The 51483-nt window shown below is 57.6% G+C and carries 43 protein-coding genes and 1 pseudogene (1 of these 44 only partly in view); 19 read left to right on the top strand and 25 right to left on the bottom strand.

The features are described from left to right. Nucleotides 1-122 precede the first annotated feature (122 nt). Nucleotides 123-590 (bottom strand): GNAT family N-acetyltransferase, encoded by a 468-nt coding sequence (locus CW305_RS16455; RefSeq protein ID WP_023447018.1) that lies wholly within the window; start codon nt 588-590, stop codon nt 123-125. A gap of 85 nt (nt 591-675) precedes the next feature. Next, nucleotides 676-1797, bottom strand: a complete 1122-nt coding sequence (locus tag CW305_RS16450; RefSeq protein ID WP_104098425.1) for a hypothetical protein — start codon at nt 1795-1797, stop codon at nt 676-678. A gap of 26 nt (nt 1798-1823) precedes the next feature. Between CW305_RS16450 and CW305_RS23270 the strand changes: the two genes are divergently transcribed. Further along, nucleotides 1824-2243: an ASCH domain-containing protein gene (locus CW305_RS23270; protein ID WP_146067162.1), complete on the top strand. Its 420-nt coding sequence runs from the start codon at nt 1824-1826 to the stop codon at nt 2241-2243. Beyond that, complete coding sequence (locus tag CW305_RS16445; RefSeq protein ID WP_104098424.1) at nt 2244-2786, top strand: AAA family ATPase; 543 nt, start codon at nt 2244-2246, stop codon at nt 2784-2786. A 652-nt stretch (nt 2787-3438) separates the two neighbouring features. On the opposite strand, the gene CW305_RS16440 is transcribed toward CW305_RS16445, so the two are convergent. From CW305_RS16440 to CW305_RS16430, 3 genes are all read right to left on the bottom strand, one after another. After that, the gene (locus CW305_RS16440) at nt 3439-3807 is read right to left on the bottom strand and encodes a hypothetical protein (RefSeq protein WP_104098423.1); all 369 of its coding nucleotides are present in this window, start codon (nt 3805-3807) and stop codon (nt 3439-3441) included. 2193 nt (nt 3808-6000) lie between these two features. Beyond that, nucleotides 6001-6354: a hypothetical protein gene (locus tag CW305_RS23265; protein ID WP_128709940.1), complete on the bottom strand. Its 354-nt coding sequence runs from the start codon at nt 6352-6354 to the stop codon at nt 6001-6003. Between the two features lie 61 nt (nt 6355-6415). Next, the gene (locus CW305_RS16430; RefSeq protein ID WP_023445429.1) at nt 6416-7837 is read right to left on the bottom strand and encodes a tyrosine-type recombinase/integrase; all 1422 of its coding nucleotides are present in this window, start codon (nt 7835-7837) and stop codon (nt 6416-6418) included. A 347-nt stretch (nt 7838-8184) separates the two neighbouring features. Here CW305_RS16430 and CW305_RS16425 point away from each other — a divergent pair, with 347 nt between their 5' ends. The 3 genes from CW305_RS16425 to CW305_RS16415 all read left to right on the top strand — a co-directional run bounded on the left by CW305_RS16425 (nt 8185) and on the right by CW305_RS16415 (nt 11344). Then, nucleotides 8185-9498: a tyrosine-type recombinase/integrase gene (locus CW305_RS16425; RefSeq protein ID WP_095460803.1), complete on the top strand. Its 1314-nt coding sequence runs from the start codon at nt 8185-8187 to the stop codon at nt 9496-9498. A gap of 119 nt (nt 9499-9617) precedes the next feature. Then, nucleotides 9618-9839: a helix-turn-helix transcriptional regulator gene (locus tag CW305_RS16420; protein WP_049341227.1), complete on the top strand. Its 222-nt coding sequence runs from the start codon at nt 9618-9620 to the stop codon at nt 9837-9839. Then, nucleotides 9836-11344, top strand: a complete 1509-nt coding sequence (locus CW305_RS16415) for a YfjI family protein (protein ID WP_049341229.1) — start codon at nt 9836-9838, stop codon at nt 11342-11344. The genes CW305_RS16420 and CW305_RS16415 overlap by 4 nt, the downstream gene beginning before the upstream one ends. 411 nt (nt 11345-11755) lie before the next feature. On the opposite strand, the gene hhe is transcribed toward CW305_RS16415, so the two are convergent. From hhe to CW305_RS16385, 6 genes are all read right to left on the bottom strand, one after another. Then, nucleotides 11756-17488 (bottom strand): DUF4011 domain-containing anti-phage protein Hhe, encoded by a 5733-nt coding sequence (gene hhe, locus CW305_RS16410; RefSeq protein ID WP_104098421.1) that lies wholly within the window; start codon nt 17486-17488, stop codon nt 11756-11758. 1287 nt (nt 17489-18775) lie between these two features. Further along, nucleotides 18776-21958, bottom strand: coding sequence for a type I restriction endonuclease subunit R (locus tag CW305_RS16405; protein WP_104098420.1), 3183 nt, complete (start codon nt 21956-21958; stop codon nt 18776-18778). 69 nt (nt 21959-22027) lie between these two features. Then, the gene (locus CW305_RS16400) at nt 22028-23710 is read right to left on the bottom strand and encodes an RNA-binding domain-containing protein (protein ID WP_079328408.1); all 1683 of its coding nucleotides are present in this window, start codon (nt 23708-23710) and stop codon (nt 22028-22030) included. Beyond that, complete coding sequence (locus CW305_RS16395) at nt 23703-24647, bottom strand: GIY-YIG nuclease family protein (RefSeq protein ID WP_079328406.1); 945 nt, start codon at nt 24645-24647, stop codon at nt 23703-23705. The genes CW305_RS16400 and CW305_RS16395 overlap by 8 nt, the downstream gene beginning before the upstream one ends. Then, the gene (locus CW305_RS16390) at nt 24644-25939 is read right to left on the bottom strand and encodes a restriction endonuclease subunit S (protein WP_079328404.1); all 1296 of its coding nucleotides are present in this window, start codon (nt 25937-25939) and stop codon (nt 24644-24646) included. Before CW305_RS16390 ends, CW305_RS16395 begins: the two co-directional genes overlap by 4 nt. After that, nucleotides 25936-27855 carry a type I restriction-modification system subunit M gene (locus tag CW305_RS16385; RefSeq protein ID WP_104098419.1) on the bottom strand — a complete coding sequence of 640 codons (1920 nt, stop codon included), beginning with the start codon at nt 27853-27855 and terminating at the stop codon, nt 25936-25938. Before CW305_RS16385 ends, CW305_RS16390 begins: the two co-directional genes overlap by 4 nt. A 542-nt stretch (nt 27856-28397) precedes the next feature. Here CW305_RS16385 and CW305_RS16380 point away from each other — a divergent pair. After that, entirely contained in the window at nt 28398-28790 is a 393-nt protein-coding gene (locus tag CW305_RS16380; RefSeq protein ID WP_042923024.1) for a hypothetical protein, read from the top strand. Further along, entirely contained in the window at nt 28780-29349 is a 570-nt protein-coding gene (gene mobI, locus CW305_RS16375; RefSeq protein WP_042923022.1) for a conjugative transfer protein MobI(A/C), read from the top strand. Before CW305_RS16380 ends, mobI begins: the two co-directional genes overlap by 11 nt. 90 nt (nt 29350-29439) lie before the next feature. Here mobI and CW305_RS16370 read toward each other — a convergent pair whose 3' ends face one another. Then, nucleotides 29440-29769, bottom strand: a complete 330-nt coding sequence (locus tag CW305_RS16370; protein WP_104098418.1) for a hypothetical protein — start codon at nt 29767-29769, stop codon at nt 29440-29442. A 10-nt stretch (nt 29770-29779) separates the two neighbouring features. Next, a complete protein-coding gene (locus CW305_RS23260; protein WP_139229584.1) occupies nt 29780-29989 on the bottom strand; it encodes a hypothetical protein in 210 nt (69 codons plus the stop codon). A gap of 162 nt (nt 29990-30151) precedes the next feature. Between CW305_RS23260 and CW305_RS16365 the strand changes: the two genes are divergently transcribed. The 3 genes from CW305_RS16365 (at nt 30152) to CW305_RS16355 (ending at nt 32800) form a co-directional block, all read left to right on the top strand. Further along, complete coding sequence (locus tag CW305_RS16365; protein WP_104098417.1) at nt 30152-31090, top strand: hypothetical protein; 939 nt, start codon at nt 30152-30154, stop codon at nt 31088-31090. Between the two features lie 379 nt (nt 31091-31469). Next, nucleotides 31470-32174 carry a hypothetical protein gene (locus tag CW305_RS16360; protein ID WP_023445430.1) on the top strand — a complete coding sequence of 235 codons (705 nt, stop codon included), beginning with the start codon at nt 31470-31472 and terminating at the stop codon, nt 32172-32174. Further along, on the top strand, nt 32171-32800 hold the full coding sequence (locus tag CW305_RS16355) for a hypothetical protein (RefSeq protein ID WP_104098416.1): 630 nt from the start codon (nt 32171-32173) through the stop codon (nt 32798-32800). The genes CW305_RS16360 and CW305_RS16355 overlap by 4 nt, the downstream gene beginning before the upstream one ends. Here the strand turns inward: CW305_RS16355 and CW305_RS16350 are convergent. From CW305_RS16350 to CW305_RS16340, 3 genes are all read right to left on the bottom strand, one after another. Continuing rightward, the gene (locus CW305_RS16350) at nt 32797-33354 is read right to left on the bottom strand and encodes a hypothetical protein (protein ID WP_023445432.1); all 558 of its coding nucleotides are present in this window, start codon (nt 33352-33354) and stop codon (nt 32797-32799) included. The genes CW305_RS16355 and CW305_RS16350 overlap by 4 nt on opposite strands. Before the next feature lie 74 nt (nt 33355-33428). Beyond that, a complete protein-coding gene (locus CW305_RS23940) occupies nt 33429-35270 on the bottom strand; it encodes an inositol monophosphatase family protein (protein WP_181063901.1) in 1842 nt (613 codons plus the stop codon). Continuing rightward, nucleotides 35267-35974 (bottom strand): tetratricopeptide repeat protein, encoded by a 708-nt coding sequence (locus tag CW305_RS16340; RefSeq protein ID WP_023445434.1) that lies wholly within the window; start codon nt 35972-35974, stop codon nt 35267-35269. The genes CW305_RS23940 and CW305_RS16340 overlap by 4 nt, the downstream gene beginning before the upstream one ends. A gap of 164 nt (nt 35975-36138) precedes the next feature. On the opposite strand from CW305_RS16340, the gene CW305_RS23495 reads away from it, so the two are divergent. Continuing rightward, nucleotides 36139-36303 (top strand): hypothetical protein, encoded by a 165-nt coding sequence (locus tag CW305_RS23495; protein ID WP_023445435.1) that lies wholly within the window; start codon nt 36139-36141, stop codon nt 36301-36303. 79 nt (nt 36304-36382) lie between these two features. On the opposite strand, the gene CW305_RS23490 is transcribed toward CW305_RS23495, so the two are convergent. The 3 genes from CW305_RS23490 to CW305_RS16325 all read right to left on the bottom strand — a co-directional run bounded on the left by CW305_RS23490 (nt 36383) and on the right by CW305_RS16325 (nt 40444). Next, entirely contained in the window at nt 36383-37711 is a 1329-nt protein-coding gene (locus CW305_RS23490; RefSeq protein WP_023445436.1) for a hypothetical protein, read from the bottom strand. A 53-nt stretch (nt 37712-37764) separates the two neighbouring features. Then, the gene (locus CW305_RS16330) at nt 37765-38889 is read right to left on the bottom strand and encodes a helix-turn-helix transcriptional regulator (protein WP_023445437.1); all 1125 of its coding nucleotides are present in this window, start codon (nt 38887-38889) and stop codon (nt 37765-37767) included. 343 nt (nt 38890-39232) lie between these two features. Further along, complete coding sequence (locus CW305_RS16325) at nt 39233-40444, bottom strand: MFS transporter (protein WP_104098415.1); 1212 nt, start codon at nt 40442-40444, stop codon at nt 39233-39235. A 97-nt stretch (nt 40445-40541) separates the two neighbouring features. Here CW305_RS16325 and CW305_RS16320 point away from each other — a divergent pair, with 97 nt between their 5' ends. Together CW305_RS16320 and CW305_RS23765 are read left to right on the top strand one after the other, a co-directional pair. Further along, on the top strand, nt 40542-41525 hold the full coding sequence (locus CW305_RS16320; RefSeq protein ID WP_104098414.1) for a LysR family transcriptional regulator: 984 nt from the start codon (nt 40542-40544) through the stop codon (nt 41523-41525). Between the two features lie 74 nt (nt 41526-41599). Continuing rightward, nucleotides 41600-42028, top strand: a complete 429-nt coding sequence (locus CW305_RS23765) for a hypothetical protein (protein WP_014822003.1) — start codon at nt 41600-41602, stop codon at nt 42026-42028. Nucleotides 42029-42049: 21 nt separating this feature from the next. On the opposite strand, the gene CW305_RS16310 is transcribed toward CW305_RS23765, so the two are convergent. After that, complete coding sequence (locus CW305_RS16310; protein WP_104098413.1) at nt 42050-42607, bottom strand: nucleotidyltransferase family protein; 558 nt, start codon at nt 42605-42607, stop codon at nt 42050-42052. A 119-nt stretch (nt 42608-42726) separates the two neighbouring features. On the opposite strand from CW305_RS16310, the gene CW305_RS16305 reads away from it, so the two are divergent. After that, nucleotides 42727-42951, top strand: a complete 225-nt coding sequence (locus CW305_RS16305; protein WP_014822005.1) for a DUF2188 domain-containing protein — start codon at nt 42727-42729, stop codon at nt 42949-42951. Nucleotides 42952-43209: 258 nt separating this feature from the next. Here CW305_RS16305 and CW305_RS16300 read toward each other — a convergent pair whose 3' ends face one another. The 4 genes and pseudogenes from CW305_RS16300 to CW305_RS16290 form a co-directional block, all read right to left on the bottom strand. Next, nucleotides 43210-44427 (bottom strand): aspartate aminotransferase family protein, encoded by a 1218-nt coding sequence (locus CW305_RS16300; RefSeq protein WP_104098412.1) that lies wholly within the window; start codon nt 44425-44427, stop codon nt 43210-43212. Between the two features lie 6 nt (nt 44428-44433). After that, entirely contained in the window at nt 44434-44694 is a 261-nt protein-coding gene (locus CW305_RS16295) for a hypothetical protein (protein ID WP_042923736.1), read from the bottom strand. A gap of 4 nt (nt 44695-44698) precedes the next feature. Next, nucleotides 44699-44914 (bottom strand): PfkB family carbohydrate kinase, encoded by a 216-nt coding sequence (locus CW305_RS23995; protein ID WP_425444916.1) that lies wholly within the window; start codon nt 44912-44914, stop codon nt 44699-44701. A 28-nt stretch (nt 44915-44942) separates the two neighbouring features. Continuing rightward, nucleotides 44943-45575, bottom strand: a pseudogene (locus CW305_RS16290) (bifunctional hydroxymethylpyrimidine kinase/phosphomethylpyrimidine kinase); the annotation flags it as partial. 148 nt (nt 45576-45723) lie between these two features. Here CW305_RS16290 and ptsJ point away from each other — a divergent pair. Further along, nucleotides 45724-47019, top strand: coding sequence for a MocR-like B6 salvage transcription factor PtsJ (gene ptsJ, locus CW305_RS16285; RefSeq protein WP_104098411.1), 1296 nt, complete (start codon nt 45724-45726; stop codon nt 47017-47019). A gap of 31 nt (nt 47020-47050) precedes the next feature. On the opposite strand, the gene CW305_RS16280 is transcribed toward ptsJ, so the two are convergent. Further along, a complete protein-coding gene (locus CW305_RS16280; RefSeq protein WP_104098410.1) occupies nt 47051-48349 on the bottom strand; it encodes an aminotransferase class I/II-fold pyridoxal phosphate-dependent enzyme in 1299 nt (432 codons plus the stop codon). A gap of 28 nt (nt 48350-48377) precedes the next feature. On the opposite strand from CW305_RS16280, the gene CW305_RS16275 reads away from it, so the two are divergent. The 4 genes from CW305_RS16275 to CW305_RS16260 form a co-directional block, all read left to right on the top strand. Next, on the top strand, nt 48378-49073 hold the full coding sequence (locus CW305_RS16275) for a glutamine amidotransferase (RefSeq protein ID WP_104098409.1): 696 nt from the start codon (nt 48378-48380) through the stop codon (nt 49071-49073). Between the two features lie 13 nt (nt 49074-49086). Further along, nucleotides 49087-49782, top strand: coding sequence for an MOSC domain-containing protein (locus tag CW305_RS16270; RefSeq protein WP_104098408.1), 696 nt, complete (start codon nt 49087-49089; stop codon nt 49780-49782). Nucleotides 49783-49828: 46 nt separating this feature from the next. Further along, entirely contained in the window at nt 49829-51049 is a 1221-nt protein-coding gene (gene alaC / locus CW305_RS16265; protein WP_281257311.1) for an alanine transaminase, read from the top strand. A gap of 185 nt (nt 51050-51234) precedes the next feature. Next, nucleotides 51235-51483: the 5' end (the start) of a 2-hydroxyacid dehydrogenase gene (locus CW305_RS16260; RefSeq protein ID WP_104098407.1), read on the top strand. The gene runs 741 nt beyond the window's last position; only the first 249 of its 990 coding nucleotides appear in the window; its start codon is at nt 51235-51237; its stop codon lies beyond the right edge, outside the window.

Here is a 51483-nt window from a genome sequence, read left to right as displayed (position 1 = left end):
GCGGGTCTGCTTGCGCTTGCCTGCGTACTCGGCGTCGGCGAAGGTCATCTGCTTCATGGGAAAACTCGGCGAGGTGAAGTCGGGGGATTTTGCCAAATCAGGAAGTCTTTTTCAGACCTTCCCTAAATTGAATAAAAGCTCTCGAAAACTCCAGAACGATATACACCTTCGATCTTACGATCTAGATTGAACTTAAAGCTTTTCAGAACACGAGACAGTTCAACCTCTCGCTCTTCCGACACAGATATCAATACATTTCGACTACAAAGAAGCGAAAGAGACCTATCCATAAGCTCATGGCCGATGCTCAAGCCACGATATTCCGGCATAATATAAAAAGTACAAATTTTATGCTCTACACTGCTAAACTTCAGTAAAGACAGTCCTGCAATTTTATTACCGTCGTATGCAACCAATATATCTCGCGAGCCACTTAGAAACTCCGGCTTAAACTTGAAGTAGAGCCATTCTTTAAATCCAGGGTAAAGATGAGAAACTGCTGAAAGATGGCTTGCAATGAACATGAAGTCAACGTTCATTGCGCTAAGATAATCATAGCGTATGACCGGCCTCACCATAGTTGCAATCATTTCTCTCTCCACTACAATAAAAATAGTCTTCCAAACATTATTTTAACATTTCTTCTACTTTTTGCAAGAACTTTATAAAGGCGAATTATCTTTGGGAATGTACATCATGTAAGTAAATTACCTGATCAACTGCTGCCGCCCCAGCATTTTTAACAAAGTTAAAGAGCGCATTACCTATAGCACCAGAAACCGCACCTATTGCAAGTGCAAAAAGCAAGAAGAGGCACAGATTTTTATAGGTAACTGTGATCTTGCTAAATTTGGCGAACGCAGTAAATTTCTCTATGGAAGCCTGTGTTTTTCCTGGTGATTCCTTGTCAACCTTACCGGGCTCTTTCCAGTGATAAATAAGCATCTGTTTGGGAGCCATCTTATCTTTAGGCTCCAAGCTTAAATATTCATTCCAGAGCTCTTTTTCTAAAAGCCTGCATCTATGGAAATTTGCGTGGGCCTGCTTATATTCCGAATCGACCTCACGTATCAGGAAAAAATGAATATTTTTGATTCCCGCACCAATAAGGTTTTTAGATTGCACAATGCCAGGCAGATCTCGAACCTCGTTCAGCCTGAAGTCGACAATCTCCGTTGACTCCAACCGACTTAGTATAAAGCTATCACTATGTTTATAACTTTGAGACAACACCTTCGTCTCTTGCGCGCCCAGCTTGATTCGGAATCGAATATAACCAGGTAGCGCTTGATCGTGGCTCGTCTGCTCAAGAGCGGGTGAATCTGTTTTCTTTGTTACTCTGAAAAGTGCCAGCGGAAACAAAAGCGTGGACCCTTCATCCGTATCTACTATCCTCACCCCTCCATTTTCGGGACTGCAGGATATCTGGGTAAACACTCTGAGGATGTCTTTTTCTTTCCTATTATTTTCAAACTCGATGTCAACTGACGTATTAGAACTGTTACACGTTGACTTATGCCTAGCATTGAATATCGTTTGAATCAGGTCAGTCCTAGAGCATACCAACTCCCCCAGACCCGGGTGATAGTTATCCTTAGTTATCTTGAATGGAAAATAAACATTAATAGCCCCATCCTGATCGCTAGCACCATCTAGCCCGAAAAACTTCACGCCAATGTCTAGATAACTAAGCTCATCATCAGTATTTTGATGCAACAACCAGTAATTAACATGCAAATCAATTTCATGGCTATCGGTGTTGATTCCTTCGAGCCAAAACGCTAGGCTTTTAGCCATAAAATTTCCTTAGAACCTAGAGCATCATGCGAGAAATCATAATTAGCATCAAGCCGCAATATAGCTCAATGATTTTTAGTGGAGCTAAAACTGTAGAGCTTCGAAAAAAAATCGGGGTGCTTTTTGAGCCCGAGCGAAGAATATACATCTATTCCAGCTCTCCGGTAAAGATGCTAGCAGGTGAAGCAACAATCGCGAGCATTCACGTTGGCGCTCCATCTGATATAGCCCAGACAGCCTTTGAGAAAGGTTGTATTTCTAAAGATAATTTCAATAATTACTTCTCGGGACATACTGAGGCTTTCGTCATCCATTTATGCAATGTTATCGAATACGAAAAAAAAGTGCCTTTGGCTAGCCTTAGAGCAGCGGGCATAACCCCTCCTCAGTCTTACTGTTATGCATCGCAAGATATAATCCTGGACCTAGTTAAGGGAAACCTTTAAATGCACATTGCGTTATTTGGGATAGCTGGCGCAGGAAAATCTACATTAACTCAAGAGCTAGTTTCAACCAACCCACAATACGTCGGCCTATCAGCATCGACGCTATTAAAAAAAGCAGGCCGCCCTGTTGAGATATTTGAAATTGAAAGAAAAAGCTTATTAGCCAACCAGCAACACTTAATTAGAGCTTACGCATCACTAAAAAGCAGCAATAAGAACACCATCGTCGAGTTCCACGCCGTAATCGAAACCAACGATGCGGAATTCTGGGTCCCCATTGAAATCCTGAAGCAGCTCGAACCAGATTTGATTTTTTTTATTATCGCAAACCCCATTGACGTTTATTACAGGCGCATTCAAGAAAAATCAAATAAAAATCGCAGAATAATTTCTGAAATTGAAATCTCAGAACTTCAATCTATGGCATTGCTTCATGTGACCAAAGCATACAGCAAAGACAAAATCACTATCACTAGCAATTCCAATGCATTTAGAGTAATTAGCGAAGTCATAAATAAAGACAGGCATTCAGAAAATGACTGAACTATCCAACTTACCAGATATTGACCGGGCAGGCGTCTGCTTCATCGCCTGCAGTTAAAAATAAGCCAGACAACCATCGGTCAATAGCGAATTTATCCTTTACATTGGCGAGACAACCGACCAGCCCCCGGCCGACCGTCTACGTCAGTTCAACACTTCAGCATTTAGTGAGCGGCCCGGCCTTTTGGGGGAAGCACATTTAGGCAGACCCACCTTAAACCACCCCGCTCGAAGCTTTATGGGTATCTGCATGCCCAGTAGATATGGGCGAGCCGTATACTGCTGCCTATATCAAACACCTTGAGCGAAAGCTGATCTGGGAATTCGTCTGTACTTGAGGCCGCTATCCCCTCTGTAGTCGATGTTAGAGCCTCTCTAGCAGACTAGATTCCCCAGCGAAGCAAGCGTTCTGCTCCTGATGACCAGCTCACGGCACGGCCGCATTGCCCTGTCTCTGGTTTCGCAGCGCTGTAGCAGTTATCAAGCTGCTCCAAGTGGAACCCTCGAACACGCCACGGATGTCGCAGATCTACCCCCGTAACGAGCCACGATAGCGCTTGATGCGTTTTGAGGCTTTGAGCACCCTGGCATAGCCACAATTCACCTGAAAAGCTCACAGCGACGTTCTGGCGCCTTCTCATGGAGATAGCTCTCAGCCACAGACAGGGACCTGCAACCTCTGCTGCTCAAACGTGATGCGATTCATAAGGCAATGCTCAACCGGATAGCCATGGATGTGCCGCTCGGGCGGTTGAGCCGAGCCCACGAAATAGCAAGTACCCAGCTTGAACCTCAGCCCGCCTGAGGAGTACTTCTTGCTCAACAGGCAAGCCTCATTTTGCTGGATGGCGTAGCCGCAAATATCACCCCAGCGGAAACTCACTCCGCCGCATTCAATGCCAACGTCTATGACTTGCAGGATTTCCTGTATCTGGAGGCCGCCAATCGCAAGCGCGAAAAATCTCCCGTTCGGAAGAATCGGGGGAAAGAACCGTCCTGGGCCAATTTCTCGAAAATTCATCTAGCTCTCGCTTCTGACGCGTCCAGGACGATCAGCCAATACCGTTACGCCTGAACCTCGACGGCTGCGAACAGGCCCCATCAGGCCACCACAACGGCACGGTGAATCATTCAGTTCGCGCACTCGCTTCACCAACATCCGCTACGCGACACAAATCCCCAACTTTTTGCGAAAATCTCATCTCGTAATAGATTTATACGGAATGAGGTCCACTTTTTTTTCGTTGTTTAGAACGGTCGAGTATTAGAACGCGAAGCTTAGAACAGGGCTCAAACCCTCATGGGTTCTGGGTTCTGCCCGTTCTAAGCTTCGCGAAAAGCAGGTCCGCGTTCTAAGCTTCGCGCCGCCCGTTCTAAACAACCCGTTCTAACACTCGCCGGGACGCTTAGAACGGGGTTCAAACCCGCATGATTGCTGGGTTCTGCCGTTCTAAGCTTCGCGAAAAACAGGTCTACGTTCTAAGCTTCGCGCCGCCCGTTCTAAACAACCCGTTCTAACACTCGTTGGGAAGCTTAGAACGGGCTTAAACCCGCATGGTTGCTGGGTGCTGCCGTTCTAAGCTTCGCACCGCTCGTTCTAAACAACCCGTCCTAACACTCGCCGGGAAGCTTAGAACGGGGCTCAAACCCGCATGGTTGCTGGGTTCTGCGTTCTAAGCTTCGCGAAAAACAGGTCTGCGTTCTAAGCTTCGCGCCGCCCGCTCTAAACCACCCGTTCTAACACTTGCCGCGATGCATGGAACCGTCTCAAACCCCCATCGCCAATCATCGCGCTCACACGAAGCCGACGATGTCGCCCCAGCGAAAACTCACACCCCCACCTATCAACCCAGCGTCGGTAACCTCAAAAATCTCCTGGACCGCGCTCGCTCGAAGCGCCTGGGCAAAGAATCTGCCATTCGGAAGAATCGTGGCCAGGACTCGCCGGGCCGCATCTCTTTGACTTCCAGGTATCCCCCACCTGGCGAGCGCCCAGACCGCCATCATCGCCGCGTACCGACACCCACGAGCACGCCCGGGAGACAGAGCCGCGATCCCAAACTGCCCAATTCGTCCCAGGCATCGCCAACAACCGCTACGCAACACAGATACCCACACACCTCTCATTCCATCCACTCGTAATAGATTTATACGGCATGAGCCCCTGATTTTCATCGTAGGTGGAAAGTGAAAATGACACGTTTCACGAGGGTGGAAAGTCGCTGGAGGCCCCGCCGTAGCTGGCTTTAACAGTTTCCACACTCGCCGAAACAGGCGCTCACTTTCCACCCTCAGCAATGAATGTGGAAAGTCCGGCTTTCCACTGTGGAAAGTCAGAGTGGAAAGTCGCTGTAAGCCGCGTCGTTGCTCGCTTTCATAGTTTCCAGCCACGTAGAAACTGGTGCTCTCTTTCCACCCTCGGCGATGAATGTGGAAAGTGAGGCTTTCCGCTGTGGAAATTGAGAGTGGAAAGTCGCTGTAAGCCGCGTCGTTGCTGGCTTTCGTAGTTTCCCGCCACGTAGAAACTAGTGCTTTCTTTCCACCCTCGGCGATGAATGTGGAAAGTGAGGCTTTCCACTGTGGAAATTGAGAGCGGAAAGTCGCTGTGAGCCGCGTCGTTGCTGGCTTTCATAGTTTCCAACTCCGTAGAAACTGGTGCTCACTATCCACCCTCGCCCCCGAGCGGTGAAAGTCAGTCCTTTCCACAGTGGAAAGAGAAGTGGAAAGTAGCGTTTTCTACGGTGGAAATTGAAGGTAGCAGTGGCTGCCGTTGCGGGGCTGTTGCCGGTTCGCGTCCACTGCGGCAACAACACCTGTTCTGTTTTTTAGTGGATGGCTTCTGTTGTCGTTAGACATCCGCTATGGCAACGCGGCTATTTTCCACCGCATGGGGTGTTTTGTCGTCGGAATGGCCGCTTCGCTGACCTCAGAGTGGACATGAGGTGGTAGCTAGGGTTTTCCGTATCCGGGGCTAACGTGCGGACATCGAACAACCGAAAAGGATCGAAGCATGGAAACGACTTCAACCTTGCTAAAGGCAATTGCCGTTGTGCTTTTTTGCGTAACGGTCGCGGCTCTAGTTGGCTTGCGGTTGGCGCGATATTTAGACAACAAGCGCCTGTCGTCCCGCCCTAGAAAGAGGAGGGAGTAACTGGCAGCGAAGCCCCACTCCGACCACGCGAAAAAAAGGGCGCCAAACGTCCTTGGCTGGGTATCAGTTTACGAACCAGCGGCCAAATTTATAGGTCGCCACGACCGACCCGATCACGCCAATCCACTGCACGATCGCTGACCCACCCATATAGCTAGCCAACTCATTGGAAGCACCGAAGAGCAAGGTAAACATGATCAGGGTCAGCGGAATACTCAGCACCTTCATCAGAACGCTGCCACGCAGTGGGCTTGGCTCTACTACTACATCCCAATGTTCTGATAAGCAGAAGGGACAGCAGCTGGAGATTGGCTTTCCCCCGCCAATTCGCCATCCCCAGCCACCGGCAATGCTTCGGCTAAATATTACTCTTGGAACCATCATCCGCTTGCAGCGGTTACACAAAACGCGGGACATAGGCGGGTCTCCTTTTACTTGATGGAGAAATGCTATCAAGCACTGAACCGAACCCAAGTCCCTATGCGGGGTTATCCAACATTGCGTCTAGATAGGCTGCCCATTTGCCTAGGTCCTCGCGCTTTTCTTTCAGATAGCTGTAACGGTCATAGTGCTTTGCTTGAACTCCGCTCCGGCCATGAGAAAGCAGCCATGCCCTTCGCTGCTCATCAACACCAAGCATCGCCAAATGAGTCTCGATGGTCGCTCGCATCGTGCGCCAAGTGAAGGTGCGAGTCAGGCCCTGTGCCGACAACACAGAGCCAAGCTCGGAAAAAATCTTCTGCACTGTATGCGCGGATACTTTCCGCACACCGTCAAGCGAAAACGGACCCGCGCCAGTCCGAGGCGTCAGTAACGGCGCTAGTACCTCTTCGACCCTTCCAGATATGGGCAAAAGATGATCCCTAGGAGGCGTTCCTTTGCCTCCCTTGTAATCGACCAAGCGGAGAACCGTGCCGTGCTCAGGATCTTCTGACAGGTCAGCCCAAGTTGCGCGCAATAACATCTGCACACGTTGCCCTGCCAGATAAATCATCGCGTTAGCTATTGGCTGACGGCGCCCTGGCAGCGCAGCGACAGCACGAAGCACTTGTCTCAGTTCGTCGCCGTTCAACGCCTCCGTGTTTGCACGCTCCGCACCCTCAATCGTAGGGAGATCCGCAACTGGGTTGTATCTGAGCCCGAATAGGACCGCATCGCCTGCTCTCAAGGGATTCAGATCGTGCTTCAAGCCAAACGAAAACGCAGCACGCAAATAAGCCCGAAGACGATTAGCGGCGGTTAGCTTGCCATTCGTTGCGCTCGCCTGTGTTTTTCGTCGCCCACGCCCTTTGGATGCGGGCTTCCGGTTAATGCAATGGCGCAGGATCTGCGAAATATCTTCTGCCTGGATCTCTTTCGCCTTGGTGCCGGCTAGATCCGGGAATGCATTGATTACATCAAGCTCTAGGGCACGCATTACTCCTCGGGCGCTTGTCTTCCCACGTCGCTCCATGTCCGCTACGTAAGCCAGCAAAAGCTGCTCAAAAGATCCTTGGCGAGCGGCTTGGCTTTCGATCCGTTGCTGCTCGGCCTTCAACCGTCGAACATGATTTTCGTACGTTTCGAGTGTCTGGAAATCACGAGCAGCCGCAGCAACGCGTTCTGCCTCCTGGCGCCAGTACGCTAAGCCTCTAATCTGACCACCAGCGGAGAGCGTTCCAAACTGGCCGAGTTTCTTGCGCTCTTGCCTGCCACCCCGGCGTACCGCTAAGTAAACCTCAATGTCCCCGCTGGGGCGCCGCTCCAGAAGCATCGAACCGGACCCGCGCGCACCGAGCTGTTCGGAGACGGTACGTGTAGGAGTGGCCACCCCATCCTTTAAGATCACACCCGTAGTTGCCCATCTTTTTGTCTGAGCATCGGTTAGTTTGTGCCCCACGAAAGCGCGCTCCTGTTCCATTCAGGTCAACACTTTGCTCAACACTTCGATGCAAATCAATGAAATTATCGGAACGTTCCCGAAAGGCAAAATCATCCTAACTTATTGATTTATATAGAATGTGAAACTTCATGAAAACCCCTGAAATTTCAAAATCAAGGACTTGTAATCAGTAGGTCCCGGGTTCGACTCCTGGTGCCGGCACCATCTAAATGCTTTCCCATGGCTCCTTATGGTCTGAAAGCGACATCAAACCCCGCCCCGTGCGGGGTTTGTCGTTTCTGGATGCACCTGGGTGCATTTGTATGTTTTGCGGTATTGGGTATACGTGTCGGTATATTTTGAATTCGACAGGAACACGTATACCCATGGCACGCTTGGTCACTCCTCTCACCGACGCCAAATGTGAGGCCGCCAGGGCTCGCGAATCTGACTACACACTCTTCGATGGTCAGGGCCTGCACCTCCTAGTGAAGAAGAATGGCAAGAAAGTCTGGCGGTTCAAATACTCACGGCCAGACGGCAGAGCTGGCCTGGCGACCTTTGGGAGCTATCCAGCGCTCAGTCTGAAGGCGGCCCGCAGCCGTCGAGCCGAGGCCCGCGAACTATTGGCGCATGGCATCGATCCCATCGAAAATGCGAAGCAGTCGAAGGTCGAAGCAGACAGAGCTCGCCGAAACACGTTCGAGGCCGTCGCAAGGGACTGGCATGCGATCAGTGCGCGAAAATGGAAATCCGATCATGCGGACACCGTGCTGCGCCGGCTGGAGACTCATTTATTTCCACGCTTAGGATCGAGGCCAGTCGCGGAGCTTAAAACGCGCGATCTCCTTGAGCCTCTTCGCGAACTAGAACGAAAGGGCATCGTAGAGACAGCGAGCCGACTGGCCCAATACACGACTAGCGTCATGCGTTTGGCCGTGCAAACCGGACATATTGAGTCCAATCCAGCACTCGACCTAAGAGGGGCAATTGTCACAGGGAAAGCAGCCCACCGCCCTGCGCTCCACTTTGAGCGAATACCTGAACTACTGGAACGGCTGGACAGTTACCAAGGACGGTTTCTGACGCGAATTGCTGTGCATTTTTGTCTGCTTTCTTTCGTACGCTCCAGCGAGCTACGCCTGGCTCGTTGGTCTGAATTTGATCTGGACCGCGCAATATGGACGATACCTGGTAACCGCACTCTCATTGAAGGAGTGCGCCACTCTACTCGCGGGGCCAAAATGGGTACCTCGCACATAGTTCCGCTTAGCCGGCAGGCTGTGGAGCTGATGAGGCATGCGAACGAGCTAACCGGCGGTTTCGAGTTGGTTTTTCCGGGCGATCACAGTTTCTGGCGTCCCCTGAGCGAAAACACTGTCAACGCCGCCCTACGCCGGATGGGGTACGACACCAAAACAGAATTGTGCGCTCACGGATTTCGAGCGATGGCCTGCTCAGCGCTCGTCGAATCCGGCCTGTGGACCAAGGATGCCGTTGAGCGCCAAATGGGCCATGAAGAACGGAACCGTGTGCGAGGCGCCTATATTCACCTGGCCAAGCACGTCCAAGAACGCCGCTTGATGGTGCAATGGTGGGCGGACTATCTAGATAAGTGCAGGTCGTGTTATCTCAGCCCCTATGAGTTCGCACATCCTGAACTCACGTCGGCGAACATAGCTAACCTGCAGCAGTTGTAGGTATCGGCTGTCCTCAGGCAAAGCAAGCCGTCAAATTACGGCTCTGCTGTAATTAGAGAAGCCAGGTGCGCTTGGTAGATGCAGAGAATAGAGGGCGTCAATCACAAGGACGCACTCAAATGCATTGCAACTCCAACCAAGGCCAGATGCTGATTCCTCAGGCCAAACTGTGCGAAATGCTAGGCAAGTCCCGGTCCGGTCTTGCCAAGCTCCGCAAAAATGATCCCTCGTTCCCAAAACCGCTCAAGTACGGAGCGAACCGCCAGGCTCGTTGCGCCTTTGTTGCTGAAGAGATTATCGACTGGTTGAAGAAAAAAACGAACGAGAGGGATAGCGTATGAATAGCCAGAACTTGCCCCCGCTCACAGCCCAGTTGCCGCCGAGCGTTTTGGCAGATTTTCTCGACCAGTCGAAAAAGCCAATGCGGCTCCCTACCGGTATTGCCCCCGTCCTTCCCTGGCGCGACGAGTTGATGCCGAACATGTTGAGGGAGTACGTGCGCGATGCTGCAGACCGCACTCAGTGCCCGCCCGACTTTGTGGCTGTTGCATTGATTGTCTCTATTAGTTCTGTTGTCGGGCGAAAGTTAACTATTCATCCAAAACAGGAAGACACCTGGGAAGTAGCAGTAAACCAGTGGGGTTGCCTTATAGGAAAACCCTCTACTATGAAGTCACCTGCGCTCAAACAAGCAATACGCCCGTTGAAAGAACTGGAAGCCGACGAGAGAGAAAAATACGGAAAATTCGTGGCGACACATAAAGCGACTAGCGAAATCTTGGAGCTAGAGCGCAAAGCTGCTAAGGACAGAGCAAAGAAGTTAATGGCAGCGGGAAGAAAAGAAGCCGCCATTGCCGCGCTTGCAGAGTTCGCTGAGGATATTCCAGCCCCCGTCCCCCGCCGCTTTATCGTCAACGACGCAACTGTTGAAAAACTGGGCGAGCTGTTAAATGAGAACCCTAACGGCTTAATGCTTGAACGAGACGAACTTGGTGGCTGGCTGTCGTTGATGCAGACCGAAGATGGCGCTTCCGCACGTGCATTCTATCTGGAGTGCTTTGATGGTACTAACTCCTACACATATGACCGAATAGGACGCGGAACAATCATAATTGAATCCTGCTGCCTCTCGTTGATTGGGTGCATCCAGCCATCACGCATCGCTCCTCTGGTACGAAGCGCCATAAGTGGAGAATTGGATGACGGCCTCGTGCAGCGACTACAGCTCGCTGTATGGCCAGATGATGAACGGAACTGGCAATTCGTCGACCGTAAACCAAACGAGGTAGCCCAGGAATGCGTGAGGAAGGTCATCAATGACCTCCACCAGTTGCCTGAAACTCCACGGCGAACATTTCGTTTTGACGAAGAAGCTCAGCAACATTTCAACGCCTGGTATATTGATCATATGCGAGCGATTCGTTCTAGCGAGATTCACTCATCCCTAGAATCGCACTTCTTGAAAATGCCGCAAACCATTGCCGGTTTAGCTCTACTGTTTGAATTGATTGATGGTGGTCGCGAGACTGTTAGGTTAGACGCTACTCTTCGCGCGATTGACTGGGCACCATACCTAAAATCGCATGCGAGCCGGCTTTATGGGTCGGTTATCAATGCACCGCTGATAGGTGCGCGGACTATTCTCGATCGTAAGGAAAAGCTTCCGGAGCCCTTCACACCACGAGAGATCAGGGGCAAGAAATGGGGCGGCTTAGATACCACCGAAGCAGTGAACGAGGCATTAGAAGTCTTAACCATGTTCAATCTCGTGGTTTCCTATGTTGTAGCTGACGAGAAAGGCGGGCGTCCTTCGAAAAAGTACGTCTGGCGGCGGAACTTACCCTAAGTGCTTATTGGTCCGAACTAAGTCGGAATTCGTATAGATAGATTAACCTGGCACCGGCCCCGAGCCGGTGCCGGTTAATGGGATTTCAGAATCGTCCATTCTCAGTCATTTCCAACTCCTTCAAAAAGTGCTCAGCAGCGTTCGACCTTCCATCATTCGTCCCTAATGCTGGGGCTAGAAAGGTGACTCGGCTGGACGCTTACGTCGAGAAGGACAGAAGGTGCAAAAAGGCCTATCACAAAGTCTGAGACAACGTCCGGGGCAGACTAGGCCGCTTTCGACCAAAAGTAGTCAGCCAACGCTGATGACTTTCGCCCGCAAAGCACCCTTTGCCGTTAGTTGCCGGTCGCCATCCAGCTGATCGGGCACGTGTAGCTGATCTGTTCGTCGACAGTGTGGTGCTGAAATGCCTTATGCGTAGTCACCGATCAGAGAAAGCACGTCGTCGATGAACCGCCCCTCAGCGGGGTCGGTTCCCTCACGCAGGTAGCCCGGTAGCCGCTGCTGGAACTCGCTGCGGTCGGCCGGCTTGAACTCCAACAACGCTTCGAGCATGGCTGGGCGTAGTAGGCGGCGGTTGTCCGGTATGTTGGGTAAGGCGGGGCGAATGATCTGCTGATCCAGGTAGTGCAGTTTCTCGCGCAGACTGGTGCCGCCCTCCTGAGAGATGCGCTCGGCGTGCTGGCTCTGCTCTTCGGCGACTTGCTGGATAATCTGCTCCTCGGCTTGTTCTGGATCCACCTCAATAGCCGGCTCGGTACGCAGTGCGGCGAGCTCCAAGAGAATAGGTTCGAGCTGCAGCTTGGCATTCCGGAACCAGTCCACCGACCAGATGCGGCGAATGCGCCAGCCGAGCTGCTCCAGCACACTCTGGCGCAGGCGGTCGCGATCACGGGCCGACTTGGCTGAGTGGTAGGCCGCGCCATCGCACTCGATACCCATGAGATAGCGGCCAGGCTGGCCAGGATCGCGCACAGCCAGATCGATGAAGAAGCCGGCGACACCTACCTGCGGCTCGCACTGATAACCATGGCGCTCCAGGGCTTCGATGACGGCAACTTCGAAGTCGCTGTCTGAGGCTCTGCCGGTCTCGCGGATATGCGGCATGTGACCGGATTCGGCGAACTGAAGGAAGTCGCGCAGGGCCAGTACGCCACGACTGGATGTGCCTGTCGCAACCACGTCGCTGGCGGTGAAGGAAGCGAACACCTGCATGCGCTTCTTGGAGCGGGTATACAGCACGTTGAGGCGACGCCAGCCATCAGCGCCGTTGATGGGGCCAAAGCGCTGGGGCACGCTGCCGCCGATCTCCATCGGGCCATAGGTGGTGGAGATGTAGATGACGTCACGCTCGTCACCCTGGACGTTCTCCAGGTTCTTGATGAACAGCGGCTCGTCACTTTCTTCGTTGCGACTGAAGGCTTCCTGCAGTGCTGGGTTCTGCTTGGCGAGTTGCTCCAACGCACGGTCGATCTGTTCGGCTTGCTTGACGTTCATTGCCACGACGCCGAGCGACTCTTCAGGACGGTGTAGCAAATGGTGTTCGATGGCTTTGGCGACGATATCGGCCTCTTCAACATTGCGTTGCTCAACGAAGCGGCCGCGAGCCACACGCACAAACTTCACGCCGAATTCGTTCGATTCGCGGTGAGGTGACGGGTAGACCACCAGGTTGCTGTCATAGAAGGCCTTGTTGGAGAAGGCGATTAGGCTCTCGTGGCGCGAGCGGTAGTGCCAACGCAGCCGGCGCAGCTTGAATAGCGGCATGGCCGCTTCAAGAATACTTTCCGAATCCTGGGCTAGAGAGGTTTCGTCACTGTCTTCATCGTCATCTCCGCCTTGGCGGGAGAAGAAACTGGTGGGCGGCAGCTGTTTGGGATCGCCGACGACAACCAGTTGGCTGCCTCGGGAGATGGCACCCAGGGCTTCCTCTGGGCGCATCTGCGAGGCTTCGTCCATGACGATGATGTCGAAGTGCACTTTACCGGCCGGCAGGTATTGGGCAACGGCCATGGGTGACATCATGAAGCAGGGCTTTAGCCCTTGTAAGGCCTCAGGGGCGCGCAGCATCAACGAACGAATGGATTCGTGGCGCGTCTTCTTGCCTGCCTCGTGCTTGAGCAGGGCGAGTTGGGTGCGATCCTTAACTTTGCCGGAGTTATTGCCTTCCGGAACCTTGTGTTGATCGATCTTCGCCGCCAGCTGCTCGCGTTGCAGTTTGGTGAGCTGGTTGTCTATTTCGGCAAAGCGGACGCGGATAGCCTCTTGATCCTTACCGGAGAACTGCCCCAGAGTCGGATTGCTTTCGAGTATCTGTTTGGCCCAAAGATCCATCAGGCCCAGAAGGCAGGCATCTTTGGTGCTCTCTGCAGGCACGGTTTGGTTTTCGACGGCGAAGATCACCGCCTCAAAGCCCAAATCAGCAAGTCGCTTGCGCAGGCGGCGGTACTCCAGCCAGTGTTCGAGCAGCTCTTCGTTTTGCGCTGCCCGCTGCAGGCGTTGTTTGAGGGCTGTGGGGTCGTCCTGATTGACACGCTTCCACCAATGCGCCGGTTCTACTTCGGCTTTGTCGTTAAAGCGCGCTAAGGCTTGCTCCCACACACGCAGAGCCTCCCCTAGTTGCTTGCCTTGGGTGTTCCAGTCACTAACCATCTGTTCGGCCTGCTTGGTGGTGCAGGCTGCAAGTTGAGGCACCAGCAGATGGCGTATCGATAGCGTCATGATCGGGCGAACGAAGGACACGGTGTGGCGCCAGGCGATCAGGCGGCCACGTGCCTCGGCCAGGTTGTCGAAGCGAGGAAGCTCTTCTCCCGCCAAGCACGCGAGCAGTTCGGCATTGTTCTGCAGGGCTGCGGCGCGCTCCTGCCAGCTCTCAACCGCTTGGGCGAGCGCCAGTACACGGCCAGTAGTTGGTGCCTGCTCGCTAATCAGCGGTAGAAGTGCATTGAGTGCGCTGCCCAGTTCCTTGATGAGCCGCATATACAGGCCTTTGGGGGCCAACAAATCTTCTGACTTGAGTTGGTGGCCGTCCAAGAGGAGAGTGTTTTCCAGCTCACTGCGATGGGACAGTACGTCCGACAGGTATTCTTTCAGTTCGCTGGCATCGCCCAGTAACTGCTCCAGTACCTGGGCACTTTCTTTGAGCAGATACTCTGCAATCCAGACGTTGCCACCGAAGCCGCGTCCACACTGGTCCCGCAGCGTGCGGTACCAGTGGCGCAGGGCAATCAGCTCATCGGTTTTTGTTCCTTCATCTCTGAAATGCTCGCCGAGCGCCTCCCGGAACGAGGGCTCGGTTGTCAGGCGGTTTTGCTGACGCTTGTAGGCTATGCCGTCCGGCAGTGCCTGAAGAGCCGACTTCAGTTTGATGCCTGGCCGTACCATGGCAAGAACTTCGGCCTTGGCTCCCCGCCAGCCACTCTTGAACCAGCGGAATAATGAGCTGTCAGCGAGCACGCGCTGCAGGTCTTCAAGTCGTGTGTGGTTGGGTAGGTGGTCGAGGGTGAAGACGTTGGCGGATTGCGCTTCGAGCCGCTTGATGTCGGCTAAAAGCTCACTGAGCTCGGGAAGCACTCTATCCAGCGAGGCATCTTCGAAGCGTTTGTGGCGCCACTCCGCCAGGGCAATTGGCATCTGTAGCAAGAGTTCAAGCAACAGGCCCAGCTGCTCGATGCCCTGCTTGTCAGTTCTGAGTGACTGGGCTGTTGCTGGCGCTTTCGCGATGGTTTGAATCAGCAGTTGAGCTTTGGGAGCTTCATCAATGAGCTCTTGGGCTTCTTGGATCAGTTCCAGGAGGTCATCCAGTTTCAGGCCGCTACTGTCGTTGTGCTGCCGTATCTGTGCGCACGATTTTTTGATCGTTTCCAGGGCTTGAGGAGATCCGATGACGCTGGGGTGCAAGGCTTGGTTCAGGGTGACTTGTTGCTCCATCAACTGATCCATGCCTTCTAACCAGGCTTGGAGCGCCTCACAGCTGGAGGCATCGAGCCGGCTGATTAAGTCCCAATCTTCGTCGCCTTTGGGCATCGGCATGGCCGTGAGTGCGCTTGCCAACTGCTGGGTAGCTTTGGGGGAGAGCGAGGCAACCTCTGCGGCTTTAAGGCTGGCCGAGGCCTTGGCTTGTGCCGCGCCTAGCTCATCAAGTGCTGTTATAGAGTGTTTAAGCTGGAGCAGAAGGTCGGATCGTTCTAGCCCGCTTATTTGCGTCTTGGTGCAGCCAAACCATGGGTGTGTTTCAACTTGGCCGCTCTGGCCTGCTTCCTCAGCTGTTTTTGTGTAGATGTGAGCAAAGTAACCTGCCTGCTCATGAACCTGGTTCCTATCCAGGTTGGCTGTGCTAGCGGGATGGAAGTCGGCAGGGCGGACGGCCAGGCTTTCACGCAAGCGTGTGGCTTGCATTAGGATCTGGTGAGCAGTCAGCCCGGTATTGGAATAGAGAGTGTGCAGCTGTCGGACATGATCGTTGAGTTGCTGCTTTAGTCGCTCGTAGTTGTTGATCAAGTCGTTCAGCTGACTAGGCTGGCGGTAGCTACCTCGGTTACTGATGCGCTGTCCGATGCTTGCGGCCACCGTGCTCTTCTGGCTTTTGTGGCTGTGTAGTTCCAGGCAGAACTCTCCCAGCCCGGCGCGAGTTAGCCGGTTCTTAACAACCTCCAGCGCAGCGCGTTTTTCCGCTACAAAGAGCACTTTTTTGCCCTGTGCCATGGCCGCCGAGATCATGTTAGTGATGGTCTGTGATTTGCCTGTGCCGGGCGGCCCCTCAATCACTAAGTCTTCGCCGCGCATTACATCGACCAGTGCACTGTGCTGCGAGCTGTCCGCGTCATCAATCAGCGGATAGGTCTGGTGCACATCTGGAAGCTCGTCGATGGCGTGCTCGCTGCAGAAGCCACTGCCAATGGGTTCGGAACGGTCACTATCTGCTAGGCCAATCAGCCGCTGAACTAGGCTGCTCTGGAGTAGGGCCTGATTTTTGCCAGGTTCAAGATCCAGATACATCATCAGCTTGCCGAACTCGAACAAGCCCAAGGAGGCAAAACGGTGCAGCTTCCAGTCAGGCTTCACTTCGAGAACGGTTTCCCGTACACGAGCGAAATACTCTTCAGGCAGCAGGTCTTCGGTGATGCGTGGCAGTGCAATACCGAAGTCGCGGCGTAGTTTCTCCCGTAGCGAGAGATTGGTGAGGATGTCTTCGCCCGTATACCGCACCTCATAGTCGAAGGTTGCTGTTTTTGGGTTGAGCTTCCCTTTCTCTAGGCGAACGGGGAGCAACATGAGAGGGGCGAGGCGCGCGCTGTTCTTGCCGACTATCGACTCGTCCCATTCGAGAAAGCCGAGTGCCAGGTAGAGAATGTTGGCGCCGGTTTCATCGAGCGATAGGCGCGACTGCGCATGCAGGATTTGCAGGCGTGACTCCAACTCGGTGGGGTAGTAAAGAGTTTGGATGGCATCGTCAGCGTGTTTGTCGCTGGGAGACTCCGATCCCGTTGGCAGCTCGTAGCTGGTTTCAATGCCCAGGATCTGCGCCCAGGCCTCCGCCGTTGGTGGCTTCTTTAATTCACTAACGCTGCCAGTTTGCTCGTCGTACTTGAGGTAGCCCTGCTCAATCAGCTGGCGTTCTGTGGGCTCGGGAACCGGCGCGAAACGCATCGCTTGTTCGGCCGTCAGCGTTTCAAATAGATGGTCGGGGAGCTCGTCGATAATTCGCGCGAAACGCTTGGAGCGAGCGTGCGAAAAATTGAGAAGCCTGTTTCTCGCACTGAGATCTAGGAGGCGACTGCGCAGTTTCTCCAAGCTTTCCGGGCTGTCGCTTGCCGGCTCATCCAAATATTCCCTGTTGGATTGCTCATCGATGGCCGTCTGTTGGGTGTTAGGTTTCCAGCTGCTGTCAAAGCGGAATACTGAGCCGCCTCGACCGCTGCCTTTCTGCAGTTGGCCTCGGGCGATCAATTCTTCGCGAATTGACCAATAGTCCTCGTCGGTCACAGCGAAGTCATGAAGCTCTGCTTTCTGTTCAAGCCGTTGCTTGAGGGTCTTGTTACCTACTGCTGCTCCGTCTCCAGGTACCAGATCCAGTATCCAGTCCTGTACGAGCGTCCTTTCATTGACTGTCAAAGGCCGGCTGGCTGGAGATTGCGCCGTCATGTAATTCATCCATCGGGAAACGTAGAGGCAGATGCAGGCCGAGCTTGTCGAGTCAGGACAGCTGGGATGGCGGGGGCTTAGGAGGCGCCTGAGGCGCGACTGCACTTGCTGAAGCCTTCCCTGGTGTCATGCGGCAGAACTGTGACTGCGTTCGCGTTACAGTAGCGGGCTGGCTAGCTCTGGTAAAGCATGGTGGGTTGTAACGCTGCAACGCGGAAGATTCTTAGGAATTAAGACGACCAGCTGCCTTGGAATAGGTAGAAACTGAATGCCCGCTTCTGGCCCGAGCGCGGTCCTCAAAGAGTCCGTGAATAAAGAAGCCAGCCTTTAGGCTGTTCAACTAGCTAGTCTGCTCCGGCAAATACCACCTCGACACAGCAAAGGTAGCAGCCTGATCTTTCGAGGGTTTTGAGGTGCGCCCTACTCCTTATGAGCACTTGATTCCCCAAAACACTGCAGAACCGATGCCATTTCGCCCACCCCCATTGAGCCCCCAGCCAGAAGCGGCTGCTGGAAACAGGGTATCTCTGGCCGGGGGGCTACGATGAGTTGTATCGGTCTCAATGAGGGCACGGACTGGTTCTGCTCAACGGTTCAAATTCGGCGAGCGATTACGGGCATGATTTCCCTGGAGCCTGAAGGGCTTCCCGGCCAGGTATGAGTGATCACAGCCTCCTTCCGGCGGTAGGCCAGATATGACGGTCTAGTAAGCAGTGTTTGTAAACCGATGGATCGCATCAGCTCAATAACCCAAGAGGTATGGGTGCCCCCTTCCAAGTACGATATCTACCTGGCGGGGAAAATATAGTTCGGCACACTTGTCGAAGCCCAAGCGCGGACAGCCTTAAATTCATAATCGGGTGCTGGTCTACGCTTCAAAACCCCCGAAACCCAGCGCTCCGGCGCCCGCTGTTCATTGGGCCTAGGAGTAGGAACCCGGCGCGCGCATACATGATAGAGGCGGCAGCATTGGCAAGCTCAACCGCACCATTGCTGCCAGCTGGCCGGGACATTTTTTACACCGCTGCTGCGGTCAACCCGAAGCAATAGCCAATGCTCCCACGGTCAGCCTAATTTGCTTTGCGAACCCACGCTCCAGTGTCCTGAGTCCGCCGACAAGCCCCGGCTCGGGCAGAAAGCTTCAGTTTGTCCGAATCAACTTCAAGGGCATACGACAGCGTCATGCTGCCCCCTCATTCCGCTGCACTGGCAGTGGAATGAGGGGGGTGCATTCCACCAAGATAGATATGCGGAATGAAGGGGCCGCAAGCCCGTCAGATAGCCCTGTCACGCGCGGACAGAGCCAAACAAGCCAGCCCCCGCATCCTTCTTAAGCAGCTCATATACAACTGTCAGGAACACATCCCGCGTCGACTCATCGCTGAGCAACTTGGTCGCCATGCTGGTATGGCTGCTCATGGCGGCGGCGATGGCGGAGATGGCTTTTGAGGGCAGGTCGGCCTTCATGGCCTGCTCCATGGTGTTGTTGTGCACCTGCGCCATCACCACGTTGTCGGCGCGCAGCTTCTCGGAAACGTGCACAGCGAAGGCCACCTGGTCGGTGTCGGTGATGTCCTTGCCGAAGGCGTTGTTGAGCTTCTCGATCAGCTCGGTGAGATACTTTTTCTCGCGGTCGCGGGCATCACGCAGGCCGTTGTCGGTCATTCCGTAGAGGCCGGGCGTTTCTGCCTGCACGCCAACACCACTGAGGTTGCTACCCTTCTTGATCTTGTAGTGGCTGAGCTTCAGGTCGCCCAGATCCACTTGCTCCGCCGTAATGCCTTTGAGCCGCTTACGCAGCAGGCGGGCATAGCTGGCGAAGGCCTCCAGACTCGGGTCAGCGAAGTCAATCAGTTGGGCGATGTACTCATAGCTACGCACGAACTTCGTCAGGCTCTCGCTGAATATCATCAGCTCGTCACGCGCCTTGCAGTACTCCGAGCGCTGCACATCGGCGTAATCCATGTCCTTTTCGTTGCCCTCGGCGTGAGCCTTCTCCCAAGCCTTTTCCCACTGGTCGATGGCGTCGTTGAGCGTCCTGAGCTTACCGTTGAAGCGGTCGGTCGCCGACTGTGTAAGCGAGAACAGCTTCTGGTGCGTCACCTTCGGATCAACGATGGCATTGCCGAAGGCCTCTACCTCAGCCTGCTCGTAGATGAACATGCCATCCAGGCGCTGCTTGATGTCGTAGACGATATTCGGGTCCTGGATGTCCGCCACCTGGGCATCGCGGTAGAAGGTTTTGAACGATGCGAGGATCTCTTCGGACTTGTTGACGAAGTCGATGACGAAGGTCTTGTCCTTGCCGGGGAAGGTGCGGTTCAGGCGCGAGAGTGTCTGCACGGCCTCCACGCCAGATGTCCTCTTGTCCAGGTACATGGCCACCAGCTTCGGCTGGTCAAAGCCGGTCTGGTACTTGTTTGCGACGATCATCACCCGGTAGTCCGGTGTGTCGAAGACCTTGCGCATATCACGGCCATTCAGCCTGGGATTCAGGTTGGTCTCGCTGAAGCTGTGATCCGTTGGCAGGCTGGACTCCTCCACATCCGTGTTGGGCACCTCACCTGAGAAGGCGACCATGGCCCGTATGTTCTCGTAGCCCTTGCGCTGGCAATAGTCCTCCAGCGCCAGGTGGTACTTCACCGCTGCAGCACGCGAACTGGTCACCACCATAGCCTTGGCCTGGCCACCGAGGAGGTGCGCCACGTTCTTGCGAAAGTGTTCGACGACCAACTCGACCTTCTGGCCGACGTTAACCGGATTTAGCGATAGCCACCTGGCCAGCTTGCGACCGGCGCTCTTCTCGTCCACGCGCTTGTCATCGACCATGTCGCTGCCGATTTTGAACGCCACCTCGTAGCTGGTGTAGTTCTTCAGCACATCGAGGATGAAGCCTTCATCGATGGCCTGCTGCATGGTGTAGAGATGGAACGGTGCTGGGGGATTGTCAGTGCTTACCGGCTGCGCCGGGTTGCGCGGGCGACCGAACAGGCTCAGCGTCGAATGCTTTGGCGTTGCAGTGAAAGCGAAGTAGCTGGCATTGCCAGGGCGAGAGCGCGAGCTCTGCCACACGGACAACCGTTCCGCCTTGGTCAGCGTTTCCCACTCCGCCTCGCTCTGTCCGGTCAGCACATAGCGCAGGTCATCGGCCGTACTGCCGCCGGTGGAGCTGTGCGCCTCGTCGATGATGATGGCGAAGCGGCGGTTGCGCAGACTTTGCTCGCCGAGAATGGCCTTCTGCGCATAGGGGAAAGTCTGCAGGGTACAGACGATAATCGGCACGCCATCGAGCATGGCCTTGGCCAACTGCTGACTTTTGGGCAGGCTCGACTGCTGGCGGTCGATGGCGCAGACCACACCGGCCTGGTGTTCGATCTGCTGGATGGCATCCTGCAGCTGCTGGTCAAGCACCTGGCGATCAGTCACCACGATCACGCTGTGGAAGTACGGCTCGCCATCCGGACGGCGGACACGGATCAGCGAGTGCGCCGTCCAGGCGATGGTGTTCGTCTTGCCAGAGCCGGCGCTGTGCTGGATCAGGTACGGTTGCCCTGCCCCTTCTACCCGCACCGCATCGATCATCTTGGTCACGCCTTCCCACTGGTGGAACCGCGGGAAGATCAGGCCTTCCTTGAAATAGGTCTTGCCGTTCACATCCTGGGCTTCCTTGCGTTCCTGCAGCACGAAGCGATGGAAGATGTGCAGCCAGTTGTCCTTCTGCAGCACCCGCTCCCAGAAATAGCTCACCGGGTAGCTGCCGTTCTCGCCCGGAGGGTTGCCGGCGGCGCCATCGTTGCCTCGGTTGAACGGCAGGAAGAAGGTCGAATCCCCAGCCAGCTTGGTGGTCATGCGGATGTCGCTGTCGCTCATGGCGAAATGCACCACCGCACCGCGCTTAAAGGTCAGCAGCGGCTCTGTGCCTCCACTCCTGCGCTCAGGTCGGCGATCCACCCGGTACTGCTCCATCGCAGCCTCGACGGACTGGGTGAAGTCTGTCTTCAGCTCCACCGTGGCCACCGGAACGCCGTTAATGAAGAAAGCCAGGTCGATCTCGTCGGCCTTGTCCAACGAGTAACGCAGCTGCGGCACCACGCGCAGGCGATTAGCCGCATAGCGAGCGATAACCGTGTCGTTGCGTGCATCCTCGGGCAGTCCCTGGCTCATGGCCAGGGTGCCGGCACCGGCGATAGCAATTCCGTAGCGCAGCACGTTCACTGTGCCGCCATCGACCTTGTTCTCCAGCTGCTTGACCAGGCGATCCAGCACCACCGCTTCAGTGCCAGCGCCATTCATGGCGCGGAGCTTGTCCATGGCCGCCGGCTGGCTGTCCTGCAGCCAGCCCAGTACATCCTCGGGAAAGAGCGCCCGCCCCTGGTCATAGTCGGCGGATTTGCCCACCCACCAGCCGGCAGCCTCAAGCTGCTCGACGATGTGGCGTTCCAGTTCGCATTCGTGGTGGATGTGGCTCATGAAGCAGTCCCTTGTCTTACCTGCCCTGAAGGTCGGAGGGCAGTTTGTCTTAGGTTGTCTTGGGTTTGTCTAACGCTCGGCGTCTTTAGATGAACTGAGCACCCAACGGCCTTTGTGCAATCCGCCTGATTTCACAATGGTTTGGTCGCGCTTCGACATGGCGTGCAGCAGGTTGCGAAACTTGTTCAGCTTCTGCTTTTCGTCTAATGCATCGGAAAGTTTGTCTAGGATCAGCCTCAATAGCTCCTCCCGCGAAGCAGATCCGTACTTCTTCAGGAAGCCAATAATCAGATCCTTGTAGTAGGCATCATCGAATGCGCGGTTACGGATGTAGTCATCCTTGTTTCCGGTGGTTTTTGCCACCTGCGCGGCCGGGTAGTAGTTGGGTTTACGCCCCTCGATCAGTCCCTGCTTACGCAGCAAGGAGGCTGCGTCATCGGTGATTGCCTGCTTCTTCTGCACCCGGTCCAGCAACATCACCGTATTCAACGGCAGATCCTGACGCTCCAGCAGCAGGCGAGTGTAGTTCTCGTCGATAACATGCCCATAGATTTCCAGAACCACCTTGTCCGGAGTCGACTTGCTGTAGTCGGGCAGAGGGAAGTAGCGCTTGCGCTGGGACTGGGTCATGGTGCTAATACCAAAGCCCATGGTATCGATCATGCTCAAGCTGACCATGGCCTGCGCCAACCAGGGGTTACGATAGCGGCTCGGCGTCACTTCCCCACTGAAGTAATCCTCGGGCTTCCCCTCGAAGAAGCCACCGGCATTCTCGAACACCAGCCGGTCTACCCGCTCGGTCACCAGAACGCGCGAGCGCATTTGGTAGTCCTGGTGTGCGATGCAGTTGTGCAGGGCCTCCAGAATTACTCTGGTGTCGTACTTGCTGACCTCGGTGGCCAGCAGCTGATTCTGCGGGAAGAGCTTGTAACCAATGTTGCGGATGCGGTGGAGCACCTGCGTTGTACTGAGCAGAAAGGGTGGCCCGAAGTGCTCGTAAGCCTGCTCCTCCCCCACCAGCTTCCAGGTAATTTGCGCCAGTGCCGGCAGGAAGTGGCTGGCCTCTGGCTTGCCGAGAAGCAAAAGCGCAGTGCGGGTTACACCACCCTGGATAGTGAGTTTGGCCTTATCGAGAAAGGTGGCCACATCCCAGCCGGCGATGTCTTGGGCGAAGACCGTACTACGGTGTTTCTCGGCGAATTTCTCGCGGGCAAGAGCAAGAGCGGCAGGGTCCAGATCGTTCAACGTTGCGCCTTCGACAATCTGCGCGGACCAGTCACTGGCATCGAGAACCTCATGCAGGATGGCCTCCAGGCGCTCCTGACGCATTTCCACCAACGAGTCATCCAGCCGTTGCCAAGCCTTATCATGGGCATAAACCGGCATACGCGGTCGGTGCTTGGGGATATGAAAGACCCATACCGTCTTGCCGGTATCATCCGTGGTAAAGGGCTCGACACGGAAGCCTTCCGAATCCAGAGCACGGCAGCGCTCCAGCAGACGCTGGCGAACGTTATCGACCGTCTGGTTGTTGAAGTCCTGAATACCCACGATGCGCAGCGTGGCGTCCTCGACTCCAATCACCAGGTGTCCACCCTCCATATTGGCGATGGCCGACAGGTAACTGATTACATCCTTGCCTTCCGCCCCCATAAGGGCATGGCGCAGGTTCTTGAACTCCTTCCATTCGCAGGCGGCATTTTCCTTGGGGAAATGCTCAAGCAGATACTGTTGCAGGCTGGCTTCATTCACGGGTTCCTTCGTCCTCCGGAAGCGCTGGGGTATTCAATTGCTGATCCTGCCAGGCAGCGTAGGTCTGTCCGCTACCCTCGACCATCCAGGATGTACGCCCATTCGCGGCACGGCCACAGACTACGGCCGCCGCCGCACTGGGGCTGCTGAAGGCGTAGTCGTCGCTGAAAGTGAGGTGCTCGCCGCCATCAGCGACTAGCAAGCCTTCGTCGACCAGTTGCTTGAACAGGCCCTGATAGCCGCGCTCGGTGCCCACCCATTCGGCGCGGGCTTTGGAGCCTTTGAGCACAAAGAACTCACCGTCGATTTCCTGGCCCTGGGCGCTTAGACGAGCGCGCGCGAGCTCCAGGATAAAGCGCGGGGAACGGCTGACCGGCGCCACTGTGCTGGCGGCAGCCGGCGCGGAAGGTTTGGTCAGCTCGCGCAGAAAGTCGAAACCCAGCACCGGAAGTACGGTGCGGATCTGCTCCAAAAAGAAGGCCATATCGGCGCGGTCGGATTCGGGCAGGCTGACGTACTCATGCGCGGTGCCGTTGACCAGCTCGCAGCGGCCAAGATTGCCAGCGATGCCGATCAGCAGGCTTTCCAGATACTTCACATGGGCCTTCGTCAGGTTCTGGTCCTTGCTGGTGACCAGGCACACGCGCTCCCAGAAATCTTTGCCGCCAGCATCCTCCGGGCGATTGTGGCTCTTCAGGCGCTTGGCCACATCGTCCGATTCGCCGATATACACCTTCGAGCGCAGGCTGTTGTCCGGGTCAGGACCGACCAGAAAGTACACGCCGGTACGTGCGCACTCGGAGCGCTGCACCAGTTCAGCCAGCTTGGAACGCGGGCCGGTCAGCACATGCCCCGTCCAGTTCATGATCTCGGCGGTGAGCAGGCCATTGGGCGTGCCGTCCACCAGAAACAGACGCAGGCTGCGGCCCTGGCTCATACCGCCTCCCGCAGATCGATCTGGCCGGTGACGGCGGCGGTGATCAGGGCGGAGCGGCGCTCTTTGAGGAGTTCGATGCTGCGTTCTGTCTGCGCCAGCAAGGCACCCACCTGAGCGGCTTGGCGATGCAATCCATTCAGGATGAGGCGCTGCTCCTCTTTGTCGGGAAGCGGAACGGCGAGCTCCATCAGGTTGCTAGAGGAGATAGAGGCTAGGTTTGTGCTCTGTTTAGAGCGCCCCATGAAGTAGAACTGGGCAGCAGCTGAACCGGTGAATGTGTTCAACCACTCAGAGCTGACACCATGCGGGCGAACGGCAAACACATGGTTCTGGTGGATACATGGCTCTATCTCACCGTGCCACACATGACCTCGCCCAAGCTTGTCGAAGTCTCCCCCTTCGTTCATTAGCACATCTCCGGGCTGCAGCAGATAACGCGACAGGTCCGTAGTTGAAACTTCTATGGTCGCGACCTCATCCAGATCCAGATAGCCGTCCTGCACGTTGGCCACCCTCAGATAGGGGATCTCAACGGTGTCCTTTTCGGCGTTATCTTTTCCCTTGGCGATGCCGGTTTGGACTGCGGCGATGAACTTCAGGCGCTTAACAGCCCAATGCTCCGGCACCTCCCCCAGCCATTCCACGCCGGAGTCTTTCATCTTCACATTGGGATTGAGGCCCTTGGTGACGGCATGGGTGATCAGCGCCTGGCGCTTTTCGCGTAGCAGCTCGATAAAGCGGGTTTTCTTTTCTATCAGCGCGTCGATGCGGGCGGTTTCGTGGTCGAGGTGAGCAACCGCTTTTCTCGCCTCATCAGATGACTCTGGAATGACAAGCACGATGCTCTTCATGTCGTCTTGAGTCAGCTTGTCGCGAGTTGAGCCATCGATGTAGTGACGGTACTCAACGCAATTCAATGCATGCACGAACCACGTAATTGGGTAGTCCGTCAGTGGACGCAAGACGTGGATGTGGTTGTTGATCCAAGATTTTCCTTGGATGGCATAAGCAACCGGCCTATCCCTGTCAAAGAATGGCGCACCATCTTCACCAAGCAGCACCAATGGCTCATCGAAGATAAATTTCTCGATGTAATCGACCACACCACCTGAACCCCAATATGGAACCTCGCCTTTGATGTCAGCCCGCTGCTCAGAGTTGAGCGGCACACGCTTGCCATCCAGGCACTCAAAGCACCATTTAAGCGGCACGATGCTCCAATGCTTCGGCAGCCGCCCCAACCACTCCACCCCGGAGTCTTTATAGACAAGATAGGGCTTGTAATGGCTCATGCCGTGACCTCGCCCAGCAGCGCAGCGATCTCGGCTTCCACCGCCTTGAGATCGGCATCGATCTCAGCCAGCGGGCGCGGCGGCTGGTAGACGTAGAAGTAGCGGTTGAAGTTGATCTCGTAGCCGACGATGCCGACCTGGCCGTCCTTCGAATCCGTCTTTCCTTTGTCGATCCAGGCATCCGGCACATGGGGCAGCACTTCGCGGGCGAAGTAGTCGTCGATGCTTTCCTTAAGCGGTACGTTCTCGAACTCGCGCAGGTCGGCGTCGGCCTGTTGGTTGCCCTTGTCGTCCAGCACCGGCTGGGCATTGGCATCGCGCTCGCCAAAGCAGGCCAGTGCGGCTTTAAGCGCGCCCTTGCCAAGCTTCTTGATGCCGGCGGCCTTGAGGAAGGCCGGCAGGTTGTCGAACTCGCCCTGCACAGCGGCAAAAGCCTCGGCCTGATCGGAACCCTTGGTGTTCTGGTAGGCGGCGAGCTTATCCGGGGTAACGGAGAAACGCAGACGCAGCGGACGTTCGACGGTGATGCGCCGGTAGCCAAAGTCGGTGGTGGCAAAGATCTTCGAGTTCGGCCCGTCCTCGAACGCCTCATGCAGCTTGGCGATCTCGGCGATCTGCTCGTCCGACAGGTACTTGCGCTTGCTACCGAGGCTTTTTCGCATCGGTGCGTGCAGGGCGCTGGCATCGATCAGCTGCACCTTGCCCTTGCGCAGCGCGTCCGTGTGGTTGGACAGCACCCAGATATAGGTGCCGATGCCGGTGTTGTAGAACAGGTCGTTGGGCAGGGCGATGATCGCTTCCAGCCAGTCGTTTTCCAGAATCCAACGGCGGATCTCCGACTCGCCCGAGCCGGCTCCGCCGTTGAAAAGCGGCGAGCCGGAGAGCACGATGCCGATGCGGCTGCCACCCAGTTCGACGGGCTTGCGCTTGGACAGCAGGTGCATAAGGAACAGCAGCGAACCATCGCCCACGCGCGGCAGGCCAGCACCGAAGCGGCCAGCGAAGCCTTGCTGACTGTGCTCGCCCTGTACCTGCTTCTGAACGTTCTCCCACTTCACACCGAACGGCGGGTTGGCCAGGCAGTAGTCGAACTGCTCATGGGGCAGGTGATCGTCGGACAGGGTGTTGCCGAGCTTGATGTTACGGGTGTCGTAGCCCTGGATCAGCTTGTCCGCCACCGAGATGGCGTAGGTTTCCGGGTTCAGCTCCTGGGCGTAGGGCACCAGGCGGGCATTGGGGTTCCACTCGTAAACCTGCTCGATGGCCGAAGACAGGAAGCCGCCCGTACCAGCCGCGCAGTCGTAAACGGTACGCACCACACCATCACCATTGAGGGCCTGATGATCCGGCGCGAACACCAGGGTGGTAGCCAGGCGCACCACGTCGCGCGGGGTAAAGTACTGCCCGGCATCGTCGTTGGATGATTCGGCAAACTTGCGGATCAAATGCTCGAATACTAGCCCCATTTCATGGTTGCTGATCTTGTCTGGGTGCAGGTCGACCGCTGCAAACTTCTGCGCAACCAGATACAGCAGATTGGCCTTCTCCAGCTTCTCCAGCCAGCGGTCGAAGGCAAAGTGGTCGAACACCTGGCGGGCGTTGGCAGAGAATTTGGCGATGTAGTCTTCCAGGTTGGCACGGGTACTGGTGGAGCCGACACTGGCCAGGGAAAACTGCGAGACGTTGTAGAAGGTGGCGCCAGCAGTGGTCGGCAGGATCAAGTCCATGTCCACGCCGCTGGCCTTCATCGCCTCGTACTGGCTGCGGACCTTGTCACGGGTGGGCTCCAGCACACACTCCAGACGACGAAGCACGGTGAACGGCAGGATGATGCGGCCGTACTCGGAGGGACGAAAGGCCCCTAGCAGCAGGTCCGCGATGTTCCAGATAAAGGGAGCCAGGGTCTGTTGATGCACGTGCGTAGTTCCTTGTAGCGCCCCAAGGGAGAGCGTGAATGCTCAACCCCCACGAGTTAGCTTGATCGGGTGACGAACCTTAACCGCTCGTCTGCGGCCGAGCCAGTATTCGGTCTTGCTAGTCGTGGCGACTGTGTGAATATCCTTTGTAAGTTTTGCAGCTCTGCTCTGGGAGTGATACCGGGGCGGCCCAGCCGGCGGTGGCCCGTAAACACCGGCAGCGAACCACGAGATTTGTGCTTCGGCACTGCCTCCATCTCGGGGGTTCGCATCCCGCTTATTAAAAAAGCCCGCATCGTGAGGTACGACGCGGGCTTCTTCTTTTTTCAACACGCATAAAAGTATCAATACCTCTTTCCGCAAGTTTAAAAAACCAAGCGAAAAATAGCCCCGCCGATACCAATTCACACTCCCGTCATAAAAAACCGGCGCTAACAGCGCGCCATTTCAAGAGTTTTTCATTTTTTTTTGCATTTTGCGAGAACCATTAGCTGCAGGGAAACCGGATAATCCCCACACAACCAACACACAGGGATATATCCATGACCAAGAACTTCTTCCAAATCGACTTAGAATGCCTGGAAGGTGCAAAGCACAAAATCCTGCAGGAGGTATCTGAACTCCGTGACGCTTACATGATCAACAATTCCAGTTACAAGGAGATCCGCCCTGTGTTGGCAGTACTTGATGGCCAGTCGTTTGTAACGTGGCTGCCAAAAAACTCCGAAAACGAATTGGTAATCGAGTTGGCTACCTCGCCAATCGAGGCGTTGATGTGCGAATTTTGCTTCAACATGAGCGACGAAGAGGTAGAGATTTTTCTGGATGTAGAAGAGCAGATGCAGCCACTGCGTGAGCAACTAAGAATCATAGATGCGGCCATCAACGCTATTTTAAGTTTTAACGATTCAGCAAGTTCTAGCCATGGCAGATAACCGGGAAAGTCAGCTTGGGCGTGAACTGCCCAAGCTGATAGAAAGAGACTTTCCTTATCTGCGCGATGTGCGTGATTCGTTGGCGGCGCTCGCAAGGGAGGAAGCCTCAAATATTCAATATACGTACCGAAAGGCGCGCGAGGAATATCAGAAGAATATAAAAAAAGGGGGCGCTTGGGTTCACGATGTTCGCATTAAAGACACAGTAAGCGGCGCATACGTGGAGTGGTTCGCCTACAAAGGACGGTACGGAGACCAGTGCTACTCGGAAGGAATTCGAAGCGAGGGGCTACTAAGAATTCCCGCCAGCAAATTTAAAAAATGCTCAGCTGCAGAGTCCAGGGCGATCAAAGATGCAGAGGACGCATTCGAAAAGGTGCGAAAGCTTTGCCAGCATGTCTCGAAAATCTCTGAGGCCCTAAATTCAATTCCTCAAATGAGGCTAATAGGGGATCACTGTAAGCGTGAGCGCAAGCGTTTGAAATGGGAAGACATCATGGTAGCTGACAACTTCAGCTGTGATTGCGACGAGCCTTGCACAGATTGCATAACGTACTAGAAGAATCGACGAGCTCAACTAGAGCGCCCATGCAATCCACAGCTAGAAAACAACACAAATCGCGACCACTCTAAACCGTCCGCAATCGCACTATAAATCGGAGGAAAAGCCGAAAACATTGCCGCCCACGTCAACAAAATCATCAACCATCGGCAACCCAGTAGCCGGATTAATGCAAAACGTCGGCTGAGCATCAAATTGACAATTTACATCCACAAAGCTCCAGCCATTAACTTCTATGCAAGAGGCCGAATCCACAGCGGAGCCAGCGGAAACTACATTGCACTGTAGGCTGTCGTAAAACGCAGCAGAGAGCGTGTCATTAATAACCACCCCTTCGTTTTTAACCGGGTAGATGATAGTGATATACCCATCGTTTGTTTGCCGCGCGCTAAGCAGCCTTCGAAAAAATCCAAGCATCTAAAAACTCCTAAAACCAGCCCGCTATTTTTTCCGCACTGCCGGGCGATGGCGCCGAGCCAGGCAGAGCCACCTTGTCTGCATCCGACATTAAACGTAGATAATAACTTTCGCTGCCCTCTTGCAAACGGATGGAGAAAGTAATCTCGACCTCATAGAAGCCGGGCGCTTGCTCAGCCATTACCAATAGCTCTCGTAACTTTGATGAAAACTCTTGCACGTTTTATCCCTCTTAAGTCCGAGCAGATAATTACCCACGTAAGCGAAGAAGCAAGAGCCTCAGAACCCTTCACGCAAGCCTTTGCAGTGATATCATCTGGACATCACTCAGGCAGCGATAGTGCTGCACTCCGATCACGCCACGATCTATTAGGGATGAGAAATGAATAAAGCCATCTTGCTAATGGCCTGCGGGCTAGTTATGGCCGGTTGCGCAGGGACGCCCGCCGTATCGCCGACGAAAACGGACAGGGCAAATTCCGACTCCCTGGCGCTACAGGTGATGAAAGCCAACGGCTACTCAGCGGGCTTGAAGGACGCAGAAGTCGAATTGGAAGCGACGCCCAACTCGGGAGGCCTCACAGCCGATACCCTGAACGCACTCCTGCTCCGCGAACATCTGCTAGGACGCGCCACGCCGCTGCCAGGCGTACCGAACTCTGCAATGTCAGCCTTCTTCGTGCTTGAGCTTTTCAACGACCAAACCTACCTGCCAAGGCACGGCATGTGGATGCCGGTCTGGATGCCTCAAAGCCTCGCCCGCGACGCGCTGGATGCTCAGCAGAAGCTGACTGCAATCATCGAGCAAGCCGTAGCTGAATCACTGCCTGCCGACTACCGGACCAAACCATACGAATGGTCAGACAAAGCGGTTTTCGGCGCGGAATCAAGCTACCGAATGCTCCGAGTGGATGGGCCGTTGTGTGAGGATTGGTCCTGCGTGATCCGTGGCAGCCTATCCAGCTCCGAACGTCCAACAAAGTCGTTCGATGCCAAGATGGTCCGGGTTGATACGCCGCCTTTCATACGGGACGGCGACGGCAGCTCATACCGATTGCGAGGCTTGGGCGGAGTCGTGCTGCACAAAGTCGTGGAGGAATATGACGAAAAAGGCGCGGTTTCCGGCCATTGGCATCGCGTGAAGACCGAACCGCTGTCGGGTTTCGATCACGCAGCGTTTTATCGTCGTCTCTCGACAGCGTTACCCGACTGGGCATTTATCTATTTAGGCCCCGAGTACGAGCATAATCAAGCAGGCATCCCTGTCGTGCTTAACCGTGGCCAGGAGCTGCTTTTCGTGAAGCCAACGCCCAAACCATAACGCTCACTAACGCGGCTTACGGCTGCACTCACGATCTGAGCATCGACATCAGGCGAGAAGCCGCATTGCGGCATTTTCTGTTGCCTAACGGGATAGCCGACTGCTAACTCGGCAGTTGCTTACGGTTCGCCACATAGAAGCACAGCGGCAAAGTGGGCTATGGGTATACGTTTAGGTATACGCACCCGATCAAAATATACGCACGCGATGATTCTGTGGGCCCTAGATGCCTACTGTTCGACTCCTGGTGCCGGCACCACGATTTAAAGGCTCGCAGAAATGCGGGCCTTTATCGTTTTTGCGGTGAACTATCACCGGCTAGCTCCGGATCGGAAGAACACGTTAAAGACAAAAGTGCCGGAACAGGCGGAACCTGACCATGCTTAACGCAGTACTGGCCGGCAAGAAGCGCGGCACCGGTTTGCATAGCCAGCAGATGGCACTAGAGGAGGCCGAGGGGGCTGAGGACGTGCTGACTGCCAGCGTATTTGAGCGCTTGAGCTACTTGCCTGAAAACCTGCTGTCCTTGGTGCTCAGCGATCTGCTGGGCGAACCCTTTGGCCCTCTGCAGCGCATCGACTATTGGCCATCGTGGTACCTGCCAGACGGTACCCGCGTCGAACCTGACGTGCTGTTGCAGGGCAATAGCTCCACGGTGCTGGTGGAAGCCAAGCGGCACGACAATGCGCGCCAGCAACTGGCCACTCAATTGGCTAATGAACTTCTGTCCGGCTGGCAACAAAACGTTCTCTCAGACCCCTGTATCCTGCTCACACTGGGCGGCCTGAACGATTACGGCGAAGCGGGCCGCCAGCGACTGCTGTCGGAGGTGCTGCCCTTTTTGCCCGATGGCAGCGCTAGCCGCTTCAAACTGGTCTGCGCGAGCTGGCAACAGCTGTATCAGGCGCTGGAAACGCACTTGCCGCCCGATTCGCCCCCAGGCTGCCTGCGTCTGTTGGACGATATCGCCAAGTGCTACGCCTGGCATGGCTTACGCACACACCCGATGCGCTGGCTCGCCGATCTGCGGCCAGTCGCACTCAACACCCGCCCCGGCACATTCGCCGCCTGGAGTCTGAAATGACCGCCCCCTTGCAAGACGCCTTGCTGGATGTACGCAAGGCCTATCGCCTGTTGGCCGATTATCAGCAGCGCATGTTCGAGCTGTTGGGCTATATCCGCGAGCAGCTTGGCGCCTCTGCTTACCACCACCAATATGTGTATCCGTTGCCGCAGGGGCTTGATGGGCTGGAGAAACGTGACAACAGCGGTCGGCGCTACCTACCGTTCTATGACCTGTCGGCAATTTGGCTGAAGAACAACGGCCAGGAAGCACCTTGGGACAATCACCGTCCGGGCGATTTGATGTTTGGCGCCTGGGTTCGCAGCGATACAGGGTTCGACCAGTACAGCGGGCAGTTCAGTCCCGAGCCAGTCGAGCAAACCCGCAGCGAGCTGGTGTTATCGGTGGTGGTCTGCGACCTACCCGCCGCCAAACCCTGCGACTGGTATGGCAACGTCTGGAAGGGCATCGGTTACCCCGAGGACGGCGAAGTGAATGGCACTGATTTGCCTGGCTACCGCTGTTTTACCAAGGCGATAGCGCTCGACGATCTGGTAGACAAAGCGGCTATCGAGGCAGCCCTTGATGAGTGGCGCACGCTTGCCAGCCACCGGCTTGGCTTACTCGGAGAGGCTTTCAGCGCTTAGGAAACAGACATGCCACTCATGCGTTCCAGCCCGTCAGGCGCCCGGTTGTGGCATCCATCGCTGATGGATGGCTGACCCTGAGCGCGCTGGCCAAGCAGAAACAACATCGGCTGCTGCAATGGCCGATGGATCATACCGGCCTTGAAGGGCGCGCCCTCTGGCAGGCGAGCCTGCAAGCCAAGCGCCACCGCCAGGTATTCGTCATATGCCAGCTCGACAGGGGCAAAGACCACTGCCACCAGCCGCTGGTAAGGCAAGGCGCTCCGGACGCTCCAGCCAAGCGGCTGTATCTCAACTGTCAGTTGCCCGCCGGCCACACCGTCGAACACCTGCACGTAATCGTCCACCAGCAACGGCACCGGCCCGTTGCCAACCACGCTGGCTTCGAGCAGCTGGTGCGCCGCAAGAAGCTGGCCGGCAGCCGATTGATCGGTCGTAACAATAGTCAGCCGAGTCACGCGCTCCCCGTCTGGCCAGGCCTGGAGGGCCGATACCTCCATCAGCAGCCGTAGGCCGCTTGGCACATCAGGCTCGAGCCGCAGCTCGACCGCCACGGTGCACTCTCTGTGTTTGCGTCCGAAGCAGTGAGTTGTAAAGCGCGGACTGCTCCCCGCCAGGTCAACGACTTTTAGCATGAGCCGTCAACATCCAGCACAAGCAGCCGCTGGGCGAGCATGCCAGCATCGTCCGGCCAGCAAGTGATTGGTCGCGGTCGCAGCGACTGCGGATGTGCGCGGCATGAGACCAATGCACCGAGCTGTGACCATTCGAGATTAGCGATACCGTCGGCAGCGCCTATCAGCGCTCCAGCAATGCAGGCATTCGTGTCGGTGTCACCGCCTTGCCGGATCGTTTCGTTCAGCGCATAGCCGACAGTGTTGCCGGCCAGCAGATGGTAGAAGGCATTCTGCAGCGCTATAAGCACCCAGCCCATCTGGTGCTGATAATCGGCGGGCCGCTCGCCGGCTGCCGCAGCTACTAGCACTTTCCTTACAACATCTCCCTCCGTCGTCGGCAAGAGAACGGCTAACGCCGCGTCCAACATCGCCTGGCGATTCGCACCCGATACGCCCACTGCGATCGCTGCTGCGTAGGCCGCGTTCGCCTCCTGGCAGACGCCATGTGGATGGGTGAGCAGTGCATCCTGCCTGGCCCAGCACGCCGCCAGCGACGGACGACCATGAGCGGCAATCCCGATCGGCGCGACCCGCATCAATGCACCGTTAGCCTGGCTGCTTACAGAGGCATGCGCTCGACAGGCCTCGTCAACCGCCAATGCCGGCTGACGAAGCGGCCCAAGCAAGGCCTGGCGGGTGGTGTTGCCTACATCGAAGGGCTCGGAGCGAAGCCAGGCCACATAGCGCTGCGCGACGTCCGTTGCGCTAAAGCCGCCCTGCTCCACCAATGATCTCGCCAGCGTTAGCGCAAGCTCCCCATCGTCAGTGGGTTGCCCAGCCTGAATCTTCCAAGTGCCGCCGTCTTCCATCGTCAGGGCCTCGGACGCAAAACGCTCGGCGATCTCGGCCGCGCTCATGAACTCGACCTGCGCGCCCAGATTGTCGCCGATGAGCATCGCCGCCAGGCAACCAAATGCGCGCTGAAGCCGCTGGACTGGAGGAAACACCGGCGACATCGGCAGGCTGCGCTGCGCCTCGTTGCATTCCTCGAGGGCCTGGCTCCAGGGGCGGCCGGCAAGGGCGGCACAGGCCGCTGCGGCACCGCCGAAACAGCGGATGCACACCAGGTTCATGTTTCGATAACCCAGCGGTCGTCCGCTCTGGTGGAGCAGCACGCCACCCGCTCCGATCAGCAGCGCATGCCCGGCAGCCACGTCATGTGCCGACAGGCTGGTCAACGATACCGCCGCCACGCCATCGCCAGCAGCCGCTCGGGCCAGCCGATAGGCAATGCTCGGCATGGCGACGAAACGGGCCGGTGCGCATAGGCGAATATTGGCGTGAGGTTTACGGGCGGCAGCCGCACTCAGCCAGACGATCTCTCCCGCCTCGAGTCGTGAGCCGGACAGATCAACCGGATGCGCGGTGTCGTTGCGCAGTAGGTGCGGCAGGCCTTCGGCCCAGGCTATGCAGTCTCTGCCCCGATCTGGGCTGATTGGCGCGTAGACAACTCCGAGCACCGGCTGCCCGTCGCGCAACAGGGCCACGGAGATGGCGCTGCCCGGCAAGCCGAGCAGGAAATCCCGCGTCCCATCGTGCGGGTCCACCACCCAGCAAAATCGCTGGCCGGTGAGCCTTTGGCAGGTTTCCTCACCCCAGAAGTCGACGTCCAGCAGACCGATCAGCTGTTTATGAAGCAGCCGTTCGATTTCCTCATCCACCGCAGCCTTGTCGCCACTGCCACGCGGCCCACCCTCGCGCTCCCATTCGCGGAGGATTAGTTCACCCGCTGCCTCAACCGCTACCTGTACGGGCCGCAGCAGACTGGCAATATCGATCGCATCCATCATCATTCTTTCTCCATTTCGTCAGTCACCAGCCCCTCGCGACTCATGCGATAGTTGCGCCAGAAATCGCCCATGAGGTTGCCGGGGTCCGGCATTTCCAGGCGCGGCTCGTCGAGGTAGAAACGCGCCAGCCGGTCGGCAGCCAGGGGCTGGCCGTGGCCGGCCGCACACATCAACCAGTACAGGCCGTTGGCTTCGTCCCGGATGCTGGAATCGGAGCCCAGCAGAAGATCACCGAGGGCGAACATCGCTTCGCAATGACCGCCTTCGGCAGCGGTTCGAAAGCACTGATAGGCGCGCTGCAGGTCCGCAGCGACCCTGCACGGTGCCGGCAAATACTCCTCATCCGAGCCTACGTAAACCTGTCCTATCTCATAGCAGGCGTCGAGCGAGCCGCGCTCTGCAGCCCGCTGGTAGTAAGCCAGCGCCTTGCGCTCGTTCACCGCCACGCCCTTGCCATACCAATGGACATAGCCAAGGTTAAGCAGCGCTTCTAGCGAACCGTATCGCGCCGCTGCAATGAATAATCCGCGAGCCAGCCACTCGTCCCGCTGGCCTACCAGCCAGAGACAACCCAGTTCATTGAGCGCCTCGGCTGATGCGTCAGGCGCAGCAGCGCGCTCGTGCAATTCGGCATAACGCTGCTGCTCGGCAAGCGTTGCGCTTTGGCCGCGCCAATGGGCCAGGGCTAGCGACAGGATCGGCAACATGGAACCTCCAGCCATCGAGTTGATGGCCGGATTGTCATCGCGACGACCGACAACTCCTGTCGCACCCCACCGTATGCGGGACCGCCGCAGCCGCAGGACATCGCGACATAACCCGTCGCAGGGATCTTGCACAGTAAGCAGGACTTCACCGATGAGGGTTCCGTATGAAGACCTACCAAGTATCCATGCGCCGCGTTGTCGCCTCCGCAGGCCCGCGCGCCAGCTTTATCATGACAGTCCAGGCAACGAGTTCGGCGATGGCGAAGGTCACCGCCGAAGCGCAGTATCCGGGCTATCAGTGCATGAACGGGCCTGTGCCGGTTCGCTAGCGGTTACGAGAAGCTGCCGAGGCCCTGAGCCAGTGCCAAACAGACTCTGGCTCAAGGGCGCGGTAGGTGGTAGGCGTCGTTAGAGTGCCTCAGCCAGATCCACTGCTTCCTGCAGCACCGGTCCGATATCGATCGTCCCCGCTGCCAGGCATTCAGGCGAAAGGATCCAGCTCCTACGCGGCTGCCGCAGCAAAACGCCCAGTTCGACAAGCACAGCCGCCAGCGCACTGGTATGCGGCGGACTGCCCTTGCCCAACGTCGCCCTGAAATAAGCTACTCCAATCCCTGCCGGCGATGCGCCGGTCGGAACATGCTGGGCGGAATTGGCTAGTGGAAATGGATTGCTGCCAAAATGCTTCCTAAGCCATTCGAGCGTGGCGTTGACGTGCTCGAGGAGAAATATTCGTCCGTCCTTGAGTACGATTCGATCAGGCTCGATCCGGTAATGGAACTGCTTGCCTTGGGCTGCGGTGTAGCATTCGTTCCAGACCGAAGTCGACGCCTCGGCGGAGCTGGCTTGTGTTAGCGGTCCCTGAGCCACGACTTGCCGAGCGAGCGGCTGCGGGGGCAAGTCGTACCCCAGCATGAAAAGCGCCGCTTCGAGCCGCCGCAGGCTATCAACTGGGCCCGGCTGAGCGAAACGGCTACCGCGGTCACGGTTCAACGCTTCGACCAGTACCCAGCTGGCCTTCAGATTCCACTCGGCATGCATCGGGCCGGACTGCAGCCTTGGAAAGCGCAGGCCTTCTATCGCGGGGTTGCGGTTTTTTGGGCTCGCTGCACTCAAGCCCTCCTTAGCAGGTGCCCACGGAAACGCAAGTGGCGCAGGCACTGCGGCTAACGCTTGGGCTCGACAATACTTTGCGACCAGCCAGCCCAGCGCAGCGGCAACGCGGCTGTCATAGATGATCAGGTCCTTGGCCAGTAGCGAGTAAACCTTGGTCATCCCGGCATTGAAGCGTAGCTGCGTATCCAGTAGCACACCGGCCAGCTCGCCTGCATCCAAGGCCGCGGTAACAGCCTCGAGTGTATCGGCGAGAGACTCGGCATTCTCCTGCAGCCAGCGGATATTGCCATTCTGGACGCCTCCCCAGACCATCACCTGACAGGCCGCGCTGCAGGTCGCCTGCGCATCGCCGCGGGCGAGAGCTTTGCGCAGGGCGTCCCGCAAAGTCCGAAGCACCTGGTCGTTGTCGGCCAGCGTCTCGCCTGCCGGTATGCCAAACGCGCCCCGGGATGGCCAGCGATACTGCTCGAAGGCATCTTCAAGGCCTGCAAACTGCCATTGCCGGGCCGAACGCCGCTCCACAAAACAATGACTAAGGTTCCCGTCATCGGTCAGATGGGGAACAAGCCATTCGATGAACTGTTGCACGTCGCGCTGAGCTAGGTATTGACTGCGATTCATAGGGTTCCTTGTAGGGGATGCGTCCGGCTGATTTTCCATATCCGCACGACAACTTATGTCGCACGGCACCTTGTAACGCGTAAGAGCGGGGAAGAATCCACAGGCTCGGCTACATCGTCGAGGTAGAAGCTGGCCATGCTTCGCATGATTTGGCGAACCTGAGATCGGAGGCTCGGAGGCTCGAGCACTTCGACCGTGGCGCCATGGCTGAGAATCCACCACAGCAGCCCCTGGCTATAGGCAATGCTGCACTCAAGCAGGTGCCAACCATCACCCAGGGAGCTGAATACCTGCTCGCGCGTCAGCGGTGTTTCGCTCTCATCCAGCCGCCGGCGCAATCGGTCATTGATGCGTAATTTGAGTGTTATCGGTTCAGGCTCGACCAAGATTCGTTGCACATGATGCCGGAGCTCAAAACCCTGTGGCACCTTGCTCAGACGGCTTTCCAGGGGCCGAACCTTGCGAAACCGATGCAACGGTAAACAGCGAATTCGATCAGGGTTGCCGGAGTGGCATACCAGATAAATGCTTGAATCCTGGTAGGAAAGACCGAGGGGATGCAGCTCGTAATCACGCTCTTCTTGCCGATTGCTGGCGAAATAACGTACCGCCAGCTGATAGCCTCCAAGCAAAGCAAGCTGGATCTGCTCAAGAATTTGCAGATCAATCACAGCCTGATGCAGCTGAACGTGCTGAGTGCCGGTTACCAGCTTGCCGAGCCAGCGGCCCTCCTGAGGTGCTAACCGGGTAAGCAGGCGTTTGGATCGTTCGTAGTGCTCACGCAGATCATTAAGTGCAGCCAGTGGAAGCAGATGGCTTGCTTGCTCGTACAGCATGACGATACCCAGCGCCACCCGTGCCGACTTGAGATCAGCGCTGGAAAGCTTAGTGTCGTTCGAGCGGACGGGCATCAGCGCCTCCGCGTTACGGACGAGCTGCCATCGCGGCGCACCGTGTTCCGGATTTTTCTGCGGTTCAGCGCGCTTGCACTTGCGCAAGAAATTCAGATCACGCTGCACCGTTTTGATCGTCAGCTCAGTGTCCAGCTCGTCAAATAGGCGGGCATGGATCTGAGGGGCCGTCAGCCCTTTCTTTCCTGCATCGCGGATCCACCCGGCAATGGTATCGCGGCGTTCGGAAATCTTTGCCGGGCGCGGCCTGCCCTCGTCTTCGTACATGCTCGTCTCCCTTCCAGCAGGGCAGACATCATAATGACATCAGCCTCGGGAAACGTAGCGTAAAAAAGCCTGAGCAAGGCATTTCCCAGCAGCTTTTCAGTGGACGCGGAACGTAAGAAAAGGTCTGGCTAAGTCGCTGATGTTTAGATTAAAGCTAAATACCTTGTAATCAGTGGTTCGGGTTCGAATCCACGATTTGAAGGCTCGCAGAAATGCGGGCCTTTTTCGTTTTAGGCTGAGCTCGCAATACTCCGGCGACCAATTCAGCCGAGCAGCTTGCGAGGAGATGCCGCAGATGCACGTAGCGACGCGCATCTGCGGCATCGGCCAAGCTCGGTGGCGGTCAAGGTGCAACCCGTCGTACAAGACGCGCCGCCAGTGCGCCTATGGATGCCAGGGTCGCCAGCACGACCACGCCATTCCAGCCCCATTGTCCAAGCGCCAGGCTGCCCAGTCCCGCGCCGGTCGCCATCCCTACGAAAACACCGGTAAACAGCACAGCATTCAAGCGACTGCGCGCCGGCGGGTCGATGCCGTAGACGATGGTCTGATGAGCGACCAAGGTCGCCTGGATGCCGAAATCAAAGCCGATGGCGGCCACCACGATCACGCCCAGCTGGATCTCCGGCGGCACCACTCCGACCAAGCCGAGGGCAGCGAAGGATGCGGCAGTCAGGGCCGCGCCCAGGCGTGTCACGCGCTCCGGTCCGCGGCGATCGGCCAGGCGACCGGCCAAGGGTGCGGCGAGTGCGCCAGCGGCACCTGCCAGGCCAAACGCGCCGGCCGCGGCGCTACCGAGTCCGAAATCGGCATGCAGCATGACGGCAAGCGTCGACCAGAATGCACTGAAGGCAACGGACAACAGGCCCTGGGAAACGGCCGCGCGGCGCAGGGACGGATGTAGCGACCAGAGTTTGAGCATGGAGCCGAGCAAGGCGCCGTAGCCCAGCGACGTGGTCGGGGAGAACCGTGGCAACCCGCGCCAGGCGGCGAGCCCGATCAAGCCAATCGAGCCAGCCGCGAGCGCATAAACGGCACGCCAGCCGAGTTGCTCGGCGATCAGGCCGCTCATGACCCGCGAGAGCAGAATGCCCAGCAGCAGGCCGGTCATGACCGTGCCCACGACCCTGCCGCGTTGCGATTCGGGCGCCAGGGTCGCGGCCGCTGGAACTATGTCCTGTGCCAAGGTCGCGGCAAGGCCGATCACCAGGCTCGCAGCGAGCAATGTACTGACGCCCGGCGCGATGCTGCCGAGCAGCAGAGCCAGCATGAGCAGCACCGCCTTCGCCAGAATGATCCCGCGCCGGTCATAACGGTCACCCAGCGGCGCCAGGAGCAGAATGCCGAGCGCATAGCCAAGCTGCGTCAGCATCGGAACCATGCCGACAGCGCCTTCGCTGGCCTGGATCTCCGCACCGAGCACACCGAGGATCGGCTGGCTGTAATAGAGCGTCGCGACGCTGAAGCCGGCGCCTGATGCCAGGAGCAGAACAAGCCCAGACGAGAGCAGACCCGAGCTGTTGGCGAGCGCCGGGGATGAATATGAGGAAGTCATGAGAAGGGTCCTGGTCCGAACAGTGTCTGGTCATTCTCCATGCGCATGATCGACTGCTGTAGTAGCCTCATCTGCAGATCCGTCATGCGAGACACGTATGAACGACTACTCGACGGCTGGCATCGATCGCATCGATCTCTTGCGCACGTTCATCAGAATCGTCGATGCCGGCAGTCTCTCGGCGGCGGCGGCGCAACTGGGCACCACCCAACCCACGGTCAGCCGCCGGCTGCAGGCGCTGGAGCGGTCGCTCGGCCTGCAACTGCTCAATCGCTCGACCCACCGCATGCAGCTCACCGGTGATGGTAAGCGTTGCTACGGTTTCGCCCGACAGGTCCTCGAAAGCTGGAGCGAGATGGAAGCCGAGCTGCTCGGCGCGCGTGACGACCCGCGCGGCACGCTTCGGGTGCAGGTCCCGCACGCCTTCGGCCAGGACCAGTTGATCGCTCCGCTCGGCAAGTACCTGTCGCGCTACCCAAACGTCAGCGTCGAATGGGTATTGCATGATCGCTCGCCCAACTTCACGGCCGAGGGAATCGATTGCGCCATCCAGGTGGGCGTCATCGAGGACCCGTCCGTCATTGCCATCCGCCTCGGCGAAGTCCCGCGCATTGTGGTGACCCATCCGTCGCTGGCTGGCGACGGCCCGCTGCCGAGCACCACCGAGCAACTCCAGCGTCTGCCCTGGTTGGCCCTGCGGACCTACTACACCGACGAGGTCGTACTGACCTGCCAGGCGGACGGGCGCTCGCATCGCTTCGCGATCCAGCCACGCATGAGCACGGACAGCCTCTACGCCCTGCGCAGTGCGGCGCTGGCAGGGCTTGGCGCGTGCGTCAGCTCCGCCTGGGTGGTTGCGCAGGACATCGAAGAAGGCCGGCTGATCCAGCTCGTGCCGCAGTGGCGAGCCGCTCCCCTGCCCGTCTACCTCATCTACCCGCACGCGCGCAGCTATCCCGCCAAGCTGCGCCTGTTCGCCGAAATCATCCGTACGGACATGCCCAACCTCGTCGGCATGACCTCACCGGGCATCGACGCGCTGCAACCGGCTGGCGTCGGCGCACGGACGGCTGCCCCCTGAGTTTCTACCACCGGCATTGCCTGGGTGGACCAGGCGTGTAGAATCCCGCGCCCCGAAATTCAGGAGACAGTACGGTGGTGATTCACTATTCCGCGCCCAATGGGAATGTCGCATGCGGGCGCACCGGCTCAAGCCTCAACAGTTCCGGCGATGCCGCTCAGGTTTCCTGCAAGCTGTGCCTGCGCAGCGTGGAAAAGGCTGTGAGCGAGCCTGTACGCAAGACACCGAGCCTCGCCGAACTGAGGGCTGCCGCGAAGGCGGCGAAGACCACGGCGGGTGCACCTGCAGCCGTGGCGAAGACGGCAACGACGGCCCCCACAGCGGCAGCGAAAACTGCAGCGAGTGCGCCCGCAGCGCCGGTAAAGACCGCCCCGACTGCACCCGCAACGACAGCGAAGCCGGCTTCAGTCCTGTCCGCACGCGCCGAATGGCAGAAGCGCCTGGAGCAGCTGCCGGGGCGCAATCGCCTGCCCCGTGGCGTAGCGCGGCAGGCGTTCATCTAGCCCGCAGAACGGCGCTGCCGGTCAGTCCTGCAGAATGCGCAGGCCTGGCCAGGTTTCAGACCAGCCCTTCGCGGCCAGGCGCTCCAGATAGACCTGTCGCTTGCCGGCACGAAAGGCCGCCGTGGGTCGGACGATCAGATCGAACAGATCGTCCAGCCCCAGCGGGGCCGCCACCTCGATCTCCTCCAGCGCTTCCAGCCTCACTCCGACTGCAGTGGCCGTTTCCGGCCAGTGGGTCATCGCGTCCACTGCCGACCGGTAGGGCTGATCCGCGTTGTGCAGGTGCATGCGGGCCTGGTTCTTCACCGACCAGTTGAGCGAGCCGTCCGAGCGCCGCAGTGCCGCCTCTAGCCCGGTATCCAGCGCCTTGTCGGGCCGGTCGGGGTCGAACCAGATGACATCGATATCCGCAGGCAGCGGGCTGCTGTCACGTCCATGCAGGTGATCCCACACCGCACTGCGCACGAAACCTGCAGCCACCCAGCAATCCGGCAGGGCGAGCGCCTTCACAAGATCGAGCACCCGCATGCGCAGCGGGTCGGTCGTGATGATGGCGCGCAATCGGGCGTGTGTGTGCATGAGGTGCTCCGCGAGGGCTGGCCGTACAGGCTATCAGCCTGCACGCCGCCAGTGCGCGACTCGGCGAACCGCCCCGGCTGACGGCCCTCTAAACCTGCATCACGTCAGAGGAGGCACGCATGGACAACTACCACATCAACGCCACCGATAACGGTTGGGAACTGCGCAAGCAGGGGGCGACCCGCGCTTCGAAGACCGCTGCGACCAAGGACGAGATGCTGCAGGTGACCGCTACCTTCCTCGAAGGCAAAACGGCCTCGGTGAAGATTCACAAGAAGGACGGCACCATCCAGGAGGAGCGCACCTACCCGCGCAGTGCCGACCCGCATCAGACGAGGGGCTGAGGGGTGTAGCGGAGACAGATACGCGGCATTTGTCCGCCGGAAAACGCTGTTGGCCAACGGTAAGCAGGCTAAGCCAGCCGACCGTACTCATTGGCAGCTCGGCGGAGACCCCGGACCTGCGACATCTAACATGCGCTTCAGCGCCGTAGGCAAGTGCAGCTCCTTGTATCGAGCTTCGGCGGCGGGCCAGGCTGCGTTGCCTCATAGCACCCTGGCACAAGACGCCGGCGAGAATCCGGCGATGCGGGGTAAGCTTGCTCACACCGCATCCCTTACGCACTGGCTGACGCAGCGCCGCGACCACTGCCAAACCAGGCGAGACAGGCGAGCGGCTATTTCATCGATCTCCGCTTCGGAGCAGATCAACGGCGGTAGCAGGCGGATCGTCCGCTCCCGCGAGACGCTGATCAGCAGGGCTTCATCTTTCAATGCGCAGGTCAAAAGCTCGGTACATGGGCGATCCAGTTCGATGCCTACCATCAGACCGAGCGCGCGAATCGCTACAACGCCTTCACACCCCGCGAGCCCCTGGCGAAGAGCGCCTTCCAGGCGCTGCCCCATGACTCTCGCACGTTGCGGTATGCGATCTCGCTCCATCACATCGACCACGGTGCAGCCGATTCGACAAGCCATTGGGTTTCCGCCAAAGGTCGAACCGTGGTGACCAGGCGAAAAGAGTTCCGCCGCGACACCTCTGGCTAAACACGCACCAATCGGATAGCCGTTGCCAAGGCCCTTGGCCAAGGTGATCACGTCCGGCAGCAATCCCGCATGCTGGTAGCCAAACCATGCCCCCGTCCGCCCGAACCCCGTCTGCACCTCATCGACCATAAACAGCCAATCGTTCGTCGTGCAAAGGTCTCGCAGAGCCCGCATATAGTGCGTTGGCGCGATGCGTACGCCACTCTCGCCTTGAACGGCCTCAACCAGCACAGCGACGATATTGGGCAACTGCGATGCGAGTGCCCGGACTGCGTCGATGTCTGCGTAGGGCACCCGCATGAACCCTGGCATAAGCGGCTCGAAGCCCCGATGTACGCTTGGGTTACCGGTTGCAGCCAACGTCGCAAGTGTACGACCGTGAAAACTGCTCTCCATGACCAGCACGACCGGCTGGGCTTCGCCTCGGCGGGTTGCGTGCAAGCGAGCCAGCTTCAATGCGGTCTCGTTGGCTTCCGCGCCTGAATTGCAGAAAAACGCCCGACGCATTCCAGAGATCGCACAAAGCCTTGAACCGAGCGAGTCCTGCCACTCGATGCCGAACAGATTCGAGGTATGCATCAAACGACCCGCCTGATCGGCAATGGCGGCGGTTATTTCAGGGTGAGAGTGACCGAGATTGGTTACGGCAACTCCCGCAATCGCATCGAGGTATTCGCGCCCGTGTGTGTCCCAAAGGCGGGCGCCCTGCCCGCGGGTGAAGTAAACCGGCTGCCTGGCATAGGCATTCATCAGATGAGAGATTTGATCGTCCATGCCCCGTCACTCCACTGGCGAGAGAAGCGCTGAACGCTGCGTTACGGGCCTGAAGCTGCGCTCCGTACCCAGTACTCGGATTCCGCTGGGCCCGACCTCCAGGTAGCGGCGTTCGCCATCGGATACCTGCATCTCGATGCAATAGCCCTCGGCCGCAGGCAGACGTTGAGCGATGTCTTGTACGGCCTCCAAGGCCCATGGCGCATCGGACTCAAAATGACCTAGATGCTTTTGATCACGGCGAATGTTCAGACGATAGACGGGCATGGAGTCATTCCTTGGCGAAGAGAGAGGAGCCAAATGCTGGCAAGCGCAGCTCAGCCGAATTGCTTTGGCGTGTAAGGGCAAGGGAATCAATGACTTGGCGGCAGGCAAACTTGACGGCGTGGGTAAGCTCCAACCCCCGCAGCAATGCGGCGGCCAGAGCTGCACTGAAGAAATCGCCGGTGCCCTTGGGCGATACGCTGACTCGCTCGTGCTCGATCACCTCTGCAGACTCTTTTCGTCACCACCACCACGTACATACGTTCGCTTGGCCACTCATGTTGAGCGGCACTGGTGACGACGACCCACTGGGTACGCCCGATCAGCAGGCTGCGTGCGGCATCGATAACCTGTTCAACGGTCTCGACACGGCGGCCGGATAGCCGAGCCAGCTCGAATGCATTGGGTGTCAGGCCATGGGCGAACCGAAGCAAATGAGTCTGAAAGGCACTGACCATGGCCGGCTCTACATACATGCCGCAGTCATCATCACCAAGAACGGGGTCCAACTGAACCCGTATGTCGGGGTACCTCTCCAGTACCGTGCCCAGCCAACGCGCAAGCACCGCCGCCTGTGTTGTGCTGCCCAGATAGCCCACCAGCACGGTTCTTACCGAGCGCAGCGCGTCCCGGGCTTCCAGATCTTTGAGGTAGCCAGCGAACCAGCTAGTCGGAAGCGCACCGCCATGGCAGGTGGAGTAGTGAGGAGTATTGCTGAGCAAGACGGTGGGTATGGCCCCCACGGAGAGACCGCCGGCATTCAGTACGGGCACTGCGATGCTGTTGCCAACACATCCGTAGACAACCTGCGATTGGATCGAAATCACGTCCAGTGGAAGCGGCTCCGGACCCGACGCGCTGGCGAAATCGATGCTGACAGCCATCAAACACATACTCCATTGCACCCTGCGGGTGAGCCACGGCTGAAGCGGTCTGCTCAAGCTGCGTGGATCGATTGCTGCCTGAGGTAGCAACCGCTTTCGCAAAGTGTAAGATTGTCCTGCGCCCAAGTAAACATTGTCATAGGACAATATGAAAACTAAAAACAAGACCGCAATCGACATCTTTGAAACGATACGAAGCCAAGTGCAGGCGCAGCAGCTAAGTCCTGGTCAGTCGCTACCTCCCGTGCGTCAGCTGGCAGCGGAACTCGGCGTCAACCGCAACACCGTCGCCGCGGCGTATAAACGATTGGTCGCTGCGGGTGTTGCTGAAACCCGGGGGCGGCTGGGCACGGTGGTTTGTGAAACGGCCGGGCCCGGTGAGCAGGAAGGAGGCATCGGGCACTCTCGATTGACCGATTTATCGAGCGGCAACCCGAATCCGCTATGGCTACCTGACCCGGCGCTCGCACTGGCACAACGGCAGTCACGCCTGCGCCTTTACGGAGACGCGCCGGTTGATCCGACCTTTCAGGACGTGGCCTATCGATGGCTGGTTGACGATTGCCCTTCGCCTCCGGAAATCGACCTGGCCCATGGCGCAGTCGACGCAGTTGAGCGCCTGCTGGCCGCCTATCTTGTATCCGGCGACAAGGTTGCGGTCGAGAGCCCCTGTTTCATCAGCAGTATCAACACGCTGCGCATCGCTGGCTTGCAGGCAGTCGGCGTACCTGTCGACGAGCAAGGGTTGCAAGCCGACGGGCTTGATTCTGCCTTGGCGAAGGGCGTGCAGGCGGTGCTGATCACCCCTCGCGCTCACAACCCTACCGGCTCGAGTTTGAGCGCTGAGCGGGCTGCACAAATACGCGCCGTGCTTGAACGACACCCTCAGGTTCTAGTGCTCGTAGATGATCACTTCGCACTGTTATCCGAAGCGCAATTCCAGCAGGTCATCCCCGCATCCAGCCGACGCTGGGCGCTGATCAGGTCCGTATCCAAAGCGCTTGGCCCGGATCTGCGACTCGCTGCTATCGGCAGCGATCGAGAAACGTCACAGCGGCTTCGATTGCGGCTGGCTTCAGGCACAACCTGGGTGAGTCACCTTCTGCAAGATATCGCTCATACCTGCCTGACCTCGCCACTGGTCGGAGCGCAAATCGAACGCGCTCGAGCGGACTACAAGCATCGCCGAGATCTTCTGATCGCCGCACTGAGTACCCATGGTGTACGGGCCGGACATCCGTGTGATGGGCTCAACGTCTGGGTGCCGCTTGATGAAGAAGTCGAACCGATCATTCTCCATCTGGCCCAGCGGGGCTGGGTCGTGCGCAGCGGCACGGGCTTCACCGTGCAAGAGCAGGTGCGCGGCATTCGTATCACCGCCTCGACGATGGACGCGGACCAGGCGGCCCGCTTCGCCGAAGACTTGAGCCTCTGCATGCAGTGACCCAACGCCCCAGGCGATTTGCTGCACTCGTTCAGTTAACCGTTCGGCGACGCTGCTTCAATGCATGAGCAACATCGCGCGCCAAAGCGGGCACGCTGATAGGGTTCAGGTTGCCGATACTGATGCGTACAGCCGCCGGGCTTTCCAGCCTGAACGGCGAGCCTGCTTGAATGGCCCAGCCCAATGACGCCAGCGTCTGGACCACAGAGGTCTCATCCGAGACGGGCAGCCACACATGCAAGCCCTCCCCCTGAGTGGGCACGGCTATGCCCAAGTCGTTCAGCCCCTGGACCAGGGCCGAACGCCGTTGCAAATACTCAGCCCCCACTGCCGATAGGCGACTGCTATCGAGCATCTTTTGCCAGAGGCGCCCTGCAAGCCTTTGTAGCAACAGGCTGACCCACCGGGGGCCGAGGGTCTGCTGATGGTGCATGTTCTTGAGCACGCTGGGCGTGCCTGTGACCACCGAAACGCGCAGGTCAGGCCCCAGGAATTTGCTGACCGATACAACGTAGACCCAGCTAAGAGGCTCACGACTGAAGTTCAAGGGTTCGGCAGCGCTGAGCGGCCCCCAATGATCGTCAAGAATGAGCAGCGTATCGGGCGCATCTGCAAGCCTGTCGACCCACTGCGTCCAACGGCGACTGCTTATGCAAAAGCCGGTGGGGTTATGCGCACGCGGCGTCAAGATGACCGCCGCCGCCGAGCGAAGGATTTCAGTAGAGGGGACCATCGCGCCCTCTTCGTCTACGGGGACGGGAACCGCCTTGAGTCGCAGGCTCGCCAGTAATGCCAGCGCTGGCGGCCAGCAAGGATCTTCCACGATTACCTTGTTTCCTGGCCGGCAACGCAGGCGAAGCGCGCGCTCTACGGCGTCGAGCGCTCCCGAATAGATGCCCAGCTGCTGACAGGGAATTCTCTGCTCAGCCAGCCACCGGCCCGCAACATCGAGCAGCTGCGGGTCGTTACTTTGCACGTCGTAGCCGGACTGACTCTCTGTAAGCCAGCCAGCATCGATCGCTGGGAGCGTCGCCCCATCAATATTTCCAGAGGCCATGTCCCGCAAACCTTCCGGAATGGTGGTTTGCGTCTCGGCCGTCGGCATCTCGCTCGCCACACGCGTACCGCGCCGTCCGTCGGTAACTATCAGGGCGGCATCACGCAGCAGCTTATAGGCCGCCGCCACAGTGTTTGGGCTGACTTGAAGCTGCTGTGCGAGTGATCTGACGGCAGGCAGCAGGGCGCCATCCGGGTAAAAACCCGAACGAATTTGCTGTTCGATCGACTCAGCGATCTCGACAGCGGTCGATCCGCTAGCTATTGTATTCATACATTCATTCTATTGTATTGGTACATAAATGCAAACGGCCCTTGTCATTCGCTTTCTCGCTTTCGAAGATCTCGGCTCGCTGCAGCAAATTCTTGATGGACGTGGATACAAGATCGAAACACTGGACGCGAACCTCGACTCGTTTGCCGGCCTCGATCCGTCAGCCCACGATCTGGTCATCGTTCTCGGCGGCCCGATAGGGGCTTTCGACGAAGCGAAGTACCCATTCCTGAAGCCCGTCCTCTCATTCGTCGAACAACGCCTCCAGTGCGGCAAGAAAATACTGGGAGTTTGCCTTGGCGCTCAGCTGATAGCACGAGCACTGGGCAGCAACGTCGGCCCCATGGGGAGAAAAGAGATTGGCTTTGCGCCGATATCGCTCACGGACGAAGGTCTGCAGTCCTGCCTTGAGCCCTTGAGTAGCGGCGTGCCGGTACTGCACTGGCATGGCGATCAGTTCGAAATTCCAGCGGGAGCGACGCGCCTGGCAGCAACCGACACCTGCCCGAACCATGCGTTTTCCGTAGGCAACTCGGTTCTCGCCCTGCAATTCCACCTTGAGGCCAATCCGCAGCGTATCGAGCACTGGCTGGTCGGCCACGCAGGTGAGCTCGACAGCATCAAGCTCGATCCGCGCGTCATCAGAGATCAAGCCCAGGCATGCGCAGACGAACTGCTCGCGGCCGCGCAGACGGTGTTTGCGTCCTGGCTGGATAGGAACTGACGGAGCCGCATAGATGCTACTCGGGAAGATTCAAACCATCATGACCGGAACAGCTGTGCCATTCACTCGGCCCGAGACCTTCAGTGGAATCGATAAAAGACCGCGCACAGGGTCGGTCAGGGTCGGGTTTGAGGGGCTCGAAGGTGACGAGCAAGGTGATAGGCGTGTGCATGGCGGGCCGGACAAGGCCATCCACCACTACCCGTACGAGCATTATCACCACTGGAGGCAAACGTTCGGCGATCGGCCGCTACTAAGCGCTCCCGGCGCCTTTGGCGAAAACCTATCGACCGTAGGGCTAACCGAAGAAAACATCTGCATGGGCGACATCCTCTCGTGCGGAACCACAGTGCTGGAGGTTTCGCAGACTCGCCAGCCCTGCTGGAAGCTCGATGATCGGCTTGGCACCAAGGGCGCAGCACTCGAAATGCAGCGTAGCGGCAAAGTTGGCTGGTACTACCGAGTGCTTGAGCCGGGCGTCATCGAAGCCGGCGCGACGCTGAACCTGCTCGATCGTCCACACCCCGAGTGGCAGCTGCGCAGCGTGCTGCAACTCCTCTACATCAACACGATGGACCTGGACGCACTGGTGCGCTTGCAGTCGCTTCGATTGCCACCCTCCTGGCAGAAGATTGTGGCAAATCGCATCAGGACCAGCACCGTTGAGTCCTGGGCCAAGCGCCTGGGCGGGCCGGGATTCGGCCGTTAGCAAAACGGACGCCGCTCAGATATCCGCCTTTATTCTCGAGATCCAAATGTCCAATATCAGTCAGTCAGCCCCCATTCCATCCAAGATGGCGTTCAGCCGAATCGATCGCCTTCCTGCTTATGTTTTCAATGTCACCGCAGAGCTGAAGCTCGAAGCGAGACGCAGAGGGGAGGACATCGTCGATCTCAGCATGGGTAACCCGGACGGCGCGACGCCAGCACATATCGTGGCAAAGCTCTGCGAGGTCGCTCAGCGGGACGACACGCACGGGTATTCGAGTTCAAAAGGCATTCCCCGGCTGCGCCGAACGATCACCCAGTGGTACCAGAGCAGATACGACGTTGAGATCAATCCGGAAACCGAGGCAATCGTGACGATCGGCTCCAAGGAAGGGCTGGCGCACTTGATGCTCGCGACGCTGGATGCCGGGGACACGGTGCTCGTGCCCAACCCGAGCTATCCGATCCATATCTACGGCGCGGTGATCGCCGGCGCTCAAGTTCGCTCCGTTCCACTTGTGTCAGGCGTGGACTTTTTCATCGAGTTGGAGCGGGCCATTCGTGAATCCATTCCAACACCGAAGATGATGATCTTTGGCTTTCCGTCGAACCCAACCGCGCAATGCGTCGAGCTCGATTTTTTCGAACGGGTGATCGCGCTCGCCAAGCAGTACGGCATATTGGTCGTGCACGACCTCGCCTACGCGGACATCGTGTTCGATGGCTGGAAAGCCCCTTCGATCATGCAGGTGCCTGGCGCCAAGGATGTTGCGGTCGAATTCTTCACGCTGTCGAAAAGCTACAACATGGCCGGATGGCGCGTTGGTTTCATGGTGGGCAATGCCGAACTCGTCAACGCGCTTGCGCGAATCAAGAGCTACCACGACTACGGCATGTTCACCCCGCTTCAGGTCGCCGCAATAGCGGCGCTGGAGGGGGACCAGGGCTGCGTGAAAGAGATCGCTCAAACCTACCAAGCCCGTCGAGATGTGCTGGTTTCAGGATTGCGGGCCATCGGCTGGATGGTCGAGCAACCCAAGGCAACCATGTATGTCTGGGCAAAAATACCCGAGCGATACCAACATCTGGGTTCGCTGGAGTTCGCCAAAAAGCTGATGGCAGACGCCAAAGTCGCGGTTTCTCCCGGGATCGGCTTCGGCGAGTATGGCGATGATCACGTCCGCTTCGCGCTGATAGAAAACCAGAGCCGCATCCGCCAGGCGCTGCGCGGGATTCGCTCGATGCTGAGGGCCGATGGCTCTATTTAACGCGGCCTCCGCGCATCAGTCGCCTAGCACAGACGGTAACGTAAGAAGATAGGAAAGCGATCCGGCAGGTGCAGACACTGCGTACCGCGCTGACGCAGTGAAGTACATCCCCTTCCGAATCGGCTTGGCCTCGGCCGACAACTGCCGCACCCTGTGGGCAGTCGCCCTATTCAACGAGGCTCCCGATGCGTATCACCCTGTTCAGCAGCAAGCCCTACGACCGTGACAGCTTCCGGGCCGCCAATCAGGCACATGGCTTCGAGCTGCAATTTCTCGAGTCGCGCCTCGATCCCGATACCGTGGCGCTGGCCGCGGGCGCTGAGGTGGTCTGCCCGTTCGTCAATGACGTGCTGTCGGCGCCCGTGCTGGAGAGGCTCGCCGCTGGAGGCACGCAGCTGATCGCCCTGCGTTCGGCCGGCTACAACCACGTCGAT

This window comes from Stutzerimonas kunmingensis (genome assembly GCF_002929225.1).
Lineage (GTDB): Bacteria > Pseudomonadota > Gammaproteobacteria > Pseudomonadales > Pseudomonadaceae > Stutzerimonas.
Note: the sequence above shows the minus strand (reverse complement) of the source record. Positions and strands in the feature narration are given on the sequence as shown.

What these genes read in the sequence shown, in the direction of transcription:
- CW305_RS16455 (WP_023447018.1), bottom strand. Translation starts at nt 590, where the DNA reads ATGATTGCAACTATGGTGAGGCCGGTCATACGCTATGATTATCTTAGC.
- CW305_RS16450 (WP_104098425.1), bottom strand. Translation starts at nt 1,797, where the DNA reads ATGGCTAAAAGCCTAGCGTTTTGGCTCGAAGGAATCAACACCGATAGC.
- CW305_RS23270 (WP_146067162.1), top strand. Translation starts at nt 1,824, where the DNA reads ATGCGAGAAATCATAATTAGCATCAAGCCGCAATATAGCTCAATGATT.
- CW305_RS16445 (WP_104098424.1), top strand. Translation starts at nt 2,244, where the DNA reads ATGCACATTGCGTTATTTGGGATAGCTGGCGCAGGAAAATCTACATTA.
- CW305_RS16440 (WP_104098423.1), bottom strand. Translation starts at nt 3,807, where the DNA reads ATGAATTTTCGAGAAATTGGCCCAGGACGGTTCTTTCCCCCGATTCTT.
- CW305_RS23265 (WP_128709940.1), bottom strand. Translation starts at nt 6,354, where the DNA reads ATGTCCCGCGTTTTGTGTAACCGCTGCAAGCGGATGATGGTTCCAAGA.
- CW305_RS16430 (WP_023445429.1), bottom strand. Translation starts at nt 7,837, where the DNA reads ATGGAACAGGAGCGCGCTTTCGTGGGGCACAAACTAACCGATGCTCAG.
- CW305_RS16425 (WP_095460803.1), top strand. Translation starts at nt 8,185, where the DNA reads ATGGCACGCTTGGTCACTCCTCTCACCGACGCCAAATGTGAGGCCGCC.
- CW305_RS16420 (WP_049341227.1), top strand. Translation starts at nt 9,618, where the DNA reads ATGCATTGCAACTCCAACCAAGGCCAGATGCTGATTCCTCAGGCCAAA.
- CW305_RS16415 (WP_049341229.1), top strand. Translation starts at nt 9,836, where the DNA reads ATGAATAGCCAGAACTTGCCCCCGCTCACAGCCCAGTTGCCGCCGAGC.
- hhe (WP_104098421.1), bottom strand. Translation starts at nt 17,488, where the DNA reads ATGACGGCGCAATCTCCAGCCAGCCGGCCTTTGACAGTCAATGAAAGG.
- CW305_RS16405 (WP_104098420.1), bottom strand. Translation starts at nt 21,958, where the DNA reads ATGAGCCACATCCACCACGAATGCGAACTGGAACGCCACATCGTCGAG.
- CW305_RS16395 (WP_079328406.1), bottom strand. Translation starts at nt 24,647, where the DNA reads ATGAGCCAGGGCCGCAGCCTGCGTCTGTTTCTGGTGGACGGCACGCCC.
- CW305_RS16390 (WP_079328404.1), bottom strand. Translation starts at nt 25,939, where the DNA reads ATGAGCCATTACAAGCCCTATCTTGTCTATAAAGACTCCGGGGTGGAG.
- CW305_RS16380 (WP_042923024.1), top strand. Translation starts at nt 28,398, where the DNA reads ATGACCAAGAACTTCTTCCAAATCGACTTAGAATGCCTGGAAGGTGCA.
- mobI (WP_042923022.1), top strand. Translation starts at nt 28,780, where the DNA reads ATGGCAGATAACCGGGAAAGTCAGCTTGGGCGTGAACTGCCCAAGCTG.
- CW305_RS16370 (WP_104098418.1), bottom strand. Translation starts at nt 29,769, where the DNA reads ATGCTTGGATTTTTTCGAAGGCTGCTTAGCGCGCGGCAAACAAACGAT.
- CW305_RS16365 (WP_104098417.1), top strand. Translation starts at nt 30,152, where the DNA reads ATGAATAAAGCCATCTTGCTAATGGCCTGCGGGCTAGTTATGGCCGGT.
- CW305_RS16360 (WP_023445430.1), top strand. Translation starts at nt 31,470, where the DNA reads ATGCTTAACGCAGTACTGGCCGGCAAGAAGCGCGGCACCGGTTTGCAT.
- CW305_RS16355 (WP_104098416.1), top strand. Translation starts at nt 32,171, where the DNA reads ATGACCGCCCCCTTGCAAGACGCCTTGCTGGATGTACGCAAGGCCTAT.
- CW305_RS23940 (WP_181063901.1), bottom strand. Translation starts at nt 35,270, where the DNA reads ATGATGATGGATGCGATCGATATTGCCAGTCTGCTGCGGCCCGTACAG.
- CW305_RS16340 (WP_023445434.1), bottom strand. Translation starts at nt 35,974, where the DNA reads ATGTTGCCGATCCTGTCGCTAGCCCTGGCCCATTGGCGCGGCCAAAGC.
- CW305_RS23495 (WP_023445435.1), top strand. Translation starts at nt 36,139, where the DNA reads ATGAAGACCTACCAAGTATCCATGCGCCGCGTTGTCGCCTCCGCAGGC.
- CW305_RS23490 (WP_023445436.1), bottom strand. Translation starts at nt 37,711, where the DNA reads ATGAATCGCAGTCAATACCTAGCTCAGCGCGACGTGCAACAGTTCATC.
- CW305_RS16330 (WP_023445437.1), bottom strand. Translation starts at nt 38,889, where the DNA reads ATGTACGAAGACGAGGGCAGGCCGCGCCCGGCAAAGATTTCCGAACGC.
- CW305_RS16325 (WP_104098415.1), bottom strand. Translation starts at nt 40,444, where the DNA reads ATGACTTCCTCATATTCATCCCCGGCGCTCGCCAACAGCTCGGGTCTG.
- CW305_RS16320 (WP_104098414.1), top strand. Translation starts at nt 40,542, where the DNA reads ATGAACGACTACTCGACGGCTGGCATCGATCGCATCGATCTCTTGCGC.
- CW305_RS16310 (WP_104098413.1), bottom strand. Translation starts at nt 42,607, where the DNA reads ATGCACACACACGCCCGATTGCGCGCCATCATCACGACCGACCCGCTG.
- CW305_RS16305 (WP_014822005.1), top strand. Translation starts at nt 42,727, where the DNA reads ATGGACAACTACCACATCAACGCCACCGATAACGGTTGGGAACTGCGC.
- CW305_RS16300 (WP_104098412.1), bottom strand. Translation starts at nt 44,427, where the DNA reads ATGGACGATCAAATCTCTCATCTGATGAATGCCTATGCCAGGCAGCCG.
- CW305_RS16295 (WP_042923736.1), bottom strand. Translation starts at nt 44,694, where the DNA reads ATGCCCGTCTATCGTCTGAACATTCGCCGTGATCAAAAGCATCTAGGT.
- ptsJ (WP_104098411.1), top strand. Translation starts at nt 45,724, where the DNA reads ATGAAAACTAAAAACAAGACCGCAATCGACATCTTTGAAACGATACGA.
- CW305_RS16280 (WP_104098410.1), bottom strand. Translation starts at nt 48,349, where the DNA reads ATGAATACAATAGCTAGCGGATCGACCGCTGTCGAGATCGCTGAGTCG.
- CW305_RS16275 (WP_104098409.1), top strand. Translation starts at nt 48,378, where the DNA reads ATGCAAACGGCCCTTGTCATTCGCTTTCTCGCTTTCGAAGATCTCGGC.
- CW305_RS16270 (WP_104098408.1), top strand. Translation starts at nt 49,087, where the DNA reads ATGCTACTCGGGAAGATTCAAACCATCATGACCGGAACAGCTGTGCCA.
- alaC (WP_281257311.1), top strand. Translation starts at nt 49,829, where the DNA reads ATGTCCAATATCAGTCAGTCAGCCCCCATTCCATCCAAGATGGCGTTC.